The 47,073-nt window shown below is 69.5% G+C and carries 64 protein-coding genes; 6 read left to right on the forward strand and 58 right to left on the reverse strand.

Annotation, left to right across the window (positions count from 1 at the left end):
- Window positions 1-150: 150 nt before the first annotated feature.
- Window positions 151-414, reverse strand: coding sequence for a winged helix-turn-helix domain-containing protein (locus tag FXF51_RS56670; RefSeq protein ID WP_148443183.1), 264 nt, complete (start codon window positions 412-414; stop codon window positions 151-153).
- 140 nt (window positions 415-554) lie between these two features.
- Window positions 555-845: a GntR family transcriptional regulator gene (locus tag FXF51_RS56675; RefSeq protein ID WP_148443184.1), complete on the reverse strand. Its 291-nt coding sequence runs from the start codon at window positions 843-845 to the stop codon at window positions 555-557.
- 188 nt (window positions 846-1,033) lie between these two features.
- Here FXF51_RS56675 and FXF51_RS56680 point away from each other — a divergent pair, with 188 nt between their 5' ends.
- The 5 genes from FXF51_RS56680 (at window position 1,034) to FXF51_RS56700 (ending at window position 6,043) form a co-directional block, all read left to right on the forward strand.
- Window positions 1,034-1,762 carry a hypothetical protein gene (locus FXF51_RS56680; protein WP_148443185.1) on the forward strand — a complete coding sequence of 243 codons (729 nt, stop codon included), beginning with the start codon at window positions 1,034-1,036 and terminating at the stop codon, window positions 1,760-1,762.
- A 573-nt stretch (window positions 1,763-2,335) separates the two neighbouring features.
- Window positions 2,336-3,406: a hypothetical protein gene (locus FXF51_RS56685; protein WP_148443186.1), complete on the forward strand. Its 1,071-nt coding sequence runs from the start codon at window positions 2,336-2,338 to the stop codon at window positions 3,404-3,406.
- Window positions 3,403-3,645, forward strand: a complete 243-nt coding sequence (locus FXF51_RS56690) for a hypothetical protein (protein WP_148443187.1) — start codon at window positions 3,403-3,405, stop codon at window positions 3,643-3,645. Before FXF51_RS56685 ends, FXF51_RS56690 begins: the two co-directional genes overlap by 4 nt.
- Window positions 3,642-4,031, forward strand: coding sequence for a hypothetical protein (locus tag FXF51_RS56695; RefSeq protein WP_148443188.1), 390 nt, complete (start codon window positions 3,642-3,644; stop codon window positions 4,029-4,031). Before FXF51_RS56690 ends, FXF51_RS56695 begins: the two co-directional genes overlap by 4 nt.
- Window positions 4,031-6,043, forward strand: a complete 2,013-nt coding sequence (locus tag FXF51_RS56700; RefSeq protein ID WP_148443189.1) for a hypothetical protein — start codon at window positions 4,031-4,033, stop codon at window positions 6,041-6,043. Before FXF51_RS56695 ends, FXF51_RS56700 begins: the two co-directional genes overlap by 1 nt.
- A gap of 231 nt (window positions 6,044-6,274) precedes the next feature.
- On the opposite strand, the gene FXF51_RS56705 is transcribed toward FXF51_RS56700, so the two are convergent.
- From FXF51_RS56705 to FXF51_RS56960, 54 genes are all read right to left on the reverse strand, one after another.
- On the reverse strand, window positions 6,275-6,853 hold the full coding sequence (locus tag FXF51_RS56705; protein WP_148443190.1) for a hypothetical protein: 579 nt from the start codon (window positions 6,851-6,853) through the stop codon (window positions 6,275-6,277).
- Between the two features lie 178 nt (window positions 6,854-7,031).
- On the reverse strand, window positions 7,032-7,415 hold the full coding sequence (locus tag FXF51_RS56710; protein WP_148443191.1) for a hypothetical protein: 384 nt from the start codon (window positions 7,413-7,415) through the stop codon (window positions 7,032-7,034).
- A gap of 16 nt (window positions 7,416-7,431) precedes the next feature.
- The gene (locus FXF51_RS56715; RefSeq protein ID WP_148443192.1) at window positions 7,432-7,812 is read right to left on the reverse strand and encodes a hypothetical protein; all 381 of its coding nucleotides are present in this window, start codon (window positions 7,810-7,812) and stop codon (window positions 7,432-7,434) included.
- An 80-nt stretch (window positions 7,813-7,892) separates the two neighbouring features.
- Window positions 7,893-8,690 (reverse strand): N-acetylmuramoyl-L-alanine amidase, encoded by a 798-nt coding sequence (locus tag FXF51_RS56720; RefSeq protein WP_148443193.1) that lies wholly within the window; start codon window positions 8,688-8,690, stop codon window positions 7,893-7,895.
- Between the two features lie 2 nt (window positions 8,691-8,692).
- Entirely contained in the window at window positions 8,693-8,965 is a 273-nt protein-coding gene (locus FXF51_RS56725; RefSeq protein ID WP_148443194.1) for a hypothetical protein, read from the reverse strand.
- A 90-nt stretch (window positions 8,966-9,055) separates the two neighbouring features.
- Window positions 9,056-9,478 (reverse strand): hypothetical protein, encoded by a 423-nt coding sequence (locus FXF51_RS56730; protein ID WP_148443195.1) that lies wholly within the window; start codon window positions 9,476-9,478, stop codon window positions 9,056-9,058.
- A complete protein-coding gene (locus FXF51_RS56735) occupies window positions 9,475-11,322 on the reverse strand; it encodes a hypothetical protein (protein ID WP_148443196.1) in 1,848 nt (615 codons plus the stop codon). Before FXF51_RS56735 ends, FXF51_RS56730 begins: the two co-directional genes overlap by 4 nt.
- 24 nt (window positions 11,323-11,346) lie before the next feature.
- Window positions 11,347-13,149, reverse strand: coding sequence for a hypothetical protein (locus FXF51_RS56740; protein WP_148443197.1), 1,803 nt, complete (start codon window positions 13,147-13,149; stop codon window positions 11,347-11,349).
- A gap of 15 nt (window positions 13,150-13,164) precedes the next feature.
- Window positions 13,165-13,692 (reverse strand): hypothetical protein, encoded by a 528-nt coding sequence (locus FXF51_RS56745; RefSeq protein ID WP_148443198.1) that lies wholly within the window; start codon window positions 13,690-13,692, stop codon window positions 13,165-13,167.
- Window positions 13,693-13,701: 9 nt separating this feature from the next.
- The gene (locus FXF51_RS56750) at window positions 13,702-14,151 is read right to left on the reverse strand and encodes a hypothetical protein (protein WP_148443199.1); all 450 of its coding nucleotides are present in this window, start codon (window positions 14,149-14,151) and stop codon (window positions 13,702-13,704) included.
- On the reverse strand, window positions 14,151-14,579 hold the full coding sequence (locus tag FXF51_RS56755; RefSeq protein ID WP_148443200.1) for a hypothetical protein: 429 nt from the start codon (window positions 14,577-14,579) through the stop codon (window positions 14,151-14,153). Before FXF51_RS56755 ends, FXF51_RS56750 begins: the two co-directional genes overlap by 1 nt.
- Window positions 14,576-14,806: a hypothetical protein gene (locus FXF51_RS56760; protein WP_148443201.1), complete on the reverse strand. Its 231-nt coding sequence runs from the start codon at window positions 14,804-14,806 to the stop codon at window positions 14,576-14,578. Before FXF51_RS56760 ends, FXF51_RS56755 begins: the two co-directional genes overlap by 4 nt.
- 33 nt (window positions 14,807-14,839) lie before the next feature.
- Window positions 14,840-17,890 (reverse strand): hypothetical protein, encoded by a 3,051-nt coding sequence (locus FXF51_RS56765; protein ID WP_148443202.1) that lies wholly within the window; start codon window positions 17,888-17,890, stop codon window positions 14,840-14,842.
- A gap of 134 nt (window positions 17,891-18,024) precedes the next feature.
- Window positions 18,025-18,588 (reverse strand): hypothetical protein, encoded by a 564-nt coding sequence (locus FXF51_RS61585; RefSeq protein ID WP_187415138.1) that lies wholly within the window; start codon window positions 18,586-18,588, stop codon window positions 18,025-18,027.
- 15 nt (window positions 18,589-18,603) lie between these two features.
- Window positions 18,604-19,074, reverse strand: a complete 471-nt coding sequence (locus FXF51_RS56775; protein WP_148443204.1) for a phage tail tube protein — start codon at window positions 19,072-19,074, stop codon at window positions 18,604-18,606.
- Window positions 19,075-19,085: 11 nt separating this feature from the next.
- Window positions 19,086-19,526 (reverse strand): minor capsid protein, encoded by a 441-nt coding sequence (locus FXF51_RS56780; protein WP_148443205.1) that lies wholly within the window; start codon window positions 19,524-19,526, stop codon window positions 19,086-19,088.
- The gene (locus FXF51_RS56785; RefSeq protein ID WP_148443206.1) at window positions 19,523-19,873 is read right to left on the reverse strand and encodes a hypothetical protein; all 351 of its coding nucleotides are present in this window, start codon (window positions 19,871-19,873) and stop codon (window positions 19,523-19,525) included. Before FXF51_RS56785 ends, FXF51_RS56780 begins: the two co-directional genes overlap by 4 nt.
- A 12-nt stretch (window positions 19,874-19,885) precedes the next feature.
- The gene (locus FXF51_RS56790) at window positions 19,886-20,200 is read right to left on the reverse strand and encodes a hypothetical protein (RefSeq protein WP_148443207.1); all 315 of its coding nucleotides are present in this window, start codon (window positions 20,198-20,200) and stop codon (window positions 19,886-19,888) included.
- A complete protein-coding gene (locus FXF51_RS56795; RefSeq protein ID WP_148443208.1) occupies window positions 20,193-20,621 on the reverse strand; it encodes a hypothetical protein in 429 nt (142 codons plus the stop codon). Before FXF51_RS56795 ends, FXF51_RS56790 begins: the two co-directional genes overlap by 8 nt.
- Before the next feature lie 82 nt (window positions 20,622-20,703).
- Window positions 20,704-21,060: a hypothetical protein gene (locus FXF51_RS56800; RefSeq protein WP_148443209.1), complete on the reverse strand. Its 357-nt coding sequence runs from the start codon at window positions 21,058-21,060 to the stop codon at window positions 20,704-20,706.
- A 2-nt stretch (window positions 21,061-21,062) separates the two neighbouring features.
- Entirely contained in the window at window positions 21,063-21,401 is a 339-nt protein-coding gene (locus tag FXF51_RS56805) for a hypothetical protein (protein WP_148443210.1), read from the reverse strand.
- A 3-nt stretch (window positions 21,402-21,404) separates the two neighbouring features.
- On the reverse strand, window positions 21,405-22,631 hold the full coding sequence (locus FXF51_RS56810; protein ID WP_148443211.1) for a DUF5309 family protein: 1,227 nt from the start codon (window positions 22,629-22,631) through the stop codon (window positions 21,405-21,407).
- Between the two features lie 50 nt (window positions 22,632-22,681).
- Window positions 22,682-23,356, reverse strand: coding sequence for a hypothetical protein (locus tag FXF51_RS56815; protein WP_148443212.1), 675 nt, complete (start codon window positions 23,354-23,356; stop codon window positions 22,682-22,684).
- A 69-nt stretch (window positions 23,357-23,425) separates the two neighbouring features.
- Window positions 23,426-23,635, reverse strand: a complete 210-nt coding sequence (locus tag FXF51_RS56820; RefSeq protein WP_148443213.1) for a hypothetical protein — start codon at window positions 23,633-23,635, stop codon at window positions 23,426-23,428.
- Window positions 23,632-25,653, reverse strand: coding sequence for a phage minor capsid protein (locus tag FXF51_RS56825; protein ID WP_148443214.1), 2,022 nt, complete (start codon window positions 25,651-25,653; stop codon window positions 23,632-23,634). The genes FXF51_RS56820 and FXF51_RS56825 overlap by 4 nt, the downstream gene beginning before the upstream one ends.
- Before the next feature lie 15 nt (window positions 25,654-25,668).
- Window positions 25,669-27,216 carry a hypothetical protein gene (locus FXF51_RS56830; protein ID WP_222871944.1) on the reverse strand — a complete coding sequence of 516 codons (1,548 nt, stop codon included), beginning with the start codon at window positions 27,214-27,216 and terminating at the stop codon, window positions 25,669-25,671.
- 14 nt (window positions 27,217-27,230) lie between these two features.
- Entirely contained in the window at window positions 27,231-27,386 is a 156-nt protein-coding gene (locus FXF51_RS61590; RefSeq protein WP_187415139.1) for a hypothetical protein, read from the reverse strand.
- The gene (locus FXF51_RS56835; RefSeq protein ID WP_148443215.1) at window positions 27,383-27,649 is read right to left on the reverse strand and encodes a hypothetical protein; all 267 of its coding nucleotides are present in this window, start codon (window positions 27,647-27,649) and stop codon (window positions 27,383-27,385) included. Before FXF51_RS56835 ends, FXF51_RS61590 begins: the two co-directional genes overlap by 4 nt.
- Before the next feature lie 139 nt (window positions 27,650-27,788).
- Window positions 27,789-29,060 (reverse strand): PBSX family phage terminase large subunit, encoded by a 1,272-nt coding sequence (locus FXF51_RS56840; protein WP_148443216.1) that lies wholly within the window; start codon window positions 29,058-29,060, stop codon window positions 27,789-27,791.
- Entirely contained in the window at window positions 29,057-29,530 is a 474-nt protein-coding gene (locus tag FXF51_RS56845; protein WP_148443217.1) for a helix-turn-helix domain-containing protein, read from the reverse strand. Before FXF51_RS56845 ends, FXF51_RS56840 begins: the two co-directional genes overlap by 4 nt.
- 99 nt (window positions 29,531-29,629) lie before the next feature.
- Complete coding sequence (locus FXF51_RS56850) at window positions 29,630-30,331, reverse strand: hypothetical protein (protein WP_148443218.1); 702 nt, start codon at window positions 30,329-30,331, stop codon at window positions 29,630-29,632.
- A gap of 10 nt (window positions 30,332-30,341) precedes the next feature.
- Complete coding sequence (locus tag FXF51_RS56855; protein ID WP_148443219.1) at window positions 30,342-30,695, reverse strand: hypothetical protein; 354 nt, start codon at window positions 30,693-30,695, stop codon at window positions 30,342-30,344.
- 238 nt (window positions 30,696-30,933) lie between these two features.
- Complete coding sequence (locus FXF51_RS56860) at window positions 30,934-33,489, reverse strand: phage/plasmid primase, P4 family (protein WP_148443220.1); 2,556 nt, start codon at window positions 33,487-33,489, stop codon at window positions 30,934-30,936.
- 155 nt (window positions 33,490-33,644) lie between these two features.
- Complete coding sequence (locus FXF51_RS56865) at window positions 33,645-34,286, reverse strand: hypothetical protein (protein ID WP_148443221.1); 642 nt, start codon at window positions 34,284-34,286, stop codon at window positions 33,645-33,647.
- A 315-nt stretch (window positions 34,287-34,601) separates the two neighbouring features.
- On the reverse strand, window positions 34,602-35,384 hold the full coding sequence (locus FXF51_RS56870; protein ID WP_222871945.1) for a hypothetical protein: 783 nt from the start codon (window positions 35,382-35,384) through the stop codon (window positions 34,602-34,604).
- Window positions 35,381-35,791 (reverse strand): hypothetical protein, encoded by a 411-nt coding sequence (locus FXF51_RS56875; protein WP_148443222.1) that lies wholly within the window; start codon window positions 35,789-35,791, stop codon window positions 35,381-35,383. The genes FXF51_RS56870 and FXF51_RS56875 overlap by 4 nt, the downstream gene beginning before the upstream one ends.
- On the reverse strand, window positions 35,788-36,018 hold the full coding sequence (locus tag FXF51_RS56880; protein WP_148443223.1) for a hypothetical protein: 231 nt from the start codon (window positions 36,016-36,018) through the stop codon (window positions 35,788-35,790). Before FXF51_RS56880 ends, FXF51_RS56875 begins: the two co-directional genes overlap by 4 nt.
- The gene (locus FXF51_RS56885) at window positions 36,015-36,578 is read right to left on the reverse strand and encodes a histone-like nucleoid-structuring protein Lsr2 (protein WP_148443224.1); all 564 of its coding nucleotides are present in this window, start codon (window positions 36,576-36,578) and stop codon (window positions 36,015-36,017) included. Before FXF51_RS56885 ends, FXF51_RS56880 begins: the two co-directional genes overlap by 4 nt.
- A gap of 17 nt (window positions 36,579-36,595) precedes the next feature.
- Window positions 36,596-36,961: a hypothetical protein gene (locus tag FXF51_RS56890; RefSeq protein ID WP_148443225.1), complete on the reverse strand. Its 366-nt coding sequence runs from the start codon at window positions 36,959-36,961 to the stop codon at window positions 36,596-36,598.
- Entirely contained in the window at window positions 36,958-38,961 is a 2,004-nt protein-coding gene (locus FXF51_RS56895; RefSeq protein WP_148443226.1) for a UvrD-helicase domain-containing protein, read from the reverse strand. Before FXF51_RS56895 ends, FXF51_RS56890 begins: the two co-directional genes overlap by 4 nt.
- Entirely contained in the window at window positions 38,961-39,194 is a 234-nt protein-coding gene (locus FXF51_RS56900; protein ID WP_148443227.1) for a hypothetical protein, read from the reverse strand. Before FXF51_RS56900 ends, FXF51_RS56895 begins: the two co-directional genes overlap by 1 nt.
- Before the next feature lie 85 nt (window positions 39,195-39,279).
- On the reverse strand, window positions 39,280-39,414 hold the full coding sequence (locus FXF51_RS63350; RefSeq protein WP_262380565.1) for a hypothetical protein: 135 nt from the start codon (window positions 39,412-39,414) through the stop codon (window positions 39,280-39,282).
- A gap of 121 nt (window positions 39,415-39,535) precedes the next feature.
- Window positions 39,536-39,862 (reverse strand): hypothetical protein, encoded by a 327-nt coding sequence (locus tag FXF51_RS56905; RefSeq protein ID WP_148443228.1) that lies wholly within the window; start codon window positions 39,860-39,862, stop codon window positions 39,536-39,538.
- The gene (locus FXF51_RS56910) at window positions 39,847-40,029 is read right to left on the reverse strand and encodes a hypothetical protein (protein ID WP_148443229.1); all 183 of its coding nucleotides are present in this window, start codon (window positions 40,027-40,029) and stop codon (window positions 39,847-39,849) included. Before FXF51_RS56910 ends, FXF51_RS56905 begins: the two co-directional genes overlap by 16 nt.
- A complete protein-coding gene (gene dnaN, locus FXF51_RS56915) occupies window positions 40,026-41,159 on the reverse strand; it encodes a DNA polymerase III subunit beta (protein ID WP_148443230.1) in 1,134 nt (377 codons plus the stop codon). The genes FXF51_RS56910 and dnaN overlap by 4 nt, the downstream gene beginning before the upstream one ends.
- Window positions 41,156-41,407 (reverse strand): hypothetical protein, encoded by a 252-nt coding sequence (locus tag FXF51_RS56920; RefSeq protein ID WP_148443231.1) that lies wholly within the window; start codon window positions 41,405-41,407, stop codon window positions 41,156-41,158. The genes dnaN and FXF51_RS56920 overlap by 4 nt, the downstream gene beginning before the upstream one ends.
- Before the next feature lie 129 nt (window positions 41,408-41,536).
- The gene (locus FXF51_RS56925) at window positions 41,537-41,980 is read right to left on the reverse strand and encodes a hypothetical protein (RefSeq protein WP_148443232.1); all 444 of its coding nucleotides are present in this window, start codon (window positions 41,978-41,980) and stop codon (window positions 41,537-41,539) included.
- The gene (locus FXF51_RS56930; protein ID WP_148443233.1) at window positions 41,980-42,252 is read right to left on the reverse strand and encodes a hypothetical protein; all 273 of its coding nucleotides are present in this window, start codon (window positions 42,250-42,252) and stop codon (window positions 41,980-41,982) included. Before FXF51_RS56930 ends, FXF51_RS56925 begins: the two co-directional genes overlap by 1 nt.
- A complete protein-coding gene (locus FXF51_RS56935) occupies window positions 42,249-42,509 on the reverse strand; it encodes a hypothetical protein (protein WP_148443234.1) in 261 nt (86 codons plus the stop codon). Before FXF51_RS56935 ends, FXF51_RS56930 begins: the two co-directional genes overlap by 4 nt.
- Window positions 42,506-42,883, reverse strand: coding sequence for a hypothetical protein (locus tag FXF51_RS56940; protein ID WP_148443235.1), 378 nt, complete (start codon window positions 42,881-42,883; stop codon window positions 42,506-42,508). Before FXF51_RS56940 ends, FXF51_RS56935 begins: the two co-directional genes overlap by 4 nt.
- Window positions 42,880-43,131 (reverse strand): hypothetical protein, encoded by a 252-nt coding sequence (locus FXF51_RS56945; RefSeq protein WP_148443236.1) that lies wholly within the window; start codon window positions 43,129-43,131, stop codon window positions 42,880-42,882. Before FXF51_RS56945 ends, FXF51_RS56940 begins: the two co-directional genes overlap by 4 nt.
- Window positions 43,128-43,322: a helix-turn-helix domain-containing protein gene (locus FXF51_RS56950; protein ID WP_148443237.1), complete on the reverse strand. Its 195-nt coding sequence runs from the start codon at window positions 43,320-43,322 to the stop codon at window positions 43,128-43,130. The genes FXF51_RS56945 and FXF51_RS56950 overlap by 4 nt, the downstream gene beginning before the upstream one ends.
- Window positions 43,323-43,346: 24 nt before the next feature.
- The gene (locus tag FXF51_RS56955; RefSeq protein WP_148443238.1) at window positions 43,347-43,655 is read right to left on the reverse strand and encodes a hypothetical protein; all 309 of its coding nucleotides are present in this window, start codon (window positions 43,653-43,655) and stop codon (window positions 43,347-43,349) included.
- The gene (locus tag FXF51_RS56960) at window positions 43,655-43,861 is read right to left on the reverse strand and encodes a helix-turn-helix domain-containing protein (RefSeq protein ID WP_148443239.1); all 207 of its coding nucleotides are present in this window, start codon (window positions 43,859-43,861) and stop codon (window positions 43,655-43,657) included. The genes FXF51_RS56955 and FXF51_RS56960 overlap by 1 nt, the downstream gene beginning before the upstream one ends.
- A gap of 158 nt (window positions 43,862-44,019) precedes the next feature.
- Between FXF51_RS56960 and FXF51_RS56965 the strand changes: the two genes are divergently transcribed.
- Window positions 44,020-44,505, forward strand: a complete 486-nt coding sequence (locus tag FXF51_RS56965; RefSeq protein WP_148443240.1) for a hypothetical protein — start codon at window positions 44,020-44,022, stop codon at window positions 44,503-44,505.
- A 75-nt stretch (window positions 44,506-44,580) separates the two neighbouring features.
- On the opposite strand, the gene FXF51_RS56970 is transcribed toward FXF51_RS56965, so the two are convergent.
- Window positions 44,581-45,021 (reverse strand): hypothetical protein, encoded by a 441-nt coding sequence (locus FXF51_RS56970; protein WP_148443241.1) that lies wholly within the window; start codon window positions 45,019-45,021, stop codon window positions 44,581-44,583.
- 821 nt (window positions 45,022-45,842) lie between these two features.
- Window positions 45,843-46,712, reverse strand: coding sequence for a tyrosine-type recombinase/integrase (locus FXF51_RS56975; protein ID WP_411268440.1), 870 nt, complete (start codon window positions 46,710-46,712; stop codon window positions 45,843-45,845).
- Window positions 46,713-47,073 lie beyond the last annotated feature (361 nt).

The raw sequence follows: 47,073 nt of genomic DNA on the forward strand, positions 1-47,073 counted from the left end.
GCGGCCGTAGCTCAATGGATAGAGCATCTGACTACGGATTATCTCCCCTTAAGCAGCGTACGACAAGCCGTCTGACCTGGTCCGGCATTAGCAGCGTACGAAGCGAATCAGAAGGTTTAACGCGGATCAAGGGATCCGCAGGCCAGACCCCTAATCCTCGCCCTCCGGCTCCGGACCGACGAAGCTACCGAGCCTGATCCGCGTGTAAATCAGGCCCTTCTCCCGCAAATCCGCGAACGCTTTCCGCACCGTGTTCGGGGCGACCCCGAATTCTTGCGCAATAGTGTTTTGCGTGAGCATATGCCCCGGCTTGTACACGCCGCTCTTAATACGGTTCCGGATTTCGTTGGAAAGCTGACGCCACACCTCTATATCGCGCCGCCACTGGGGTTCGCCTGCCCGGAACACAACCATGGCGGGAACGCTATTGGGGTGCGCTTAAGCTCGTTGAAGCCGCTATAAGCACGCTGCAGCGTGCTACAGCATGCATAAGCGTGCACCAGGCTGGGTACGGTGGCGTCTGGCCGGTGCGGCACCACCCGCACCGGCCGCTGCTACCCTTCGCCACCGCCGTCACCCCCGCTGGCTGGGCGTTCGGCGACGAACGTGCCCCGCCCGTGCACCACGACCAGGAGGCCGCGGTCGGCGAGCTCCTTCACCGCACGCCGCACCGTCACGCGGGCGACGCCGTACTGGACTTCCGCCATCTCACGCTCGTTCGGCAGCTTGGCGCCAGGCCGGAGCCGACCCGACGTGATGTCGGCTTCGATGTCGTCCGCCACCTGCTGCCAGACCAGCCGCGGCCCGTCGAGGTTGATGCGGTCCCTGCGATCTTCCAACGCCATGATCGCAACGCTAAAGGTGCTGTGACCTGCTCTAAGGTCCTACTACCTTCCAAGAGGTCTTAAGAGGTCCTATGGTGTTGGGCAAGGTCTACGCCCGGTGCGGAGTAGGCCGGACATGGAAACGGCCCCGGCCTGGCGCGGACACGCCAGGAGCTCCGGGGCCTCGGCGCACGATGGAGGTGCGACCTATGCCAGATCCTACGGGCACGCCCGTCCCGCCCAAACCTCCCGAGATCACGGAGTTTCGGGACGTCGAGCAGCTGCCCGACAAGTCTTGGCGGGCGGTTCACAAGCCGACCGGCGAGGTCATCTTCGCCGCCGACTTCTACGAGCTGGAGCGCATCAAGGCGCCGGCCGTGCGCATCGCCTACGCGTTGAGCGGCCAGGCCGTCATGCAGCGCGTCTCGCCGCCTTGGTCGGGGCGAGGCACGGAGTTGATGGCGGGAGACCCCGTTGGCAGCGACGCCCCGCTCTGTTTGGGCTGCGGCGAGGAAGTGCACTACCACCAGGGCGAGCGGAAGTGGGCGACCCGGGACGGCGGCACGGTGTGCACGGATGCTGGCCCGCATCGCGTCCAGCAGGTCATTCCGGACCCTCCGGAGGAGGGCGAGACTGCCGTGCTGATGGCGCGGGCAGTCTCGCTGGTGGCGCGCTCATTCTCCGGCCACGACTCCACCGAGGTGGCCGACATCCGCGCTGTGCTGGTGCCTTCCATCGAGGGATACACCACCTCGTACGACACCACCCAAGACTGCTACCGGGCCGTCCGCGACACCCCGCCCACCGCCGACGAGGTTGCAGGCGGCGTGTTCGCCGAGCTTCACGCCCGATCCGTCTTCACGCTGCGGAACGCGTGCCAGCACAACGAGTTCCGCGCCCAGCGAGCAGCTGCTGACCAGGCGGGAGACCAGCCATGACCGCCGTCTTCGCGTTGGGCGAGGTGCAGGCACCTGAAGCGCCCACGGTGAGACATGCGGTGGCGGACGCCCGGCCGGGCGAGTGGGGGCAGGCGATCTGCCCCGCCGCGCCGCGCGTATGGGTGCACGCAGTAGGCAACGCTTCCGTCCCGTTCCCGGGCCCGCTGGGCGAGGAGACGGACTGCTGCAGCGCCTGCATAGATCTGGTGGGGACCGCGATGACTGGCGGCCCGGCTCCCGACGAGTTCAAGTGGCCGGCGTGGCTGCGGGATTGGGTCCGCCGCTGGCGCGATCAGCGCCCATAGACCGGCTCCGGGCGTCACACCGGAGCCGCGGCCCCGCCCGTAACCGGAGGGACCCAGGAGGGCGGGGCCACCCGATCGGCCGTCCCTGGAGTAGGACTCCGCTCCGCCACCCCGCAGGCGTCGCAGCGGAGGAGGTATCACCACTCCAGGGGCGGCCCGCCAACTCCACAGAATGAAGAAGGCCCCCGCCGGCGCGCCAACGCCAGCGGGGGTTCTTCCAGCTCAAGACACCTAATCCAACTAGGAGTCCATCGCCATGACTGAAGCTATGGCAGCATCGACCAGCGCGCCACCCCTGTCCGAGAAGACGGAAACACCCCACCCCGCTCCCGAAGCAGAGGGCCCCGACCGGCCCGCCGAGACCGGCCCGGAGGATGTCGGCCAGGAAGAGCGGGAGCCGCGGGTCCGGCGCGTGAACGCGTGGTGGGAGCGCCGCCGATCCGAGTGCGCGGCGAAGCGCACGGCCCGCCGCACACCGCCGGCGCGCGGCTCGGATCGGTCCGCCTGGGCGGTCCTCGGGGTGGTTGCGCTCGCCGTCCTCGTGCTCGCGATCGTCGGCGTCGGCCTGTATACCGGTCTCGGAGCGTTGCGTGACACCGCGCTCGCCGCACATATCGAACCCGGTGCCGCCCGGCTGTGGTGGATCGGCATCGACGGGCTGATCGTCGTCGCGATCGTCGCCGCGATGATCCTGCGCCATGACCCGGCCGCCCGACGGTACGCGCTCGGCATCGTCGCCCTCTTCACCGCCGCGTCGGGGCTGCTGCAGTTCCTGCACGGGCTCGGCTGGACCACCGCCACGACCCGGTCCGGCGGTGTCGGTTCGCTGCCATGGCAGGTCGTCGCGGTCATCGCCGTCCTGGTGATCGGCACGATCTTCTGCGGAACCCATTTGTTCGTCTACACGTTGCGCCATCTGTTCCCTGCCGCCATGGGTGACCAGGCAGAACGTAGCTTTGCGGAGACGTGCAAGGTTTCAGAACCGTCTCAGGAGGTCGCCGAGCCCGGTTCTAGCGACTCGGACACCGAGGACGGGCCGGACGATAACGACCGGCCCGAGGGGCCTCTCCTCGATGCGGAGACGGAGCGGGAAGTGCGCAAGTGGTTCGCCGCCATCGCCGTCCACATGATCCTCGACGCGGGCGGTAAGCCGGTCCGCTCGAAGATCGCCCGATCGTTCGAGATCGCCGATCGGCAGGCGGGCTACGTCATAGCCGACGTGATCGCCGACCGGGAGGAAGCGGCCGAACGACAGGCCGGAGAGGAAGCGGGACGGCTCTCCGATCTTCTGATGGCCGGCCGCGCTGGCGCGGTGAACGGATCAGGGGGCAGGCCGTGATCCGGACCGTGTACGTGGTGACCACCGCGCCCGGCGGCCGGGGCCGTGCCGTACGAGCCGCCGCCGCCCTCCTCGCCGCCCGGCTCGTGTTCCTGCTCGCCTGGCTCGGCCACGCGGTCGTGCTCGCGGCCGGCGCCCTCGACGCGATCGTGTGCGCCTGGCTCGGCGTGCCGCGCACCGCGGTGTTCCTGCGCCGCTTCCGGGCCGTCCTGAACGAGACGTGGGAGGCGGACCTGTGACCGAGGAGAGGCCGGGCCGGGGCCGCATCCCCGAACTGTCTGCCATCCCGTGGGAGGGGCCGCGGGCCATCACCGACTACGCCAGGGTCGGCCGTGACCTGTGCCGGGATCTTGGCCAGGAGTTCGAGATCGGCTCCGACGAGCTGTACGCCGTCCTCATCCGCTCCTTCAAGGGCCACCCGCTCCTGTCCGTGGTCGGCGCGCCCGACGTCAGGCTACGGGCGCGCAGAGTGGTGAAGCGGTTGAAGCGGGCGGCCGAGCTGCAGAAGGGCGCCGGCGTCGAGCTGGTGAAGTTCCACGCCCAGTTCCGCAAGGAGTTCGTCGACATCCTGCCGAAAGCCAATCCGGAGGCTCGTAAGTCCACGTTCAACTGGGACGACGACTGATGGCCGCGACACGATCCAAGGAACTCGCCACCGTCTCCGAGGAGTCGTCGCTGGCGAAGGTGACGGCGAAGGAGGTGTCGAAGCTCGTCACCTTGGCGTCACCGTGGCTGGCGTACGTGCTCGTGTTCGGGGTCGGATGCGCATTCCACGTCATCCTCGACAGCGACGACCCAGAGACGATCGCGTGGACGATGTTCCTGATGGCGGTCGCCGTGCTCGTGCTGACCGGGGTCACGTTCGGGCAGTCGCACGCGCGCGGCCCGTGGGGGAAAACCCACACCACGCTCACCACGTTCCTGGCCGGGCTGTGGGTGTGCGCCGCCACGATTAACGGCCCGGCCACCGTCGTCACCGGCCGGCTCGCCCTGATCGGCGGGACGACGGTCGCCCTCACCTGGAACATCCGGACCGTCATCCGGATGAAGGGCTGGGACGCCCCGGGCGTCATCGCTGACCCGCTCGCGTTCCTGTTCGGGCAGGGCGCGGAGAAGGCCGGCATGAAGCAGGTGGAGGCGAAGACCACGGCGGCGTCCGCGCACAAGGTTGAGGGCGACGTGCAGCTCGACGGCGGGCGGCAGGTCGCAGAGGATCTGCAGAAGAAGGTCGCCTACGTCGAGTCGGGGATCGGGCTGCCCCCGGGCAGCATCACGGCCAGCATCGACCCCGACCGCGCCGACAAGGCGAAGGTGGTCGTCTCCGACCCGCGCGTGATGAAGCACCCCATCGTGTGGCCCGGCCCGTCCCGGCCCGGACTGTCGATCGCCGACCCGCTGCGGATCGGCGTGTGGCAGGACCTCGACGACATCGAATACACGATCGTCGGCCACCACGTGCAGGCCATGGGCATGACCGGCGCCGGCAAGTCCATCGGTGGTGCCTGGAACATCCTCGGCGAGATCATCACCCGCTACGACGTGGCCGTGTTCGCCGCCGACATCACCAAGGGCGACCAGACGCTCGGCCCGATGCGGGAGGCGCTGCACCGGTTCGAGACGACCAAGGCCGGGGTGAAGGCGATGCTGGCCGAGCTGCAGCCGCGGGTGAAGGAGCGCACCAACTACCTCACCAGCAAGGGGCTGCAGAAGTGGAAGAAGGGGTGCGGGCTCATCTACTGGGTGCTGTGGTTCGAGGAGTTCCCCGACATCTTCGACGCGCTGTCCGACAAGGAGCAGGAAACGTTCCTGTCCATGCTGAAAGCGATCAGGAGTGCGGGCGGCACGATCGTGCTGTCGCTGCAACGCTCGGACTACACGCAGATGCCGACGATCGCGCGCGGCCAGCTCGCGAAGATGTGCTTCGGCGTCGAGAACGCTCAGGACGCGGCGTTCGGGCTGTCGGAGCGGCAGCAGGATGCCGAGTGCCGGCCGGAGATTTGGACGAACGCGCAGCCCGGCATGGCCTACCTCGACGCGCCCACCGTCGCGGAGGGGCGGTACGCGATGCCGCTGCGCACGTACGCGTGGGGGCTCGACGACCAGGGCGAGTTCGACGACGAGCGGGCGAACGCGGCGATGCGGGCGCACGCCGTCGAGTGGCCGGCCGCCGCCAAGCAGATCGACCCGGCCACGGCGGAGGTGTCCCGCCTGCCCGGCGGGGCGCAGGCCGTGGCAACGTTCCCGGCCAACCTGGAAGAGGAAGACGACGACGAAGAGGTGGCGACCGTGGCGCGCGAGTACCTGCACACCGAGGATCCCGACCCTGGAGTGGGCGGCGACATCGACGATGAGATCGAGGATCTGCCGGACGGTGAGCCGCCGTTGACGTTCGCTGGCCCGGAGCAGGAGATGACGTCGGAGGAGCGCGGCCAGGCGTTGATGGCGCACCTTCAGGCGCTGTGGGATGGCGGGGCGCGCGACTTCGCGACACGGGATTTGCGGCCGTTGTGGGAGTCGACGGACATGTCCCGGCAGTGGGCGCAGAAGAGCCTGCGCAAGCTGGTCGACGCCGGGGTGCTCGGCTACGACGACGACGAGCAACGGTATCTGATGGCGGAGCGCCCCGAACTTCCTTGATCGCGTGGCACCCCGTGGCGGGGCGGGCGGGGGTTGGGGGAGGGTGTTACAGGTCAGAAGGGGTGCCACGCGCTGTGGCACCCCTTCGTGGCACCCGGCGTGGCGGGGGTGTGGCACCCGGCCGTGGCACCCCGTGGCAGCAAGATCGAAAAGCGGTGGCCGCGCATCCCACGCGCAGCCGTGCGCGCGCGGCGGCGCCCGGGTCGCTTCCCCACGCACCGGGCGCCACACCTACGACCGTACCCACGGCCCGCAGTCCCGCGACGTGAACCCCTCCCCGCGCGCGAGCGTCACGCGTAGCCCGTTCGGCGCGTTGGTGACGAGCTGGTTGGCGATGATCCGGCCCGCGCTGGTCGACCGCTCCCAGTAGCAGTCCTTCACCGGCCGGCGCATGGTTCGGTATGTGCCGGCCCGGATCTGCTTCCCGACGGTGTGCTTGCCGTCCGCGAACCCCGAGGCGGCCAGCGTCCACACCTTCTTGTGCTGCGGGCAGAGTGCGGTGAAGGCGGCCCGGTAGATGTCGCGGTCGCCCTCCACCGGGTCGAGGACCTCTTGCACCATCGTGACCCGGTCCTCGTAGTCGGCGAGTTCGCACGCCTCCTGGCCGTCCTCGATGTGCTGGTCTTCTCGGCCGGAGTCGGCGCCGAGCGCGGCCAGGAACGCCCGCTGCTGCTTCGTCCGGTCCGGCCGGCCCGGCTCGTTCGACGGCGGGGCCGTCGAGGTCGCCTCCGTAACGGTCTGGGGCGGCGCTGTGAGGCCGCATCCGGCCGCAGCGAGCACGAGGGTGGCGGCGGCTAACAGGGGGCGCATCGGGGCTCCTGGGGCCGTAGAAGGGGCGGGGACCCTAGGGTGACGCGCGCCGCTTGCAGACGGGTTACGAACACGACGAAGAGCCCCCGCCCCCTCCACGAAGGAGGGAGGCGGGGGCTCGACGTTCCCGAGGCCTCGCGGCAGTGACGCCACCGTAACCCGCGGGACGCCGGGATCGCTACAGGCCGGACAGGTTCCGGCCGGTGTGCGCGCCCGGCGGGTAATCCGATGTGGCCGGCGCCGGGGACACGTTCATCCTGAGCACCAGCGCGAGCACGATGTTGAGCGCGGCCACGGTGGCGCCGATCTGCTCCTGCGACAGTTCGAGGCCGAACCCGGCCATCGCCGTCAGGCCGGTCGAGATGGCGCCGGTCAGCGCCGACACGACGAACGGGCGGGTGAGCACGGCCACGATGACGGCCATGACCGCGGTGGCCAGGGTGGAGATGGCGGCCGTCTGGACCTGCGTGAGGGGCAGGCCGTAGGCGACGAACGCGGCCACCAGCGCGTTGATGGCGTACACCCAGACGGCCGGTTCCCGGCCGAAGATACGAACCTGCACGACTCCTCCTCAGGAGCTACTGGGCGGTGGTGGTAGGCGATGGCGACGGGGCCGGGGTCTTGCAGTCGTAGGTGAGCACCGTGTCGGTCGTCTTCGTGCACGTCTCCACGCTGGTGCCGCGCTTGAACACGACGGTGGCCGGGACCGGCGGCACGACCGGCAGGCCGTCACGGGTGGGCAGGTAGATCTTCCGCTCGGACGACTTGCACTTGCCGTGCTGGGACTTCTTCAGCCGGTTCGGCTCCAGCAGCCGCATCGCGCCGGTCTTGGTGGAGATGCAGGCGCCGTACAGCTTCGGCTTCGCCGCCACCGTGGCGGACTCCGAGGCGGCCGCGACTCCGGCGCCTCCCAGGAGGAGGACGGCGGTCGCGGCGAGGGGGGCGATCTTCTTCAGCACAGGGGCTCCTGGGCTCGGGGACATGGTGAAAGCCCGGCACGCCGTCCACGGGCGGCCGGGGGTGGTGCAGTCTCAGGGGGTTACGAGAGGGCGGTCTTCCAGCAGGCGTCGCCCCACACGCCGTCCTCGGCCAGCCCGTGGGCCTTCTTGTAGGCGTTCACCTGGGCTTTCAGGTCGGCGAGGTCGTCCGGGTTGGCGCCGTACCGGGTGGCGTGCATGTTGGCGGGTTCGTAGCCGCGCGCCCACAGCAGGCCTCGCATGGTTTTCACGTGGCGGGCGTGGCTGCTGCCCGGCTTCAACGTGGGCAGGTTGTCCACGAGTTCCTCCGTCCAAGACTCCGAGAGCGCGGGCGCCCGCCCCGCGAGCAGCCTGGCGACGTCGGCGCGGAAGTCGGTCATGTCGATGCCGTGCGGGTCAGGCTTGCCGGTGTTCACCTCGCGGTGCGCCTTCACCCGGGAGGCGGGCAGCCCGTACTCGCGGCAGATCTCAGCGCACAGCCGCCGGTAAGCGAGCAGCTGCGCCGTCGGCCACGCCTGCCTGCCGTTGTTCTCGGCCTCGATCCCGATCGAGGAGGAGTTGTCGTGCAGCGGCGACGTGGACGGCGCGTTGTGCCAGCACCGCCCGGCGGCGATCACGTAGATGGTGCCCGACCTGCCCAGGCCGTACTGGGAGAGGGGTCCGTCCAATCCGGGGCGGCCGTCGCGTACGACCTTCAGGGACGGGTAGTCGCCGCCCGCGGCGGGCCCGGCCGTGTGGTGGCAGACGACCCCCTGCACTTCCGGCTGGGGTCCGTGGCCGCGGCTCTTCCAGCCGTCGACTTCGATGACAGGAAAGCCCGTCCTCCTGGCCACGGTGGCGAGGCGGGTCAACCACGGCATGGTCAGCCTCCCTTGGACATGAAGGTGATGAGGGCGAGCACCAGGCCGGCCAGGGATAGGAGGACGGCGGCGGACGGCAGCGGCCAGCGTCCGCGCTCCAACGCGCGAATGCGGGCTTCGTGGTCGGCGGTGTCCTTCACCAGCTCGCCGTGCGCCTGGGCGACCTGTGCGACTTCGCCGCGGATCCCGTCCACCTTCCTGTCGGTGGCCAGGAGCTGGTCGTAGATCTCCCTGGCTCCGATGGTGACGGGGCCGAGCGGGTCGAGCTGGGTCACGGACACTCCTCGATCAGGGGATGGGAGGGGGTGGGGCTGCCCGCGCATCCCTGGTGGGCGCGCATCCTCGCCCGCGCGGGCAGCCCACGATCAGGTGGCGATGATGCCGGCGGTGCGCAGGATGGTCAGCAGCCCGGTGGAGGCGTTGGCGTACGACTGGAAGATCGAGCTGGTGGACGCGGCGAGGTCCTGCGCCCACGTCTGGCTGTAGGAGGCGGGCGCGTTGGACAGGTTGACGGTAGGGGTGGTGACGGACCCGCCCTGCGCCGGGATTTGGCGGACGGAGCCGTTGGACTGGATGACGCGCAGCTCGCCGCCGACCGCGTACACGCGGCAGCCGCCGGACGGGGTGTCCGGGACGCCGCTGTTGGGGATGAACAGCGGGCCGGAGGAGGCGCTGATCTGGACGGCGGGCTGCACGCCGAGACGGCTCTCCAGCGCGGCGACCCGGCGGGCCAGTTCGCGCACGATCTGGCTCTCTCCCACGGGGAAGGGGTCGATGGGCATGCTCATGAGCCGACTCCCGCCTGTGCGGTGATGACCTGCAACTTGTCCTTGCCGAACGTCCTGGTGGCCGGGGTGAGGGACCAGCCGATGATCCGCTGGTAGCCGTTGAAGCTGGAGCCGCCTTCCTCGGTGGGGGTGTGCCAGTCGTTGTTCATGACGAACCGCACCTGGCCGCCGATCATGTTGGGGTGGAAGCCGGAGGAGCGGCCGAGGATGACGTCGGCGGAGAAGACGCGCGGCGCGCCGGCCGCTGTGGCGGCGTAGTAGGCGGCGTACCGTTCGAGCTCGGTCATGTCCGTGCTGTTGCCGGGGTGGATGATCCGCTGGTCGAAGATCGGCCATCCGGCGTCCAGGTGAGCGGTTTCGATGAGCGGAGTGCGGACGGCTGTGCGTTCGGTGGAGGCGTCTCCGTCCGGGATGCCGCCGACGACGCCGAACCGGGTGGCGCCGCGCAGCGCTGAGCGGACTTCGCGGAAGCCGGTGACTTCGCCGCCGTTGCGGGCCTGCGTGAACGTCACCTTCAGGTCGGGGAAGTCCAGTTGCGGGGACGCCCACACCCAGCGGCGTTCGATGCCCGTCTCGGTGACGGTGGGGTTGATGACGTAGCCGAAGCCGCCGTCGGCGCGCGCGTAGTCCCGCAGGACACGGCCGTACGTGGTGTTGTCGGCTATCTTGGCGGCCAGCTCTCGCACCGTGCCGGACGTGCCCGGCATCAGCGTGAACCCCATGTTGGAGCGCGGGTCCTGGCCGAGGTGGGCGATGAAGGCGCGGGCGTTGTCGATCTGGTCGCCGACGAACAGCACATCCTCTTCCAGCGACACGCTGGCCATGTAGCCGTCCAGGGTGGTGCCTTGCATGCGCAAGCCCAAACCCAGGCGGGATGATTGTTCGATCTCGGCGGTGTGCAGCCAGTAGACGCCCCACAGCACGCCGCTGCGCCAGGGGTGGACGACGAGCCGGCCGGGCCCGGAGTCGAGGTCGGCCGGGTCGCGTGGGATGAGCCGGGCCAGCTTGTCGGCCTCGCGCCGGTTCGGCATCGGGCACCAGCAGGAGAAGCCGCCCGCGTCGCCGTCGCGGCGGTCGAAGGTGACGTCGGTCGCGGTGCGCAGCTCGCCCCGGTAGGAGCCGGTCAGCGCGTCGTGCACCCGGTACTGCATCGGCAGCAAGCCCTTGACCGGGGTGAACGCCGGGAAGGGGGGCGGGTCGGGCGGGATGACGACCGGCGCGGACTTGACGAACACGGTCAGCGCGGCGCCGAACTGCAGGCTGTCGGATGCGGTGTGGGTGGCCGGGTCGGCCGGGGTGGTGGAGTAGATGCGCCGCCACACCAGGCTGCCGCCGACCTCGTCCTCGGATTGCAGGTCGAGGATCTTCTGGTAGCCGTCCGGGGTGTTCCACGAGATGGTGGCCTCGTTGGGGATGCCGGCCGCCCACCGGAACTCCAGGCCGTCCGCGCTGGGCGGGTCGCCGCCCGGCGAGATGACGTCGGTGGTGCCCGCGTACAAGGACCCGGCCAACACCTGCGGTGTGCCGGTCGCGCCGACGATCGGCACGATGGCGACCACGCCGTCGGCGGTCGGGCCGATCTGGACGATGTAGTTTTCCGGGTCGTCGGCGGGGACGCGAGCCTTCCACCACACGTCGACGGCGGACAGGTGGGTGGACGGTCCGGCGATGCGGGCGAGCAGTTCCCAGTCGCTGCCGCCGGACAGGAACGCGAACCCTCCGGAGTCGGCGGCCAGGAACGCGAGCAGCCCCGTCTGGGGTGTCACACCCTCGGGTTGGGAGACGGCGAAGAAGCCGCCGTTGGGGCCGGCCGCTGAGGTGGGGGTGCGGAACGTCGCAGACACGAGTTGCCACCCCCCTTCGCCCGGTCAGATGTAGGCGTGCCGCCACAGTGCGGTCGCCGCCGGGGCGGTGCCGTCCGCGCTGCTGTAGGTGATGGAGGAGATGTCGCGGCCGAGCACCAGGTCGGCGATCCCGAGACTGGAGTTGGAGAGGGTGCCGCCGACGTCTTCTTCGCCGACGCTGGCGGTGCCGTTGAACGGGTCGATCACGAGGAGTTCGCCGACGTCGACGGTCAGGTCGAAGCCGACCGTCACCACGGTTTCGCTGCCGTCGTCGAGGGTGCGTTCGATCACCAGCTCCGGGTTGAGGGTCGGCCCGGGGCAGCGGATCGTCGGGTGGGTGGTGGTGTTGCCGGCGTGGAACACGTCGACGGTTCCGCCGTCGGGCACCACTGCAGTCAGGAGCTCCCGCGAGTACAGGCGCGGGTTGGACAGCTCCCACAGGGCGTAACCGGGGGCGAGCCCGATCCGGAAGTTCCTGTCGATCTCAACGGTGCGCTTCAGGCAGGCGGCCTGCCCGACCAGGATCTGCTCGCCCACCCGGATCGCCAGCGGGATCTCTTCGTCCGCCTCCGGCAGCGGCAGCCCAGTGAGCAGATTCAACGCGATCTGCTCGACCTCGGCCCGGGTGCCCTTCACGTTGAACTCGTAGGCGACCCGTCTGGCCTGCGCCTTCTTCGACCCGGAGAGGGCGCCGTGGTCGGAGGGGTGAGGCACGTTGCCGTTGTCGACGTCCGGCATGTCGACGAACCATCCGGTCAGCCGCTTCCACCGGTACGGGTTGCTCTCCCCGCCCATGCGGAAGCCGTTGAACGAGATCTGCCCGGCCGCGGTCAGGTCGTCGCCGGGGTTGATCGGCACGTCCACCGTCGGGGTGGGGACGACCGCGTGCGGCGCCAGCAGGCCGGGGTGGGCGTTGGTGGAGAAGGTGACGGCCGGTGCCGGGATGATCGTGACGGGCAGGATCGGGGATGGTTGTACGAGGGTGGGCGGCGAGTCGCCGACGAACACGTCGGGCGTCGGCACTGACGCGGCAGCCGTGACGCTGCTGGGGTGGGTGGTTGCGCCGGCAGACACGCCCGGTTCGGGGATGGCCGCGGCGGCCTGGACGGCGGTTGCGTCGGCCGTGGCGTGCTGGCCGCGTTTCGGTGTGGCCTGGATGAACGGTTCGCCGTACCCGATCGGCGCGGACGATCCGGCGACGCTGGTGCCGGTGATGCCGGACTGGTTGGCGGTGCCCGCCCAGTCCTTCACCTGCTGGCCGACGGCGTGCTGGTCGAGCACCCACATGGCGGCCGGGCCGGCGTCCCGCCACCCGCCCAGACTGTGGGCGAGATTCTCCACCTCGGCCTGGCTGAGCGCCCGGGCGAAGATGGCGGCGGCGGCGATCTGACCGTCGAAGAACGGCAAGGTGCCGTCGTAGTACGCGCCGAGCCGCACCGAGCCGGCGCCGGGCGCTGCCCCGTCGTTGACGGGGTCGGCGGTGGTTTCGCTCGTCCACGTGTTCGTGCTGTAGATGTACTTGCGGAACGTGGCCGGGTTGGCGCCGGCCGGTTTGCTGACCGCGATCAGCGCCCAGCCGTCGCCGGGGACGACGGTGAGCGTCGACTCGGCCAGGCCGCCGTCGCCGAACCACAGGAACGTGCCGTTGGCCTGAACGTTGAGGACGCCGGCGAGTCCGGCGGAGGCGTTGGCGACGCCGATGAGGGCGCCTTCGGCGGCGCTGGCGGCGCGGAAGACGACCACCCAGGTAGAGGCGAAGGTGACCGTCGACAGGCCGCCGATGGCGAGCTGGATGTTGTCGTCGACGCCGTCGAACGTGCGCGCCACCTGCTCACCTCCTCGCTATGTGGTGGTGTAGGTGAGCGCGACGGACACGACTTCCATGTCGCCAGCCGCGCTGTCGCTCGCGTTGGCGGCGTCCCGGGCGAAGTACACGACGACGAAATCGCCCGCTGCCAGGCTGTCGGCGTTGGCCAGCGCCAGGCTGATTTCGCCGATCTTCCCGGCCGTGGTGGCGGGGACGGCGGTCGCCGAGCTGGTGTTGGCGGCGGCGAACGCCTTCGCGTCCTGGTCGGTGGCGTCGCCGGGAGTGGTGGCCGCCAACCGGCCCTCGATGACGACGTTGCCCGTGACCGCGGACGCCATTTTGAACTGGACTTTCAGGACTGGGGTGGATGCGTAGTCTTCCGGCATTCGGAACGACCACATGAGTTGCTCTTTGGTGGCGGCGTCGAAGAGGGCGTGCTTGAAGTACGGCGACGGCGCCGACGCCGACGACTTCACCTTGCGGATGTCGGGTGCGGCGTTCGACGCGCTGCCGTCGGGCAGGTCGGCTGCCCCGATCGGCAGAATGATCGTCCCAGTGGCCACGGCCGCCTCCTACGGGGTGAGGTCGAGCAGGAAGATGCCGAGGCTGTCGTGCGTCACCAAGAACGTCCCGTCTTGGGTTTCGAACGGTTCGCCGAACCATACGGCGCCCAGGGCGCGGTCGGCGTGGGCGTCGTCGTACAGCAGGTAGCCCTCGGCGATGATCGTCGAGTCGGGGATGGAGAAGTTGTCGGCGTCGAACTTCATCGACCCTGTGGCGTGGGTGAGGGTGGTGTTCACCACCAGCAGCCCGCCCGCGCTGTATCCGGCGCCCGCCGACTCGTTGGCGGTGGCCCACGTGCCCGCGTTGTAGGCGGTGTCCGTCCCGAAGTTCGGCGTCACCCCGGACCCGTAGAAGGCGGCCTTCAGATCCGTCTCGGAGGTGAGGTCGGTGGCTAGCTGGGAGTCGTCCCACTTGTCGATGTGGGCGGCCACCATCAGCCCTGACGCGGTCCACGCCATCAGACATCGCCGCCTTTCCCGAATCGGGCCCGGCCGCGCACCACCGGCGGCGCCGCCTCGGCCGCGCCGGGCGGAAGCTCGCCGCCGGCCTCGGCCGCGGGGGCGCTGGCGAGCTGGGCCATGGCGTCGATCAGCGGCCCGTGCACAGCGCGGATGTGGGTGATCTGCTGCTCGTACGGGCGGATCTCGTCGGCGGTCGCGCCGCGCGAGGCCAGCCGGGTGATCTCCCGTTCCGCTTTGCCGATCGCGTGCAGCGCGCGCAGCCAGGAGCGGGTTTCTGCCAGGGATTCCATCTCGGCCCGCCGGGCGGCCCGCGTCTCCTCGCTCGGGTGGTCGGCGTGCGCCTGCTTGGCGGCCTGCAACCGGTCCGCCTCGCCTTCCAGGGCGGCCTCCAGTTCGAGGCGGGCCTGCGCCCGTCCGCGCCTCACCGCAGCCTGCCGACGATGAGGGGGGCGTGCACGTGCACGTCCCGCCGGTTGCCGAACTCGCGGGTGGTGACGACGGCGCCGGAGTCGGTCATGCGGCGGACGACGCGCACGACGCGCAGCCCGTGCCGCTGCTCGCGCACGTGCGGCGTGGTGTGGCCGGGGTTGGTGTGGACCGACCGCAGCCGGGCCAGGTCGGCGGGCGTGAACCCTTGAACGTTTCCGGGCATGCCGGATACCGCCTTCCTGCTGGGGTTGAGGGGTTAAACGTTGCCGCGCAGGCTGTATTCGAGGCCCATCGCCTGCTGCAGCCGGCCGATGTCGGCCTCTTCGCGGATCACGGAGCCGCGCAGGTCGACGTTCACCGCAGGCTGCCCCGACGCCGGTTGCGGAGGAGTAGCCATCGGCGCTATCTGGCCTTCACCTACGACCAGTGGCGCCCGCGACACGAAATCGTCCGTCGTTTCGCCCTTGACGGAGCCGCCCCCGCCGCCACCGCCGCCGGCGGCCTTCTTCGCGGCGGCGACCGCCTGGTTGACGATGGACTGTGCGGTGGCGACCACCTTCGCCAGCATGGACTGCATGCCGACCGACAGGCCCTCCATCGTGTACTGGCCGATCTCCGCCATCACCTGGCTGGGCGACTTGATCTTGAGTTCGCGCTTGATCGCCGCCACCAAGGCTTTGACGATCTTCGTCATCTCCTTGTCGAGCGCCTTCAGGCTTTCCTGCAGCCCCTTCAGGTAGCCCTCGCCCGCCTTCTTTCCGCTGTCGAACATGGCGTCCGCTGAGGCTTTTCCGAGCTTCTTGGACGCCTTGTCGACGGCGGCCTGCGCCTTGTTCAACGCCTTGATTTCGGAGCCGTCCGAGCCGACCAGCATCTCGGCGTAGGACGCGCCCTTCTCCACCCCGGCGTCGATAATGTCTTGGATGATCTTCTTGTTCAGGCCGCGTTTCGCCAGGGTCTGGATGTTGTTCGCAAAATTGTTGATCGCGGACGCGCGCGCCTGCAGCTGGGCGGCCAGGTCGCCGCCTGAGGTGAGTTCTTCGGCGCTGATGCCGGTGATGGCCGCCCATTCGGCGGCATCGCCGGCCACCTGCTTGGCGTACTCTTTCGCCGCCGCCAGCTTGGCGACCAGCTCCTCGCGCTGCTTGGCGAGGGCGGCCAAGCTGTTGTTGCCTTTGCTGACGAAGGTGAGCAAGTGGTCGGCCACGTCGGGCTGGGAGCCGAACGCCTCCTTGATCCGCGACACCATGGTTTCCACCGTGGAGACCGCAGTGCCCTCCTCCGCCCGCAGGCCCTGCACGAGGCCCTGCACCGTCCAGCGGCCGATCTCCTCCGTCACCCGGGACGGGGAGTGGGTTTTCAGCGACTGCTTCATCTGGTTGACGGCCGCCTGCGCCAGCTGGCCGGCCGCCGCCATCGCATCCCCGATCGAGGACCGGATACCGGAGGACAGGCCCGCACCGAGGTCCTTGCCGGCCTGCGTCCCGGCCGGGCCGAGCTCGCCCAGCTTGTTCTTCACCTTGCCGACATTGGACTGGGCGTCCTTCGTGTCAGCGTTGACCTTGACGTCCTTGTTCGGTGGCAGCTTCGCGATCGTCTTCCCGAACTCGTCGGTGATCGTGATGCCCTTCTTGGTCGACTCGACCGTGTAGCCCAGCGATGTGGCGAGCCCCACCAGCGCCTGCCCGCCCTCCGCGCTCCTCCCTGCCAGCGCGGCCAGCATCTCCGCGTTCTTCTCAAACGCCTTCGACGACGCCTCCGTCGCGCCGGTGCTCTCCCTCTCCGTCTCCGCCTTCTTGGCGAGCGCCCCGAGCAGCTCCTCCAAATGCATTTTGCGAGTGAGCAGGGAGGGGTTGCCCTTGTCCAACTCCTTGTTGGCCTGCTGGAGAGCCTGCGACCAGTCGTTCGAGGCGGCGAGCGCGTTCTGGGCAGGGTTGAAAAACTCTTCCAGCGCGGCGGACAGATTCTTCACACCGCCTGCGGCAGTGTTCGACTCGTCGCCGACGTCGCCTGCCGCGGCTGCACCCTGCTGGGCTGCGGCCCGGAAGGCGGCGAGGGCGTCCGACATTGAGCCCGACTGAGTCAGAAACTCGTCGTAGCTCATCCCGAACATTTGCTCCCAGAAATAGTTGTTGCCAGCCGACGTTCCGCCGGGCCCGAACGGGATGCTGAAAGCCAACTTGATCTCGTCCGCCCACGACAAGACTTCAGCGCCCACTCTGAGGAGTTCGGTCGCGTCTTCCAAGACGTTGGCGAGCATCTGCGGGTCTTCGTCGGCGATCTCGGAGAAGGTGGTGAGGGCGCCGTTGACGTTGTCCATGATCGCGGGCATGCGGTGCCCGATCTCGGACAGCACATTCCCGAACGAGTCGCCCAGCCGCTCCAAGGTGGGGCCCAAGGATCCGACCCCGTCACCCACCTTCGCGATGAAAAAGTCGACGTCCGGGACGACATCAGCGAAGATCCGCTTCAGGCTGGGCTTGAGTCGCTCGAACGCGCGCAGAGCGACATCCGAGGCGCGGATCGCGCTGCCTTCCAGGGGTTGGGCGGCGTCCGAGAATTCGGCTTTGATCTCGCCGACCGCGTCCTTCCACGCGTCCTGCACCCGGTCGGCCTGGGCCGCATTGGCGACGCCGACAGCGACCAGGGCGCCGCCGAGGGCGGCGACGATGCCGCCCGCCGCCACCCCCGCCACGGTGGGCAGGGCTTGGATGGCGGCCACGGCGAGCGCCACGTTGGCCGGGCCGACCTTGCCGAGCACGCCGAACCCGTCGCTGAGCGCCTTACCGAGCAGGCCTCCCGTCCGCTCGCCCACGTCGCCCAGCTCGGACAGCGCCTTCCTGGCCGGGTCGGTGTCGACGTCCACGCGGACGCGTTCGTCGTCGAGCGCGTCCAGCGCTTCCTGGATGGCGGCGATGTCGGCGCGAGCCTCGGTGGTGTCGGCGTCAACGTCGACAGTGATGTGGCCGCGGTCGCGCCGGTCGAGCTCGGCGAAGGCTTCGTCGATCTCCCGTTCCAGGTCTTCGGCGAACCGGTCGGCGTCGTCGACCATGTCTCGCAGCGACTGGTCGAGCTGCTGTTCCAGCCGGTCCAGGTCCTTGATCGCGTCGGCCGGGTCGAGGCCGTCGGCGATCGCCCGCTGAATGTCGGCCAGCGACCGGACCACCGTGCCTTCCATGCCGGCCATGGAGGAGGACGTGGAGGATTGCAGGTTGCGCAGGTCGGAGGCGATCTCTTTCGTGCCGCGCTTAAAGTCCGACCTGTCCACCTTCGCGTACGCGACCAGCTCGCCGACGGTGAGCGCCATGAGGAGGCCACCTCCTCACGCGTAGTCGTCGAAACTGGCCTGGACAGGCGGGGCGCTGTGTTCCTGCTCGCGGGCGCGGAACACGCGGTGCAGCCGCGACCGGGGTTCGGCGAGGAGTCCGAGGATGCGGGCCCTCAGCCAGTGGCCGGTCCGCTGTCTGAGGAGGCCGGGGGTGCCGAGGTCGATGCCGTAGAACTGGTGGAGGTCCGCTTCGACGTAGAGCCACCGGTCGAAGATGTCCGCCCACGTGATCCCGCCGTCTTCCGGCTCCGGGTCGTACCATTCGCGGAGGCCGGTTGCGGGGTCGACCGGTCCTCCGCCGGGGTCTCCGTCTCGACGGTCGTCGAGGTCGATCGTGGTTTTGGGAGGCCGCCCTCCCAGACGCGGAGTGCGGCCTCTTCGCCGTGGACGTGCCAGGCGAACACGGTCACCCCGCACCGGCGGATCTGCTCCCAGGCGGCGCCGTCGGCTTCCAGCTCGTCGTAGACGGGGCCGAGCCAGCGGCGGTACAGGTCGGCCTCGGTGGGGTCGTCGATGACGTCGTCGTCGCCGCTGGCCGCGAACCGGGTGGTGAGCTGCGTCCACGTCTCGGCGTCGGCGGGCGGCACCGCGTACTCCTTCACCTGCCCGGAAGGGAGCGGTACGGGCAGGTAGAGGGGTTCGCCGATGGAGGCGGCGAGTTGGGGGAATCGGGGCATGGCTCGGTTGCCCTCCTATGCTGCCGGGTTGGTGATGGCGGTGCGCTCGCCCTGACCGTTGAGGGTGAAGTTGAACGGCTCCAACTCGGTGACGCCGCCGCCTCCGCCGCCGTAGTCGACGGTGACGTCGCCCTGCCACGCGTCCGGCGCGCCGTCCCGCCGGTAGTAGCGGATCTCGATGTTCGAGCCGATACCGACCAGGTTGCCGGCGTCAAGGATGGCCTGCTGGCCCGGGTCGGCGATGAAGGTGGCCAAGTTGTCGGCGTCCCTCTTCCGCTTGCCCTCCGTTTCGAGCCGCCACTTGCGCTGGGTGACCTGGTCGGATCCCCAACCGTTGGAGTCGAAGTCGGAGTCGTCCTCCATGGTCGACTCGATGGTTTCCTTGAACTGGGTCATGCCCTTGACCGGCGTCCACACGGGCGACGCGGTCGTCCCGGTGTTGACGTCGAGCGCCCACCCGGACGCCAGGAGTGAACGGGTTGCCATGTGTGATCTCCCTATCCGGGGCGGAGTGTGGTCGGTCGGTGCACGTTGAGGTGGTAGGAGTCGGCCCGCTCCCACCTGTTGTTGCCGTCCACCCCCATGGGGGCGTTGATCCGCCGCGTGCACAGCAGGATCCCGGCCTGCGGCGCCTGCCAGCCCTGCAGCGCGTCGAAGCAGGCGTCCGCGATCGCGTCGGCGACGCGCGGGTCGGTGGTGCCGCGGATGCGCAGCTGCACGGCCTGGGTGCCGTCCGTGTTGACCGGGTCGTCGGCGAACTGGTCGACGCCGTAGGCGGCCAAGGCGATGGCCCGGTCAGGGGTGCTGGGAAGACGGCCGAGCAGGATGGCGATGTCGGCGGGCTGGTAGGTGCCAGTGCCGGGCGGGATCCACCGGCCAACACCCTGGACGTGCAGGCGTACAGCGATCGCCGTCAGGATGTCGGTCGTCCAGCTCACCGCAGGCTCCGCCGGACCTGGGCCGCGATCAGCTCGTTCATGGTGCCCGCCTCAGCGTCGAACGGGTCCTCCAAGTACTTGGCCTTCCGCCCGGCGTCGTGCTTGAAATCCAAGGCCTCATGCTGGATGACCGCGTACGGAGTGTCGTAGGAGACGGCGCCCTCCAACGCGCTCGCGTCCACCGAGGTCGTGCCCGACCGTTCGAGCGTCCCTTCCTCGTGCGGCACTTCCTCGCGCGACGCCTGTAGCAGGTGCTCCAAGGCGATGCCGAGGCCTTTGACGGCGCCCTTCTCCAGGCGGGCGTCGAGGTCGCCGGTGTTGAGCTTCAGCGTGCTGCGCTGCGGCATGGCCGCCCCCTTCTACTTGCAGGCGACTTCGAGATGGTCGGGGGTGGGGAGGCCGCCGCCGTCCCGGCGCGCGGACACGATCACCACGGTGGCCCGCCCGTTGACGGTCACCCGGGATTCGGCCGGGCACACCGTGTCGAGCGGCGCGTAGATGGTGGTTTCGGAGACGACTTCGACGCCGGCCGCATCCCGTACGAGGCGGCGTTTCTCCTCGACGAAGCACCTCACCACGGTCTGCTCTCCGTACTCCGGCCCGATGGGCCCGTTGCCCTCGAACGGCTCCACGATCACGGTGTGGCGGAGCAGGAACGGCGGGAGGCTACCCATCGGCGGCCTCCGTGCACGGGATGTACGTGTACGGCTCGTGGCCGGTCAGCCCGGCCTGCTGCAGCACACTCCAGGCTTGGGGGGCGAGGGGGCGGGCAGCCGAGCCAGTCTGCCCGCCCCCGGCCTGCGCCCCCCGCCGGGCCAGCCGTACGGAGCCGATCTGGACGTCGTCCCACACGGTGGTGGCGCCCGTCCCGTCCTCGCCCGCCGCCGCCCACGCCGCCACCTGCTCGCAGGTGGCTTCCATCAGCGCAGTGACGTGCGCTGGCTCAGTCGGCATCCCGGCGTCGTCGACGGGATAGACGGCGGTGAGCAGCGCCTGGTCGACGTCGCGCGACGCCCTGGCCAGCAGCAGGCTGGCGTTGGCGGGCGCGGTGGCGAGGTAGGCGGGTACGAGGTCATCCACGGTGGCGTACGCCACGGCGCACCTCCTCACGGGTTGGGCGCGGGCGGGGGCACCCTCAGCGGTCCCGACACCTGCTCCCCGCCCGCACGATCAAAGGTCAGGCGTCGAGGACTGCCGCGGTGACGCCGGTGATGGTGGTGCCGCCCCAGTTGACGTGCACGCTGCCGTCGGCCTGCCGGAACTCCGGCCCGAACGGCCCATACACCCGCCACGCGCCGGCCGGGCAGGCGCCCGCGGCGAAGTCGGTGATCGGCAGCGACTGCCGACCCACGGTGCCGGGGGTGAGGAAGGTGGGGGTGACGGCGGCATCGTCACCGTTGTTGACGAACAGCAGCCGGTGCTCCCGCCACGGGAACGAGTTGCCGTCGGTGGCTTCGATGGCGGCGTCGACGGCGAGCGGGTCGATACCGGCCTCGGTGAGCGTGGTCGAGGCGGTGATGGCGGTGCGCGCCATGCCTACTCCTTATCCAGTTCGTCGGCCAGCGCGATGAGCTGGGCTTTGGTGAGGTCGTCGGCCTGCTCGGCGCTCATGCCGTGCCGCACCGCCCATGCGGCCCAGTCGACTTTCGACGCGGATTGGGCGGGCCGGCGGCCCGGGGTGGAGGGGGCGGGCCCGTGGTCCCCGCCCGCCTCCACGTCCTCGGTGATCTCGAACACGGGCGGCACCTCACGCAACGCCTGAGCCTGCTCGGGATCGTCCACCGCGGCCTGGCCGTCGACGAAGACGACCATGCCGGCGGTGGTGCGGATGGGCACGTTCCCGTGGGGGAAGCGCCCGCAGTGGAAGACGGCCATCGGTCAGGCGCCGGCGGGGGCGCCCACGCGGAGCAGCTTGCCGTGCGTCTTCTCGTTGCCGTAGCGGAGCCCGATCTCACCGTAGATTTGCCTCTTCTCGGCGGCGCCGGTGCGGGCCAGCTCCTCCACGAACAGGAAGCCCTTCCCGGGGATCGGCAGGAACACCGGCGAGCACTCCTCCAGGCTGACGACGGCGAGCGTGGAGGTGGGCATGTGGCGGTCGAGCATGAGGTTGAGGCGGCCGAAGTCGCACTCGAACGTCATCAGCGACACGCCGCCGACTGTGCGGGTGGTCTCCTGGAAGTTGCGGTCCTTGATGAAAATCTTCGTCAGGGCGCGCTTGAGGCTGGCGCCGACGACGACCGTAGCCGTCTCCGACTCCTGGATGCCGCCGTTCTCCCACACCTGCTGCAGCAGGTCGAAGATGATGGCGTCCGTCAGCGGGGTGGGTTCGACCACGACGGCGCCGCCGTCCGTCGCGAACGCGATCGCCGCACCGCCGGGCCGGGCGGCCAGGGTGAACGTGTTCGTGGCGACGTCGGAGCGGACGTAGTAGATGGTGTCCTCGGTCAGCACCGAGGTGGCGCCGCCGGTGAGGGTGTGCACCACGACCTGATCGCCGGCCGCGAGCCCGTGGGCGGCCAGAGTGAAGGTCTCATTGTCGGACTCGATGGTGGCGGTGCCGACCGTGGTGCCGTGCGTGGCGGCGTTCGTCTCGGTCGCCTGCAGAATGCCGCGCGTGCGGCGCGCGCTGGCGTTGGTGCCCGGGTTGTTGAACGTGCCGATGATGAACGACTTTTCGACGTCGCGGGCGATCTGCTTCAGGTGCTGCTGGATCTGCCAGTCGAGCTCGTTCAGCACCGGGTTCGACCCCGAGAGGCCGGCCTGGCCCGGGTGCGAGGAGCCCGTGCTGTTGAACTGGCCGGTCGCCGCCAGCTTGGTGTAGGAGAGTTCGAGCGCCTCGGTGTGGATCTCCACCACGTTGGTGACGTTGAAGCGGGTGCGCGCCTCCGCGGTGGGGGCGTCGGCGCCCTCCAGCCGCTGCCTGGTGGCGCTGGCGTCGCGAAGGTCGTAGCCCTGCCACTGGAACAGGGTGGCGTTCGCGGACTCGCCGCCGGTCAGGCCGCCGATCGCGGACAGGAACGGCGTGTCCTCGGGAGTGACGGCGAAGAGTTCGCCGACGTAGTTCGGCAGGTCGAAGGTGTCGCCCTGCCCGGTGATACCCGCCACGCGGGTCTCCTCTCATGAGGTCGGGCAGGCGCGACGCCTGGCCCTAACGGTTACTGGGTGGTTTGCGAGAGCGCGAGCTGGGATTTGAGCTGCCGCGAGAGCTTCCAGTCGCCCGCCTGTTCGGCTTCGCGGATCTGCTCGCGCAGATTTTTCGGGGGTGCGCCCTGACCGTTGCCTCCGCCGAAATCCCCACCCGAAGAGGACGGGGTCTTGGGGGTGAGCTTGGCCAGCTTGGCGACCGCCTTGGCGATGGCGTCCTTGTCGACGGTGCCGTCGTCGTTGACGAACCGCGACTTGTCGATCAGGTCGGCCGCGTCGCCCAGGTCAAGGCCCTTGCGTGCCAGGGCGGCGTCGAACTGGGCTTCGGCCAGCTGCTTGCCGTGCTCGCGCGCCGCCTCGGTGCGGCCCTCGACGCGGGCCTGCTCGACGGCCTTCTCCTGGTCGCTCATCGACTGCTGCTTGAGCTTGGCCAGGTCGTCGGCCGCCTTGCTGTTCTCCTTCGCCCGGCGCTCCCACTGGCGGGCCATCGCCTTCCAGTCCGTCTCCTCCCGTGCGGGAGGGGCGGCCTGCGGCTGCTCGGCGGGCGGGTTCTCGGGTGGCTGGCCACCCTCGCCGGTCGGCGGCTGCTCGGGTGCGCCCTCAGAACCGCCTGCTTGGAGGCGGATGGGGCGGCCGTCGCGCCGGTAGCCGATGACGGCGCCCGGCATGGTGATGGTGGTGTGCATGGATGCTCCCGTGCGGGATCGGATGGGTGGCCCGTGCGGGCCGGGAGCCGCCACCGGTGTGGCGGACGTTCAGGCGGGGCGGATGGTGGCGTAGCCGTTCGACCAGCCGCCCGCCGCGAGCGCCTCGAACACCGCCCGGTCAGTGGAGTCGGGGGTGCGGGCGCGCAGCGCTTCGATCACCTCACCGGCTTCGCCGGTGTCGTACACGAGCAGGCCGGCGTCGTCGAGGCGGATGGTGTCGAGGACGGCGCCGTCGGCGTCGACGAGTTCGAGCATCATCCGGCGATTCTCCGTGTCGTGCCCTTCGCGTGCGGTGCGATCGCGTCCAGGCGGGCCATCATCGCCTCCCACCAGGCGCGCCGGCCGAGCCGATCAAACTCTCCTCGGAGGGCGGTGAGCCGCTGCCGGGCTTCCGCGATGTCGTCCGGGTGCAGGTCGTTGTCGACCCACTCGCCGACCCCGGCACCGTCCGACGTGTCCCGTATGAGGAGTTTCTCGAACGGGCCGAGCTCGTGCACGATCGGCCGCCCGTCAGTGACGGGGTTGAGGCCGCGGTCCAGGTAGCGGAAGGCGAGCCCGTGGTCGATGGAGACGGGCCGGCCCTTGTGGATGAGCCAGTTGTAGGAGTGCCGGTCCGGATAGTCGATGAGCGCATCCAGCAGCGCCATCCGCCAGCCGTCATCCGAGGTGAGGAACCCGGCCGGCTTCTTCGCTTTCGCGGCGAGGGTGCCGGGCATGAACTCCTGCCACATCTCGACCGGGCCGACCCGCAGCACTTCCGGCGCGGGCAGGCCGAGCGCGCGGGCGACCTGCCCGCCGAGCTGCTCGGCGTCGACCTGATCGACCGCATCGTCAGCGAGGTGGGTTCGTTTCGCCACCTTGTGGACGGCCTTGGAGCCGTCGGCGAGGGTGACGAGGCTGGTGTCGCCGTACATGCCGCCGCCGAGCTCGGTACGGGACTGCTCGCCGGAGGCGACGCGCTCAGCCAAGGTCGGCGCACGCTCCCGCACAGGCTCCGGTTCGGGTGTGCGCGCGGGCGCCAGGACGGGAGGTTCAAGCCGCGCCGCCGGGGTGGTGTCCAGCTCCTGCTGGACGGGCGGCGCCAGGTCCTGGACGGGGCCGCCCTTCGGGCCCTTCCCGCTCGGCAGGTTGCCGGCACCGATCTGCTCCCGGTACGGCAGGCGCTTCAGGAACGGGTGGGCGGCCAGATGCGCTCGGAGCGCCTGCTGGGCGGCGTGCACGCGGGCGGTGGCGTCCTTCTTCGCCTCCGGGGTGAGGGCGCCGACGGCCTGCTCTTTCGCGGCCCGGATCCGCCGTTCCAGGTAGCGCTGCTTCTGGCGGGCGCGGTCGCCTTCCGGGTCGGCCGTCCCCTTCTTCAGCGTGGTGATCCCGGGCAGGTAGGCGGACGCAGAATGCCTGCAGTTGGGGTGGAACAGGCCCTTCGCCATCGCGCCCGCCATGGTGTCGATGACGTCGACGGTAACCATGACGTCGTCCTGCGTCGCATGCTCGACCTGCACCTTGCCGACCGGCCCGTCGTCCCGCCTGAGCACCTTCGACTCGAACGGCCTGCACAACTTGCACTCTTGCACGTTGTCGGAGATGTACACGAGATCGATGTCCAGCTCGGCGAGCCGGTCGGTCTGGCCTTGCACGGCGGCGCGCTGGGCGTTCGTGCGGGCCAGCATCTCCACGTACGAGGACAGCTTCCAGATGCGGTTGGCGCGGTCCGTGAAGCTGGTGATGCCCTTGTCGATCAGCCGCTGCCACGCGGCTTGGCTCGCCTCCCTGCGGGTGAACGCGCCGGAGACGATCCTGGCCGCGGCCCCGGCCTGGACGGCACGGTACGCGTCGATCGGGGCTCGGAGGATGTTCTGGTCGACGCGGCCCACATCCCGGTGCAGCGCCTGGGCGATGTTCTCCAACACCCTGGCGTTGGGGATGACGGCGACGGCCTGGCGCGCACGCTGGCCGACACCCGAGCGCGGAAACCACCTCTGCGGGAGGTCTGCGACCGCGCCGTCCCGGCCGGACCGGTACGCCTTCGCGATGGCTTCGCGGATGATGCGGGCGCGGCGCTCCTGCAAGCTGGCCAGGATCAGCCGCGCGCTGGCCTGCAGCTTGCGTACGGCGTCCAGCTTCTCCTGGTAGAAGGCGACCGTCTGCGGCTGCTCATCCCCTGCAAGGTCCTTGCGCAGCTGCTGGGCGACCGTGCGCACGAGCGCGGTCTCTACCTCGCGGTACAGGTCAGCGACGGTGGCGGCGACGCGGTCGAGGAGGTCCTGGTCAACAGCCACGGTGACCTCCCCGGCCTACTCGCCCCCGGCCGGCGGTTCGTCTTGGTCCTCTTCGCCCTCGGGGCCGGTCATCTCGCCGGGCAGCGCGAACGGATCCTCCATCGGCTTCGGGCGGGCGTCAGCGATCTTCTGCACCTCTTCGGCCACCTGGTCTTCGTCCCAGTCCGAGTGCAAGAGCCGTACGAGGGTGTCGTCGCTCGCGGCCTCCGCGCGCCGCATGAGTTCGGCTGTCTGAGCGAGCTGCAGCAGGTCCGGGCTGACGCTGTCGGCGAGGGTGATGGTGGGCTTCTCCACCTCGACCGCCTGCTGCGGGAACATGGCCGCGGTGAGTTCGAGCAGCATCTCGATCCCGTCCGCGAGTTCGGGGATCGTGTAGAGCCCTTTCCGGTTCTTCGTGATCAGCGACCTGCGTTCCTTGGCGGCCACCTCGGTGGCGGTGATCGCCACCTCGCCGGACAGGCCGAAGGACTGGGCGGAGTAGCCGGTGGCGCGGAGGATGGCGGCGAGGAGTTCGGCGGCCGTCTCGCGGTGCTCCTCGTAGCGGATCGCGAACTGTTGGGCGGAGATCTCCATGCGGTCATCCCCGCCGAGCACGTCGAGCGCCTCGTACAGTTCCCGGTCCGGGTCGAAGAACGCGCCCTGGCCGCGGCCGAGGGACTGCAGGTAGGAGCGGGGGACGATCAGCCTGGATTTGCCGAGCCGGATGTCGCGCATCCACGACGTCCACACCTCATCCAGGGAGTCCATCATGCCGAGCGTCGGCCCGTCGAAGTCGCTTCTGCCGAGTGGGGCGCCGGCCGGGAAATTCCGCCACTGGCGTTGGGGCCGCATGTTGGGGACGTAGACGGCGGTGCACCGGTCGAGGCGGGTTTCGACGGACGGCCGCAGGTTGGCCGTCTCCGCATGGTCGGTGAGGGCGAGCTGCTTGCCGAGGTTGCCGATCGACCCGGTGTACAGCCCGTTCAAGATGTGGCCGGGCTCGTGCCGTTCGAGGTGGAACAGGCAGGTGTTGGTGTCGGGCTGGTCGAGCACCCGCCAGAACGTGACGGCGTGGAGGCGGCCCCACCGCCATTCCGGCACTGCCGCGTCGGCGTGCACGCAGGCGAGCCACGGGTGTGGCGCGATGCTGTCGTCCCAGACCGCTCTGAGGTAGTAGCCGCCCAGCGCCGCGCCGACCTCGGACCCTTCGAGGAGGGTGGCCTGGAGTTGGGGGAGCATGTCGTCGATGCGCTGCTGGGTCTGCTCGTTCTCGCACGTGATCGACGGCGGCTCCGAGAACAGCAGGTCACTGGACATGGTGGCGATGTCGGAGGCGACGGGCACGTGCAGTTTCGCCCGCTTCTCGCCGGCGGGTGTGGGTTGGCCCCAGAACATGCGGCCGATGAACCCGGTGATGCCGCCGCGGTGCTGCCAGGGCCGGTTAGCGGGCTGGGTGGGGTCGGTGTAGATGGCGGCGAGCCGGTCGGGGTCGCCCTGGTACCAGGCGTCGAGGATGGCGTAGTGGTTGTAGATGGGGGCGAGGTGTTGGGGCGGCCACGTGCCGCCACCGCTCGGCAGCGGCATCGAGGGCGCTCCTCTCAGGGACGTACGTGGGTCTCGGTCAACTCGCGGAGCGTCTGCTCAGCGGCCATGCACTCGTCAGAGCAGAACGGGTCACGGTCGAGGTCGGCGCTCCACATCCACATCGCCGTGCCGTCGGTGAGGGCCAGCCCGCAGTGGGTGCAGACCATCACCCGGCGGGGCGTGCGGTCGGCTGCGGGGACCACTGGCCGTGGCCGTCGCCGGGCGGCACGTTGTACTCGGCCCAGCCTCCCGAATCGCCGGGGGTGAACACCCACAGATGCACGTGGCCGTCGGAGTCGAGGGCGGGCACGTGGCCGGCTTCGACTCCGCGCGGGTCGAGGGTGCGGGTGTCGGCGGTGACGATCGCGGCGCGTGCGGCCTGGTGGCCGATCTTGCCTCGGTAGCGGACGATGCCGCCGGTGATCGGGATCATGGCGTGGGTCTCCAAAGGCTCGGTAAATGATCTTGGGTGCTACTTGGGAGAAGACAACATTCCCGCAAGCTACTAACCGGTAGAGCGGCGCTCCACTTCATTCACGTTGATGCACTCGCGCGACAGCGAATGGATCTAATCAAGCCGCCTTCGACGGCGGGGCGAGCTGCCCGTGCCAGATGTTGCGCGTCGTCCTGATCCCATACCGCAGCGCGTCACAGCCGTGGTCGTTGACCTTGAGCGGCTTGTCGTCGCCCTTCTCCGACGCTTCCGGGTCCCACGAGTAGCCGGGAATCTCCTTGATCAGCTCCTTGCACGAGCTGTGCACCAGCAAGCGGCCGGTGGCGAAGAGGCTGCCTACATCGCGCACGCCGTCCTCGACCTCGTTGTCGGCCATCGTCGACGTCCACCCCGCGCGGTGCAGCTCGGTACGGAACGATTTCGCGGACGGGTCGATGATCGTGTACTGCGGGCTGATGCCCAGCCCAGTCACCCAGGCGCGCACCCGCTCCGAGTACTCCGCGTCGGTCAGCGCGCCCCGCTGCTTCTTCGAATCCCAGCGCCACTCGTGCCCGACGTACAGCCGCCCATCATGGCCGAGGCCGATCAACAGGGCGTGGAACGGGTTGGTGGTGCCGTAGTCGGCGGTGAGGCACAGCCACTGCTGGATGGCGGGCAGCTCGGCGACGACGTGGCGGGCGGGATCCCAGGACTCCCAGATGACGCCCTCCGCCAGCACCCACTGGCCGAGGATGAGCCGCTTGTACCAGAGGCCTGAAGCTTCCGCCGAAATGTCTTCGATGTACTCGCGGGTCAGGTTCGGGTTGTCGGCCAGGATGAACGAGAACCTGTGCAGGTTGAGCGTGTCCGGGCCGTCCTGGCGGTGCACCTGGCCGCCGTGATCCACCCACAGGCGCGCCTTCTCCAGGTAGTCGACCAGCAGCCAGTGTTGCGGGCCTTCCGGGTTGGTGGTTGCGTACAGCTGCGCCCCGGGGATGGACAGGCGGGTGAGCAGCATCACCCAGAACGACTCCGGGATGGTGCTGGCCTCGTCCACGTACGCGCCCACCAGCGACAGGCCCCGGATCTTGTCCTCGGACCCCTCGTTGTAGGCGCCCACCGTGTAGATGAGCCGGCCGAACAGGTGGAGCTCGCCCAAGCCGGCCACGTACTTGCAGCGCTTTTCGCCCAACATCTCGATCAGCGGGTCGATGATGTTGCGCTTCAGGGTGCGTTCGGTCTTGCCCACCATCAACAGCGGGCCGGCCGGAGCTTCTCGGACGAACTTCATCCACTTGAACAGGCTGCTGATGCTCTTCGAGGACCGGACCGAGCCGTCCCAGATGTTGAGGCGGGCGGTCGCCAGCTCGACGCTGAGCCGCTGCTTGCCGACCAGGGGGGTGATGTTCACAGGCCCGTCATCTCCGTCAGCCAGCGGTCCACAGCCGCGTTCGACTCGCCCGAGTTGTCGTGCTTCTCGACGGCGAGATGCTTGTCGATGGCGACGGCCGCAGACGTGATCAGGTTGCGCTTGTCGGCGATCGGCGGCTCCGGCATCTCCTTCGAGTTGAAGGTGTTGTCCTTCCCGCCGAAGTTGAACACGGTGTGCGGCCGATGCAGATCATCCAGGAAGCGGTTCGCCTCCTCCAGAAACCGGCGCGACGTCGAAGCGCGGAGCGCGGCATTGTCGGCCTTGGCCGCCTCTGTAGCGTTCTTCGTCTTGGTCCGGTCGAAGGTGCGTGCGTTTGCGGCGGCGATCCGGCTTACGGTGCTGGCGCTGACCTGGTGTTCGCGGGCGACCTCGTTTCGGCTTTTGCCTGCGTCGATGCTGGCGAGGATGGCGACGACCACGCGCTGGTCGAGAGGCTTGCCCTGGGGCACACGTGCTCACCCCCGAACATGCGGAAGCCCCGCACGCGGGCGGGGCTGGTTTTTCTCATACTTCTCCGCCGAGATCATCGCATCCTGTGGATAACTTCGTCAACTCGCTGGTTGGAGGCGTTGGGCGAGCTTCTCCCATGCGGTGATCGGCCAGCACGGTTTCCCCCACAGCCAGGTGGTCACATGCTCTGGCGGGGGGTTGCAGTTCGTGCCGTGGCAGACGATCGCCACCTGGTTGTTGGGCAGCACCTCCACCTGCCAGGTGTGTGCCCCTCCGACCGGCTGATCTTCCGTCCTGCCGTCGCACCAGGGGCAGACGACCTTCACCGTCTGGCCGTGGTAGATCTCGGCGAGCGCGCCGGCGGTCCGCTTGTAGATGCGTTCGACTCGCGGCCACACCCACTCCGACCACCCGTCAGCCACCCCGGCAGGCAGCTCCAGGAGCCGGGCGAGCGCGTACCGGAGCCAGGGTCTGGCGTCGAGCTGGCCGGGGCCGGGCGCGGCCAGGATCGGGCACAGCATCTCCGGGCCGAGTTCGGCGGCCAGGTCGTCGGCGTAGACGAGCACGTCCAGGATGGTTTGCAGGATGTCGACGTCGACCGGGGCCAGCGACTCCCCCCACGCCAGGTTGTTGCGGAAGTAGCGCTCAATATGCTCGGCCGCGTCCCTGAGATCTATTTCCTCTCCGGAAATGGTTCGGGTCTGCTTCAACGGTTTCGTGGTGAGCGGCATGCGCGCCTCTACCAGGTCTGGCCAGTATTCGATAACCCATTCCAAGTGTGTGGCCACGATTTCACGCAATGGAGCCTCCTCAGAATGGGGGGATGTCGCCGGGGGTCGAATACGCGAACGGGATATACAGTTCGGTCGGCTGGGATGGCGGCGGCACAATATGGCGGCCTGGCGGGCACCGGTGCTGCTGCAGAACCTGCCATTTGCGTTCGCCGCGGATGCGGAAGCTGTTGCGCCGCCACAGGTAGGGCCGGCGGGGCAGCCCGTGGGGGTGCAGGTCGTAGGTGGCGAGCCCGGCCAGGATCGCGTCCAACTCCTGCCGGGGGTCGATCGGTGTCGGGTCGGCGCGCACCCAGACGCCCTCGCTGTCGCCGGACAGGATCGGCTGGCCGCACCGGCGGCACATCGCGAGCGACACCGGACTAGAGATCATCTTTAGCCCCCCGCCTTCAAGATCATGACGGATGACAGGTTTCTCCGTATTCCCCGGCTATTGCACGCGTGCGTGACGCGGGCGCGCATACACGCGCACGTAAGGGCGGGAATGTGGGAAAACCTGTCATCCGTCATGATCTTGGATTCTGAGGATGCATCCTTGCAGGTGAGGCGGTGCGGGCGGGTCGATGACGGATCCGTCACCAACCTGTCATAATCTTGGACGTGAAGTGAGTTCACCATCCTGGCCCGCCGTACTTATCGTCGTCGGCGGGCGGCGAGAAGCGCGGCTGTGACGGATCCGGTGACGGATCCGAAGATCTGTCATGATCTTGGTCGGGGGTGAAGAGGCACACGTTCGCGTACGAGCGGGCGGTCGAATCACGCGCATCCGAGACGCCGTGCTTGCGCAGCTGCATAGTGAGCGCCTTCGCACTCACCGGGGTGGCGCCCTCGTCGAAGCAGAACCGCTCATACGCCTCCCGCAGCTTCGACTTTTTGATCTGCACGTGCTCGCCGCCGCCGATCCGGCAGCATTCGGCCACGAACCGGCTCACCGTGTCCTGGTCGGCCGCGTAGCCGTCGGTGGCGGCCTTCACCGTGTCGGGCTCTTGCAGGCCGTCCTGGTGGAAGAGGGCGGCCCCGGCGACGATCCAGGCCAGCAGGGCGGGGCCGTGCTCGCCGGCCAGGATGCCCTGCAAGTCGTCGATCATCGCCTCCGGCGGCACCTCATGCTCGAACGGGATCAACCTCAACCGGCGCCAGAACGCGCGCCCGCCCGCCCGCACGGACGGCTGGTTGTTGCCCATCAGCCACAAATGGTGTGTCGGTTTAAACGTGAAATGGTCCTGCCGCATGAAACGAGCCGTCAAAGTGTCGCCGCCGGTCAACTGTTTCACTTTCACTTCGTCAAACCGGTCGTCGTCGGCCACCTCCGAGCAGACGACCATCCGCATTCCGGCCAAACGGGCAATCTCGGTTTCGTGCTGAATATTCGCTTTCGCCATAAGGAAGCCGCTCGGCGCGGTGGTCGCGTAGTCGCCAAGCACGCCCACAATCGATTCGAGGAATACGCCTTTCCCGTTTCCGCCGCTCCCTACAGCGAACGGCAGGACGTGCTTCGACACGGACCCGGTGGCGGAATACCCGACCAGGCGCTGCAGGTAGGCGACCAGCCCGTGGTCTTCGCCGAACGTGTCGGCCAGGAACGCCTGCCACCTGGACATGTCGGCGTCCGGGTCGGGGGCGCAGGCGGTGACTTTCGTGTGCAGCATGGCGGCATCCGCGGGGCCGAGGATGCCGGTGCGCAGGTCGACGATCCCGGCCGGGGTGTTGAGCTGCCAGGGCTGGTTGTCGAGGTCGTCGAAGCCCACGACGACGCGCGTGTCCGTCTGGGCCTGGGCGAGCATGGCGGTCGTCCCGGCGCTGGACAGGGCGTGCCGCTTGTGCTGGACGGCTTTCTTCTCCCCGTCCGGCAGGCCGCGCGCTACCCGCTTCCCGTACTCGCGGACCAGGCCTCCGCCGACCGGCTGCCACTCCCAGCGGGCGCCCGTCCAGGCCAGCCACCTGCCCCGCTCCGGGCAGTACCGGATCACCTCCCCGAACCGGTCCACCAGGTGCAGGGCGTTGCCGTCATCACTTTGGGCGTAGGTGCGCTCCTCGACGACGGTGAGCGGGGGCGGCCCGTCCGGGTGAAGTTGCACGACGGGCGCGAGATTCCCGTGGACGGGCGGCGGCGCAGGCGCAGGGGCGGGGACGGTCCGCTCGGCGCGCACCCCGTACCCGGCCGCGGAGAGCGCGCTCGCGGCGGCGGAGTGGTCGCCGCCGTAGTCGAGGACGGCGAGGGCGCCAAACTTGTCGTAAGGCCTGTGAGCGTCCAGGGGGGCGACGGAGGTGGAGAAGATGAACAGGTTGTCGCCATCGTTGAGCCCGGTCGTCGCGCTCGTCCCGATGTTCTTGCCTGGCCGCCGCCAGTAGGTGACCCCGGCGCTGTCGGTCCACAGACGCGTCCACCCCCTGGGGATGAGGATCTCGTCCCACGAGGTGCGGGCGTTGTAGTCAGTGCCCGGGTTCACACCGTCTTCGTCGTCCCAGGCGGGCGCGGGCTGCGAAAACAGCGTGCTGGTGGGCGCGGCGGAGGCCTCTCCCGTGGCTGGCATCCGGTCGAACACGGCGGCCAACTGGTGGAGGAGATCCCGTTCGGCGGCGGTGATGGTGGGGATCGTGTCGGGCCCGCCGGCGAGCAACTGCCAGGCCCGCCCGGTCGGGTGGACGGCACCGGCGGAGGGGGCGAGCACAACCCACCCACCCTCCCCCCGCGTCTCGATGAGAACCTTCACCTTGTCGTCGGGGTTGGCGGCCAGCTCCTCCGGCGTGGCCGGCCTGCGGGCCAGTTTCGTGTTCCCGGCCACCGTGCCGCCGTCGACCCGGTACAGGATGTGGATGCCGCCGCCGGGGGTGAGCTCCATGTAGCCGGAGGTGATGCGCTGCCACAGGTCTGCGAGGCCGGACTTGTGGGCCAGCTGGGTGGCATGCTCGGCCACCTGCTCCGCGACCGCGCGGCCTTCGAACTCGAGCATTTCGAGGTTGCCGGACACCTCCCCGCAGACGACGCCGAGCCCTTGCGGCGGCGGGCTGGCGTTAAACCAGTCCTCGACCTGCTGACGTACCGGCCTGGCGACCTGGAAGACCTTCCAGGGGATGGCGGGGCGTTTGCTGCCGTCGGCGGCGGCCGGGAGGACGCACAAGCCCGCGTCGTGGAGCTGAAGCGCCGCCTGCAGCAGGTCGTTCAAGGTGTGGGCCCCGCTCTCCTAATAGTGACTGACTGCTACTTGGGGACTAAGAGACTTAAAGCTCGGGCGTTGGTTGACCGGCCGACGGTGGAGACGGGTGCGGCCCCGGCAGGGGGAGGGATCCCTGCCGGGGCCGGTTCAGGGCCGCCGTCCGGTCACTGGGCGGGGGCGGGCGGCATCTGCGTCATGCCGAGGGCGGCCATGGCCGCCTGCGCCTCGGCCGCGTTCGGCGGCTGCTGGGGGACCGGCGCGGGGGTGGGCGCCTGGGCAGGGGCGGCCCACTGGGGCGGGGCGGCAGGGACGCCGGGAGCCTGCGGCAGCGGCGCGGACGCGACCGCAGGCGCCGCGGGGACCGCCTGCGGGAGCGGCGCGACCGGAGCCTGAGGAGCCTGCGGGGTGGCGGGCTGCTGCAGGGCGGGCGCCGTCTGGAACGGGTTGCCGCCCACACTCTGCAGCCACTGGGTGGCGTAGGCGGCGTCCTGCTCGCTGTACGGGTTGAGGATGTACGGCGCGGACTGGCCGGGCTTGGCGGTGCCCTGGGCGAGGCGGGCGAGGACGGGGTCCTTGCCGATCGAGTTGCGCAGGGAGCCGATGAGCGGCTTCTGGAAGAACAGGACGCCGGTCTCGCAGCGGGGCCCGCGCTGGTTGGTGAGGACGACGACGTCGCAGGAGATGGCGTCGGACGCCCCGTACGTGGTGACGATCCCCTGCCGGAGCTCGCGCACGTAGATGAGGAGGAGGTGGCCGACGTGGTCGGCGGCCTTGAAGTCGGAGGCGGCGCTGGGCTGCTGGAACATGGTGATCCTTCCGTGGCGATCCGAGGTGATCCGGTTCGTTGTGATCCGTGAGAAAGACGATACAAGACGGTACACAGTGACGCAAGGCGACGCATGAATGTTTCTGGGCGGGCTGTACGTCACCGTGCGGGAGGCTGCTGCCGTCGCCGGTGGCCGACATGCCAGGCGAGGCAGATCGGGCACCGGTACACGTTCAGGCGGGTGACGGCCGCCCTCTTGGCGGCGGCGAGCGCCCGCATGTGGGAGACCGCCCGGCCGCGGTTCGGGTGCCGGATTTTGCCGCCGCACATCCGCTCCCACGCGTCCACCGCCGGTTCACCCGCCGGCGCCAGGGCAGCCGCGGGACGCGTCCGTCGAACCCGGCGCGAACCATGGGCAGTACGTGCAGAACGCATCGCTGGCGGGGAACATCGCCCAGGCTTGCGGGTTTTCGGGCGGGTCCAGGTGCGTCAAGGCGGTCATGACGTTGTCGAGCCGGTCCAGGGCGGCCAGGGCCACGCTGCGGTCGTACCGTTCGGTCCACACGTGCAGGCCGTCGATGCGCCCGCCGCGCGGCAGGAAGACGACCGCCACATCGTTCACCGCCTCGCCGGCATTCTCCTGGCCGAGCCCGTACAGGTGGGCCTGAATCCGGTACTGCTCGCCGGGCCCGTCCTTCCGATACTTCTGCAGCCGGTCGAGGCCGACACACTTCCAGTCCATGTTGGTGCCAGTCGCCCGGTCGAACAGGTCTGCGTGCCCGTAGATGTTGCCGCGGATCTGCAGGCGGCGCTCGATCACGTAACGCTCCTGGCCCAACCGGCGGTTCTCGGCCGCGAACGTCTCCTCCATCCACGAATGCACCGCGGTGCCGATGATGGACGCCCACGGGTCCGAGTCGTTGTTCACCTCGGGCCAGTCGCACAGCTTGTACGCGAGGCGTCTGACGCACGGGGTGCCGATCTCGGACGGGCCGATCGTCCGCTGCAGGCTTCGGGGGGCGTTCGCGCCGGCCTGCTTGACGGTGGTGACGACGTTGGTGGCGATGGCGGCGGCCAGCCCGGACAGGGGCGGAGACGCCCACCCCGCGTCCGGCTGGCTGAAGGCGACGGCTGTCACGGCTGCCGCCCGTTGATGATCCGGGCGACCGCCAGCGCGAAGTCGACGGACAGTTCGGGCTTACCGGCCGCGAGACGATGCGCCGGTCCAGAGGGCGGGTCCCCGAACACCTCGGTGAGCCGCTCGTACTTGGCGGCGAAGTGCTCCAGCAGTGCGGCGAGCGGCTCGGCCAGGAGCGGGGAGGCGAGTGCAATCCATGCCGCGTCGGCCGACGCCGGATGGTCGGCGCCCTTCGTCTCCTCGCCGCACACGGCGACGGCGTGCCCGTTCAGGGCGGTGGAGAGGACGGCGTTCTCTCCAGCCCACGACGGGTGCTCGGCCGTCCACGGGCCCGGCGTCGCCTTCCGTGCCGCCTCCCGGAGCCGGGCAGCGGCGGGACGCAACTCACTGGCGGTGTCGATGGTCACGGCTTCTCCCGGTAGGTGGTGACGGCGCCGGGCGCGTTGAGGACGATGCCGCCGACCGTGGACACGTTCTCGGGGCTGGCGACGGTTTCCGAGTGCGGCTTGCCCAGCTTGGCGGCGAGAACGTCGGCGATGAAGGCGCGGTCGTCGTCGGAGATCTGCCACGACTGCATGAACGCCGACCCGTCCGACCGGAACGCGGCCACCGTGATCACTCCGTACGGGATCATTCGACTCCTTCGTGGGCTTGGTCGTAGGCGGTCTCGATGTGTTTGGGGATGCGGCCGTTGGCCGGGCAGTCGAGGCCCTGCGCTGCGGCCCACTTTCGGATGCCGGTGCGCCGCTTCTTCGCGTCGGCCGGCCTGGCGCCGGACGTGCCGGGCGCGCCCCGTCCGCCGGTCAACTGCCGGTGCCGGGCCTGCAACTCGGCCAGCTCGCGCTGCAGGCGTTCCATGCGTTCGGCGACCAGGGCGGCTTCGCGGGCGTTCACCAGGCGGTCGCCGATCTCGCCGAGCGCGGCCCGCACGGTGGCGGCCAGCTTCCGCAGGTGCGGGTCGGCGGACGCTTCGGCGCGGGCTACAAGCTCGTACGGCAGGTGCGTGTCGGCCAGCTGGGCGACGTCGGCGGGGAGGGTGACGGGGCCGCCGTCCGGGTCGTACACGCGGTCCGTGTCCGTGTCGAGCAGCCAACCCTTCTGCGCGCGGGCGAGAGCAGCCACCCGGTCACGCGGCCACGAGGACGCGTCCGCAACCTCCCGGGTCGTCTTCCCGGCCGCCAACAACTTGAGCACCCGCGCAGCGTCCGGCGTCACAGGTGCCACCTGTCGGGGGCGCCCTCCTTGGGCACGTACCGCATGATGCCGACGGCGTCGGCGAGGCCCTGCTTGTAGCCCTGGTCCTGATCCCAGTTCGAGCCGTACGTGACCTTCTCGATCCGCTCGTGCAGCAGCTTTTCGACCCGGTCGTGCTCGGCCTTGAGGATGTGCGGGAGCAGCTGCTCCAGGAACCAGGCGGCCTCCCCCTCGCGGGTGCAGCGCGGGCACTCGGGGTGCTCGTGCACCTTCTGGTCGCCGACGCCGATGTCGACGTACTCGCACCAGCAGTCGCGCTTGGCGACCATGACGGTGTTGATGGCGAACTGGTAGGGGCCGTGCGGCCCCTGAGGCGTGCTCACTTCCAGTCTCCTGCGAAGTTGAAGGGGCGAGAAGCCTTCTTCTCGCGCTGGTAGGCGGCGTGAATGTCGGGGTGGTCCTTCTCCAGGCTCTTGGCGTCGAGGTAGGTGGAGGTCTTCGACTCGCGCCAGGTGGCGGCCGGTCTGCCGTTGACGGTGGCCTCGTCGAGGCCGCGCTCCCCCATCCAGTCTTTGATCTTCTGGAGGGAGGCGTCCTTGGCCTCCCTCCACTGCTTCTCGTTGTCGGCGGCCTGCTTCGCGTACTGCAGCCAGCCGACCAGCTCGGCCGGGAGGTCGGTGTCGGCGCGGGGCGGGTCCGGTGTGAGCACGTCGTGGGACGGGATCGGAGCGACGGTGATGTTCATGGCGGGCGAGCCTGCCGGGTCGGCGGCCCCCGCCGTGGGGCCGAGCGCGGTTCTGGGGATAACCGGGTCGGGCCCCTCCAGCCTGTGGAGAGTCTCCTCATCGTCGACGAGCACCTGGAAGCCGGTGCCGCCCGCCTTGGCCGCGTTCAGGTTGCGGCAGTCGAGCACGTCCTTCGCCCTGGTCACCGCGACGTAGGAGAGCATCGCCTCGGACCGGTTCAACCGGCCGTCCTTGTCGTACGGGTCCTGCCAGTCGGCCGCCAGGCGGACCGTCGCCCACTCGCGGCCTTTCGCCCGGTGGGCCGTGCTGACGACGATGTCGGCATTCGACTCGTCCACCAGCTGGTCGACCACACGCAGGATCGCGGCGGGCCCGTGCCCGTCGACGAGTTTCACCAGAGTCCGGAGGTCGGCGCCGCCGGCGTCGTGTTCGGCGTACTCGCGCACCTCATCCCAGCTGGTAAAAGCCATCAGCTCGGGGTGTTCGGTGGGGCGGCCGTTTTGCAGGTCCTGGCAGGCTCTGGCGAGGTTGCGGATGTCGGCGCCGCCCCCGACCAGGGCCGGGCGCAAGCCCTGTGTGAGGGCCGACATGGCCTGCCCGATCGCGCCCGCGTTCGTCCGGCACAGGACGGCGCCGGGCTGGTCGACGACGCCCACCTTCGAGTCGCGGGCCGGGTTGCCGGTGAGCCGGAGCGGCGCGTCCAGGAGCTGCAGCCACTCGTTGGCGGTGTCGGCGATCTGCTGCCCGAACCGGAACGACTGGGAGAGGGAGAGGTGCTCGCCCTCGAACTCCTGCATGGCGTCGACCGCCCCGCGCCACCCGTAGATGGCCTGCGACTGGTCGCCGACCAGGATGCGCTGCGCTGTCTGGGCTTCGACGATGCGGGAAATAACCGGGTTCGCGTCCTGGGCTTCGTCCAGGAAGACGACGTCGGCGGGCAGCGTCGGGTTCGTGAGCGCCCACATTTTCAGGTAGTGGTCGTGCTCGAACTTGAGCCGGCCGTCCTGCCGCTGCAGGTCCCCCCACGCCCACAAGATGAACGGGTACGCCTGCTCGCGCAGCAGGGTCATCCCGTCGCCTTCCAGGCCGGGAACGTCCGGGATGTGCCAGGCGGACGGCTCGTCACGGTCGGAGTAGCAGAAGCGTTTGATCGCGTCCATCACGATCCTGGCCACCTTGACGGAGGTGAGGGCGTGCTTGCCGAGGTCGAGCACGGCCGGGATCTGCAGGAAGCGCGCCACCTCCCGCGCGGGCAGCCTGGGGCCGTTGAGCCGGTCCTTGAACTGGTGGCCCACCTGCCGGAAGGCGAGCGAGTGCGCGGTAGAGCACTGAGTGTTGGCCGGGAAGGTGGCGCGGGCGTCCTCCGCGATCGCCTTGTTGTAGGCGAGGTAGAGGGCGCGCCGCCGCGGCTGGGCCGCGGCGAGCATCTTCAACGTGGACGTCTTGCCGGTTCCGGCGCCGGCCTCGATGACGAGGGGGTCGCCGCCGGCGGCGGCGTCCAGGATCGCCTGCTGCTCGATGGTGGGCGGGTGCTCGAACGCGACGGGGGCGGGCGCGGCGGGGGCGTGGACGGGCGGCTGCGGCACCGTGAACAGCGGCGCCGCCGCCTCCGTGTAGGGGGTGGGCTGCGTGAACATCAGGCGTTCCCGCCCAGCACGCGAGCGCGGATGGCACGGTCGCGGGTCACCATCTCGACGGTGTGGTCGAACCCGGTCGGCGAGTAGCCGATGAGGAACGCGAGCATCCCCTTCAGCTCGTCCTCGTTGCAGGCGTTCACGAACGCGAGCCGCTCGGCGTTGGCGGCAGCGTCGCGTTCGGCCTGGAACTTCGTTGTGGCAACTGCAGCGGCGTGATCCTTCTGCGTGGTCAAGATCGTCTCTCCTTCGGCTCGGTGGTGGTGATGGTGGTGGGGCGGCCCCCTCCCCCGATCGGAGGGGCCGCCCCAGGGCGGGGGGCTACTTGGTGTTGCGGGCGGCCTGGACGTCGGCCCAGAACCGCTCCTGCGCCTCCGGGTCGAGGAAGGAGGCGAAGTCGGCGAGGTCCTGCTCGGTGAGGTGGGCCTGGCTGGCGAGGATCTGCGCGGCGTTCATGTCGTCTCCCGTGTCCGTTCCCCCCCGACATGCAGAACGATACAAGACGGTGCATGACGACGCAAGACGGTACATGGGCGGGTGTGGTGCGCCGTCTTCCACCGCGCCGCCCCGGGGGCTGCTACCGGCGGTCGAACGCCATGTTCGCCTGCTGCAGCCGGTGCAGCTGCTCCTCCAGCGCGGTGACGTGCTTCCGCATCGCGGCCAACTCCTCCGCCATCGTCCGCGGCATCGCCGCGTCGAACGGGTCCGCGAACGTGTCCGCCTCGAACGCCTCCAGCAGCCGCTGCGTGGCCTTGTGCGCGGCCTGCTCGCCCACGAGGGCGGCCTCCGCCCTGTCCCGTTCGGCGACCGTGTCGGCCAGGAGGCGCACCGCGTCGGCGGCCTGCCCGCGCGTCTCCTCCAGCTCGCCGATCAGGTCTCGGCGCTTCTTCAACCAGTCGAACACGGCTCTTCCTCCTCGATGGTGGTGGTGTGGGTGGCGGCCGGCGGGCCGAGAAGATCGGTGACGAATCGGCCGACGCCGACGCACGCGTTCCACGTGCTGGTGGTCACCTGGGATCCGTCCCGCAAGGTGACGGTGATCGACGCCCCGGCGGTGTGCTGGCCGGTCACGCGTCCTGCCGGATGGGCATGATCAGGTGCCGGTAGGTGGTGTCGCCAGCGTGCTGCAGGACGGCGGGCCTGACCGAAGTGGTCATGTGCAGTTCGACGGGGCCGGTGAAGGTGGCGAGCGCCGGGGCGAGCCGGGCCGGGTCGAACGCGATCGTGATCGGGTCGCCGTCGAGCTGGCAGTCGGCCTGCTCGGTTCCGCGGCCGTCCTCGCCGCCGCCGGCCTCGACGAGAACCCCGTCGGCGGTGAAGGCGAGCCGTACCGGCGTGGCCGACCTGGCGACCAGGGAGACTCGCTTCACCACCTTGGCCAGGGCGGCGGCGTCGAACGTCGCCGTGATGCGGGTCTTCGCCTCGGCCTGCTTGTCGAAGTGGGAGCGGAAGGGCGGGAACTCGTTGTCGAGGAGCCGCACCGTCGTCCGCCGGCCGCCGCACGTGAACGCCACGAGTCCCTTGTCGGCGGCCAGGCCGACCTCGACCGAGGTGCCGCCGGGCAGGCCGCGGGCGACATCGTGGACGGCGCGGGCCGGGATGACCGCGGTCAGTTCGGCGGGGGCGTCGACGGTGGCCGTCCATTCCAGGGTGCGCCACGTCATCCGGTACCGGTCGGTGGCCGCCAGGTCGACCAGGCCGTCGCCGACCTCGAACCGCAGCCCGGTCAGCTGGGGCAGCGTCTCGTCCTTCCCTGCCGCGGACGCGGCCTGGGCGACCGCGGCCGCGAACTTGCTTGTGTCGACGGACCCGATCGCGGCCGGCGCCGACGGCAGGCTCGGGAAATCCTCGACGGGCATGAGCGGGATCACGTACTCGGCCTTCCCGCACCGGATCGTCACCTCACGGTCGTCGGCGGCCACGTCGACCAGCTCGCCCTTCGGGAACACCTTGACGATGTCGGCGAGGAGCCTGCCAGGAACGAGCACCTTGCCGGGGTCGATGGCGGCGTCCACCTCGATTTCGGCCTGCCGGGAGGTGTCGTAGTCGAACGCGGACACCTGGATGCCCTCCCACTCGCCGACCTGGCCGGCTTCGAGCAGGATCCCGGCCAGGACTGGCACGGACGGGCGCTTGGGGAGGGCGTGGGCGGCGTAGCCGACCGCGTCGGCCAACTCCCCCGCCATGATCGTGAACTTCATGAGAGTGCTCCTTCGAGCTCGGGAAGCATGGTTTGGCCTGCCAGGACCTGGGCGGGTTCCGGGCGGGGCGGGGGGATGATGCGGATGGCGGGGAAGCACTGGTGGTTCCGCAGCCACGCCTTCGCGTCCGACTCGTTGAACGGGAAGTCGTCCTCGAAGCTGGGGTCGCTGGCGAGGCTGCTGTTGCAACTGCCGCACTCGGCGTTCCACGACGGGGTGCACGTCCTGCACACGACGCCCTGCCGCACGTCCAGCCAGCCCGGGGCCTTCCACCGGCTCCGGCACCCACTTCAACAGGTCGGGGCAGTCGGCGCGGACGTGGCCTTCCAGCCCGGCCGGGAACCACGGGCGGATCCACTCGGAGATCGGCGACTGCTTCACGCCGCCTCCTTCGGGAGGGGTTGGCCGTACCCGGCAACCCGCAGCAGGGTGCAAGCGTCGGCGAGGAGGAGCCGGATCGGGATGTTGACTCCGTAGCCGGAAATCCAGTCGTCGGCCTGCAGATACGCCCACCACAGGTGCGCGTTGGCCGGGCCGACGCCGTGCCGCTGGACCACCAGCACGCCGATGTCGGCGCGGGCGTGGCCGCGCTCGATCTCCGTCTCCAGCATCCACTGGACGATGGTGAGGTCGGACGGGCGCGGGTGCTTCGTCTGCTGGCCGCCCTTCACCTCCCACACCACGCCCGGCGTGCCGGTCACGTCTCCGAGGTCCTGAGCGCCGGCGAGGGCGCGGCGTTCAGCGTGCGGGAAGCCGAGCCGGCGGAGGGCGCGGACGACGGCGGTCTCCGCGGCGGTGCCGATGTCCTTCGGCCGCGCCATCACCGCGTCTCCTCGCCGGTGGCCCGCTTCTCGCGGGCGCGGATGAGCGACCAGCCGGCCAGGCCGACCAGCACCACGACGACCCAGACGGCGAGGATCAGCAGCCAGAGGGGCACCTCCGGCTGGCTGGTGGCGACGGCGAGCAGGGCGCACACCGTGATGGCGCCGAAGGAGATGCCGGCCTCCAGCCAGCGGCGCCGCCTGAGGGCGTGGTCGGCGAGCACGCACGCGAGGGCGCCGACGGCGAGCGCGAAGAACGTCGGGGCGTTCACGGCGCCTCGCTTCCGTCGCCGGGCTTGGCGCTGGCGGCCGCAGGCCCGTGGTGTGGGTGATCGTCGCAGCCCCACCGGCCCGGCAGCGCCTCCTTGCGGCAGAACGCCTCGTTGCACATGGCGGTCATGAGCGCGTCCATGCGGCGGCAGTACCGACACGGGCAGTACGTGTCGTGCTTCAACACCTTGTCCATGAGGGCGTTGAACTCTTCGGCGCTGATCAGCTCGGACGTCTGCTGCGGGGCGGCCGCGTTCACGGCCCCTCCCACTTGCGCTGCTCGTCCTGGCCCTTCGGAGACTGGGCGTACGCGTCGTGCTCGGAAGCGATGGTGCCGAGCGCGGACTCCTGCTTCGGCGGCAGCGTCCCGTCGAACACCGGCGTGCCGTTGCTGGCCGGGTACGGGTCGGCGCCGCGCGCCGCCTGCCCGCCGCCCGCCACGTCGGGCAGGCGCCAGCCGGCGGCGAGGCCGGTCCACGGCTGGTGCTCGGCGGGCGTCAAGGGGTCGGGGATGACGGTGCCGGCCCGCTCCGCCTGCTCGGCAACCCCGAGCAGATACCGGTAGCCGGCCAGGTCTCGTTCCGTCTGCTCGACCAGCTCTCGGATGGCGGCGATGTGGATGCTGCGGATCACGCTGCCTCCTTCGGGGGTGTGTGGGCGGGGGTGATGACGGTGACGGCGAAGTTGGGCCGCCGGTGGTACGGGTTGAGGCGGCCGGTCTCGATGTCGCGGCCGAACGCGATCCAGCAGTCGCAGTCGCTGGCCGAGCACGGGCACGGGTGCAGTTCGATGCGGACGACCGGCGGCGGCGGGTCGCCGAGCCGCTCGTGCAAGTCGGAGATGCGGGCCAGCTGGCCGGGACGTAGTTCGTCGAACGTCATCTGCCGGCCGCCTCTCCGGCCATGACGGCCTTCAGCTCCGACTCCTTGTAGCGGCGGTGGCCGCCGTCGACGCGGATCGGGTTGAGCTTGCCCTCGTTCGCCCAGCGGGTGACGGTCTGGAAGTGCACTTGCAGAAAGTCGGCGGCCTCCTGCCGGGTGTACAGCTTCTCCTGGGTGGTGGTCTCGGACATGGGGTTCCTCCCTTCACGGTTCGGTTATGCGGATGCGGCCAGCCGGGCCGCCTCCTGCTGCTTGGCCGCTTTGTTGCGGCGGCGGGTTTCGGCGCCGGCCCGGCCCCGCCGCTGCATTTCGAGCGACAGGGCGGTCTCGGCCGCCGCCATCAGGTCGGCTTCCGTCTTGTAGTCGCGCTCCGACCCGAGCCGGTTGATCCAGTAGTCGATGTGGACCGGCGACGCCTGGGTGGCGGGGGCGGTGCGGGCCGTCCGGTCCGTCGTGTAAATCCACGACGCGCGGACAGCGTCGACGGCGTTCCGGCGGCGCCGGTCCGGATCCTTGGCGGCCATCAACGCCCCGTCTCGGGGGGCGCGAAGACCGCTATGGCGGTTTCGGGGATGCGCCAGGTGCCGTGCTTGCACGTGTTCGGCTCCTGGCAGAGGGCGCCGCAGTCGTGCCGCTTCTCGGCGCCGGCCAGCTCGCCGGCGTGCAGTTTGCGCAGGACGGTGGAGCGGCTCAAGCGGAGCCGTTTGCACACTTCGGGGATCGTCAGCATGGAACCTCGGATCGCAACGGTTCAAACCCTTACGACGCAAGACGATACATAGAGACTTTTGACGGCGCAAGACGGCGCACAAGTTTCCGTGGCGGACTGGTGAGTCTTTACAACCCCTAACTAGGCCGGTTATGACTCACTGTGATTCAATACGGCGCATGACGGACCAGGAGCGGGAGCGACGCGTCGAGCCGCCGGGCCTGCCCCTCTGGCGGGCAGCCGAGCGCAAACGCGCCGAAGAAGGCGTCCAAAAGTTCGAGTGGATCGCCCAGATCGGCATCGGCCGCAAATCGTATGACCGGCTCACCACCCAAGAGAATCCGCCCATCACAAGGACCGTCCGAAAGATCGCCGACCGGATCGGCATGGCCTACACGGACGCGCTACGCCTCATCGGCCAAACCCTCGACGACAGCCCGCCCGCCGATTCGGGAGCGGACCTGATCGTGCAAGGGCCGAAAGGCCGGATCCTGCTGCAGGTGAAGGACTACCGGCGCGAGGAAGCCGAACGCCAGATCCAGGTGCTGCGCAAGGCCGCCGGCGAGGCTGGGAAGACTCTCGGGGACGCTCTCGTCATCGTCGGCCTGGCCGAACCCGAAGAACTCCGGCTCACCGAGAACGGTGACGCCGGGAAGACCCGCTAGGGCCTTCCCGGCGTCACCTACACGGCTTCGACGGTGGTCGTTGGGGAAGATCGGCGGCCCGCACCGTCAAGCCGGTCACGCAACCTGGTTGTCGCGCCCCCGGTCGGAGGGCGGCGGCTTGGGCAGGTGGACGGTGAGCGTGCGCACCGCCGCTATCCGATCGTCGCGCAGAACCTTGCCCTGCTCTTCGACCGCGGTGTGCAGCTCGTCGGCGGCCTGCGCGACCGCGTCGTTCAGATCGCCGGACACTTCGGTGATCCGTGCGTCGATGTTGCCCAGCTCGCTGGAGATTCCGCACATGCGGGCGTCGATGCTGGCCAGCCCTCCCGAGATGACGCGGATCCGCGCGTCGATGTAGGCGTAGCCGAGCGTGGCGAGGACGGCTGCGAGGCTCCCGGTGAGGAGCGTCATGTGTAGCCGGTCGGAGCCGTACTCCGTGATGCTGAGTGCGAACGTTGCCGCCCACAGGAGGGCGGTGCCGGCGATCGCGGCCGGGAGGGTGTGTCGTCGGGCCAACTCCTACTGTCCTTCCCCCATCGGCCCCATCGACGCTGATGGAGCCGGTTTGCCGTGTTCCCAAGGCAGCGGCTCCGCCACTTTACGGCCGGTCTGTTCGAAATTGAAGATGCAACGGTGCAGAGAAAGGCCGTCTTGACATGCGAGGATCGTTCATGTAGACGGCATTGCAACCGATACGCATGATCCGATATGCCGGGAATGGCCGGTTTTTTCGGGCGGCTTTTATCCGGTTGCAGGTAAGTGAAGCCTGGCCGTCCCGGTAGACCCTTTGACCGATGGATCTTGGGGTAGTGCCGGGGATGGCACGGGGTCGACCCCACACCACTGAGGTCGCATCCCGTGCGCGGCCCCGCACGGCGGGAAGGGACACCGCTGCCTTGGGGACAGGAATCCCTTCCGCCGTGCGGGTGCTCGGGGGTCCCTCGCCCAAGGCTTGACCAGCCTGGAAATCGCATCGTAACGAATCAAACGCTGCGAGTCACGCCCGAGTCGAACAAAAGTGAGAATCTTCCTACCCAGTAGAACAAACCTCTACCGCCTCACCCGCCACCAATTCGGCCATGACACATCCGTCACAGCACGGAAAGACGGTCTGACCTGCCGAAACGCCGCCAAAAAGCACAAGATCATGACGGATGACAGGTTTCCTCCCGTTCCCGCTGATCGTGCGGGCGCGCGTCACACGCGCGCCTATACGCGTACGCGCGTAGGGCGTTAATGCGGGAAAACCTGTCATCCGTCACAGCGGAGATCCGGAAGGGTGCATCCTTGCAGGCCAGGACGCGGATTCGGCCGATGACGGATCCGTCACCGATCTGTCATGGCTTCCCGGCCGTCAGCCGATCGGCCGGCGACAACCTGGCGTGCGTCTCCCGGGCCCTCTCCGCCGCCAGATCGCCCGCGTAGTGGTCGACCATCTCCCGCGTCTTCCAGCCCAAGATGGATTGGACGTCGGAGTCGGAGGCGCCCGCCGCCAGGAGTTCGTGGGCGGCCGTCCCCCGGTACCGGTGCGGGTGCACCCTCCCCTGAATCCCGGCCAGGTCGCCGCGCCGCACCAGCATGTCTCGGAGGCCCTCAGGGCTCATGTGGGAGGTGTTGCGGCCTTGGATGCCCAACCAGAGCCACGGCGACGCCTGCGCCTTGCTGTGGGCGCTCCTGGCCCGCAGGTAGCGGTCGACGGCTTGGGCGGCGGCCCGGCCGAGCGGCAGCCAGTGCTCATCGCCGCCCTTCAGGGTGATGCGCAGCCGCCGGCCCTTCAGGTCGACGTCGTGGCTGTCGGGCTGGTGCGGCGTGTAGCGGACGTTCATCAGCCCGGACGCGCGGGGGCCGGCGTCGTACAGGATCGTCATCAACGCCTTGTCGCGGCGGTCCTCGAACGAGTTGGAGGCGGCGGTGGCGAGGAGGCGCCGCTGCTCGGCCTCGGTGATGTAGGCGCGCACCTTGGCCGGCACCTGCGGCCGGTCGGCTTTGAGCACCGGCGACGGCGCGGTGCGCTCGGCGATCTCCGGCGAGCACAGCCAGTTCCACCACACCCGCAGGTTGCGGAAGCACACGTCGGCCGACGCCGGCGACGTCCTGTGCCGCTCGTAGACGAGAAATGCGCGGACATGCTCCGGCTGGACGCCTTCCGCGTCACACGGCAAGGAATTGTCGTTCAGGTAGGTGATGAACATGGCGGCCACGTCCATGTAGGACCTGATGGTTTTGTCCGCCTTGTTCGACGACTCCAGCGCCAGGAGCCACGATTCCCGGCACTGTTCGAGGTGGGCTCCGCGCGGTACCGGTATGGCTCTGCTGGCGGTGCTTGTTCGTCGTTTGCGGGGGCGGTCGCGGTTGAATTCGACGACGTTGGACACGAGCGTCAGACCTCTCGGCTCGGAAGCTGCGGCGCCCGCTCGAAGAAAGTGCCGCGCCGTCGTGTGCCATTGTGCGTCGTCTTGCGCCGTGCCGCAACCGGCGACCGTGCGATCAGACGGGTAATAAGCACCGTACGACTCTGGTAGTCTTCTACGTGTCGCCGGGACCGGCAGGTCAGGCGGCACATGGTAG

This window comes from Nonomuraea sp. PA05 (assembly GCF_008086045.1).
Classification (GTDB): domain Bacteria; phylum Actinomycetota; class Actinomycetes; order Streptosporangiales; family Streptosporangiaceae; genus Nonomuraea; species Nonomuraea monospora.

Excerpts from the sequence above, each read along its gene's own strand:
- FXF51_RS56685 (WP_148443186.1), top strand. The coding sequence starts at position 2,336 with ATGGCAGCATCGACCAGCGCGCCACCCCTGTCCGAGAAGACGGAAACA.
- FXF51_RS56700 (WP_148443189.1), top strand. The coding sequence starts at position 4,031 with ATGGCCGCGACACGATCCAAGGAACTCGCCACCGTCTCCGAGGAGTCG.
- FXF51_RS56670 (WP_148443183.1), bottom strand. The coding sequence starts at position 414 with ATGGTTGTGTTCCGGGCAGGCGAACCCCAGTGGCGGCGCGATATAGAG.
- FXF51_RS56705 (WP_148443190.1), bottom strand. The coding sequence starts at position 6,853 with ATGCGCCCCCTGTTAGCCGCCGCCACCCTCGTGCTCGCTGCGGCCGGA.
- FXF51_RS56765 (WP_148443202.1), bottom strand. The coding sequence starts at position 17,890 with ATGGCGCTCACCGTCGGCGAGCTGGTCGCGTACGCGAAGGTGGACAGG.
- FXF51_RS63350 (WP_262380565.1), bottom strand. The coding sequence starts at position 39,414 with ATGAACGCCGCGCAGATCCTCGCCAGCCAGGCCCACCTCACCGAGCAG.
- FXF51_RS56880 (WP_148443223.1), bottom strand. The coding sequence starts at position 36,018 with ATGATCCCGTACGGAGTGATCACGGTGGCCGCGTTCCGGTCGGACGGG.
- FXF51_RS56865 (WP_148443221.1), bottom strand. The coding sequence starts at position 34,286 with ATGTTCCAGCAGCCCAGCGCCGCCTCCGACTTCAAGGCCGCCGACCAC.
- FXF51_RS56775 (WP_148443204.1), bottom strand. The coding sequence starts at position 19,074 with ATGGCAACCCGTTCACTCCTGGCGTCCGGGTGGGCGCTCGACGTCAAC.
- FXF51_RS56835 (WP_148443215.1), bottom strand. The coding sequence starts at position 27,649 with ATGATCCCGATCACCGGCGGCATCGTCCGCTACCGAGGCAAGATCGGC.
- FXF51_RS56790 (WP_148443207.1), bottom strand. The coding sequence starts at position 20,200 with ATGGGTAGCCTCCCGCCGTTCCTGCTCCGCCACACCGTGATCGTGGAG.
- FXF51_RS56945 (WP_148443236.1), bottom strand. The coding sequence starts at position 43,131 with ATGACGTTCGACGAACTACGTCCCGGCCAGCTGGCCCGCATCTCCGAC.
- FXF51_RS56760 (WP_148443201.1), bottom strand. The coding sequence starts at position 14,806 with ATGCCCGGAAACGTTCAAGGGTTCACGCCCGCCGACCTGGCCCGGCTG.
- FXF51_RS56975 (WP_411268440.1), bottom strand. The coding sequence starts at position 46,712 with ATGGACGTGGCCGCCATGTTCATCACCTACCTGAACGACAATTCCTTG.
- FXF51_RS56750 (WP_148443199.1), bottom strand. The coding sequence starts at position 14,151 with ATGGCGTGGACCGCGTCAGGGCTGATGGTGGCCGCCCACATCGACAAG.
- FXF51_RS56960 (WP_148443239.1), bottom strand. The coding sequence starts at position 43,861 with ATGCTGACGATCCCCGAAGTGTGCAAACGGCTCCGCTTGAGCCGCTCC.
- FXF51_RS56800 (WP_148443209.1), bottom strand. The coding sequence starts at position 21,060 with ATGGCGCGCACCGCCATCACCGCCTCGACCACGCTCACCGAGGCCGGT.
- FXF51_RS56955 (WP_148443238.1), bottom strand. The coding sequence starts at position 43,655 with ATGGCCGCCAAGGATCCGGACCGGCGCCGCCGGAACGCCGTCGACGCT.
- FXF51_RS56680 (WP_148443185.1), top strand. The coding sequence starts at position 1,034 with ATGCCAGATCCTACGGGCACGCCCGTCCCGCCCAAACCTCCCGAGATC.
- FXF51_RS61585 (WP_187415138.1), bottom strand. The coding sequence starts at position 18,588 with ATGCCCCGATTCCCCCAACTCGCCGCCTCCATCGGCGAACCCCTCTAC.
- FXF51_RS56675 (WP_148443184.1), bottom strand. The coding sequence starts at position 845 with ATGGCGTTGGAAGATCGCAGGGACCGCATCAACCTCGACGGGCCGCGG.
- FXF51_RS56805 (WP_148443210.1), bottom strand. The coding sequence starts at position 21,401 with ATGGCCGTCTTCCACTGCGGGCGCTTCCCCCACGGGAACGTGCCCATC.
- FXF51_RS56730 (WP_148443195.1), bottom strand. The coding sequence starts at position 9,478 with ATGAGCATGCCCATCGACCCCTTCCCCGTGGGAGAGAGCCAGATCGTG.
- FXF51_RS56720 (WP_148443193.1), bottom strand. The coding sequence starts at position 8,690 with ATGCCGTGGTTGACCCGCCTCGCCACCGTGGCCAGGAGGACGGGCTTT.
- FXF51_RS56785 (WP_148443206.1), bottom strand. The coding sequence starts at position 19,873 with ATGCCGCAGCGCAGCACGCTGAAGCTCAACACCGGCGACCTCGACGCC.
- FXF51_RS56820 (WP_148443213.1), bottom strand. The coding sequence starts at position 23,635 with ATGATGCTCGAACTCGTCGACGCCGACGGCGCCGTCCTCGACACCATC.
- FXF51_RS56855 (WP_148443219.1), bottom strand. The coding sequence starts at position 30,695 with ATGATCTCTAGTCCGGTGTCGCTCGCGATGTGCCGCCGGTGCGGCCAG.
- FXF51_RS56925 (WP_148443232.1), bottom strand. The coding sequence starts at position 41,980 with ATGGCGCGGCCGAAGGACATCGGCACCGCCGCGGAGACCGCCGTCGTC.
- FXF51_RS56950 (WP_148443237.1), bottom strand. The coding sequence starts at position 43,322 with ATGTCCGAGACCACCACCCAGGAGAAGCTGTACACCCGGCAGGAGGCC.
- FXF51_RS56895 (WP_148443226.1), bottom strand. The coding sequence starts at position 38,961 with ATGTTCACGCAGCCCACCCCCTACACGGAGGCGGCGGCGCCGCTGTTC.
- FXF51_RS56815 (WP_148443212.1), bottom strand. The coding sequence starts at position 23,356 with ATGCACACCACCATCACCATGCCGGGCGCCGTCATCGGCTACCGGCGC.
- FXF51_RS56965 (WP_148443240.1), top strand. The coding sequence starts at position 44,020 with ATGACGGACCAGGAGCGGGAGCGACGCGTCGAGCCGCCGGGCCTGCCC.
- FXF51_RS56830 (WP_222871944.1), bottom strand. The coding sequence starts at position 27,216 with ATGCCGCTGCCGAGCGGTGGCGGCACGTGGCCGCCCCAACACCTCGCC.
- dnaN (WP_148443230.1), bottom strand. The coding sequence starts at position 41,159 with ATGAAGTTCACGATCATGGCGGGGGAGTTGGCCGACGCGGTCGGCTAC.